The sequence below is a fragment of the Vibrio sp. 10N.261.54.A5 genome (genome assembly GCF_041471145.1).
GTDB classification, from domain to species: domain Bacteria; phylum Pseudomonadota; class Gammaproteobacteria; order Enterobacterales; family Vibrionaceae; genus Vibrio; species Vibrio crassostreae_C.
Genome location: NZ_JBFRNU010000045.1, coordinates 57,672 through 115,342, shown reverse-complemented (window position 1 = coordinate 115,342; position 57,671 = coordinate 57,672). Strand labels below are relative to the sequence as shown.

Annotated in this window: 50 protein-coding genes and 2 pseudogenes (2 of these 52 cut by a window edge); 32 read left to right on the top strand and 20 right to left on the bottom strand. The window is 44.8% G+C overall.

All coding sequences use genetic code 11. The annotated features are described in order from the left end of the window. From ccoN to AB4329_RS14285, 5 genes are all read left to right on the top strand, one after another. A protein-coding gene (gene ccoN / locus AB4329_RS14305; RefSeq protein WP_017066459.1) for a cytochrome-c oxidase, cbb3-type subunit I crosses the window boundary here: on the top strand, positions 1-866 show its 3' portion. 559 nt of this gene lie to the left of the window's left edge; 866 of the gene's 1,425 nt are visible here — the last part of the coding sequence; the start codon falls outside the window, past its left edge; the stop codon is at positions 864-866. Next, positions 867-1,481: a cbb3-type cytochrome c oxidase subunit II gene (locus tag AB4329_RS14300; RefSeq protein ID WP_372138596.1), complete on the top strand. Its 615-nt coding sequence runs from the start codon at positions 867-869 to the stop codon at positions 1,479-1,481. Continuing rightward, the gene (locus AB4329_RS14295; RefSeq protein ID WP_102393760.1) at positions 1,478-3,634 is read left to right on the top strand and encodes a cytochrome c; all 2,157 of its coding nucleotides are present in this window, start codon (positions 1,478-1,480) and stop codon (positions 3,632-3,634) included. The genes AB4329_RS14300 and AB4329_RS14295 overlap by 4 nt, the downstream gene beginning before the upstream one ends. A gap of 265 nt (positions 3,635-3,899) precedes the next feature. Continuing rightward, positions 3,900-4,127: a PAS factor family protein gene (locus tag AB4329_RS14290; protein ID WP_004730426.1), complete on the top strand. Its 228-nt coding sequence runs from the start codon at positions 3,900-3,902 to the stop codon at positions 4,125-4,127. A 282-nt stretch (positions 4,128-4,409) separates the two neighbouring features. After that, positions 4,410-4,592, top strand: coding sequence for a hypothetical protein (locus AB4329_RS14285; RefSeq protein ID WP_004730424.1), 183 nt, complete (start codon positions 4,410-4,412; stop codon positions 4,590-4,592). A 171-nt stretch (positions 4,593-4,763) separates the two neighbouring features. Here AB4329_RS14285 and AB4329_RS14280 read toward each other — a convergent pair whose 3' ends face one another. From AB4329_RS14280 to AB4329_RS14250, 7 genes are all read right to left on the bottom strand, one after another. Next, a complete protein-coding gene (locus AB4329_RS14280; protein WP_017069844.1) occupies positions 4,764-6,056 on the bottom strand; it encodes an alpha/beta fold hydrolase in 1,293 nt (430 codons plus the stop codon). 396 nt (positions 6,057-6,452) lie between these two features. Beyond that, positions 6,453-7,190 carry a DUF3726 domain-containing protein gene (locus tag AB4329_RS14275; RefSeq protein ID WP_017064722.1) on the bottom strand — a complete coding sequence of 246 codons (738 nt, stop codon included), beginning with the start codon at positions 7,188-7,190 and terminating at the stop codon, positions 6,453-6,455. Beyond that, a complete protein-coding gene (locus tag AB4329_RS14270; RefSeq protein WP_372138595.1) occupies positions 7,187-8,989 on the bottom strand; it encodes a hypothetical protein in 1,803 nt (600 codons plus the stop codon). Before AB4329_RS14270 ends, AB4329_RS14275 begins: the two co-directional genes overlap by 4 nt. Before the next feature lie 254 nt (positions 8,990-9,243). Continuing rightward, on the bottom strand, positions 9,244-10,851 hold the full coding sequence (locus AB4329_RS14265) for a BCCT family transporter (RefSeq protein WP_017066850.1): 1,608 nt from the start codon (positions 10,849-10,851) through the stop codon (positions 9,244-9,246). Between the two features lie 230 nt (positions 10,852-11,081). After that, positions 11,082-12,077, bottom strand: coding sequence for a membrane dipeptidase (locus tag AB4329_RS14260; RefSeq protein WP_372138593.1), 996 nt, complete (start codon positions 12,075-12,077; stop codon positions 11,082-11,084). A gap of 206 nt (positions 12,078-12,283) precedes the next feature. Beyond that, positions 12,284-13,744 carry an aldehyde dehydrogenase family protein gene (locus AB4329_RS14255; protein WP_017060834.1) on the bottom strand — a complete coding sequence of 487 codons (1,461 nt, stop codon included), beginning with the start codon at positions 13,742-13,744 and terminating at the stop codon, positions 12,284-12,286. 187 nt (positions 13,745-13,931) lie between these two features. Then, positions 13,932-14,330 carry a RidA family protein gene (locus tag AB4329_RS14250; RefSeq protein WP_017060835.1) on the bottom strand — a complete coding sequence of 133 codons (399 nt, stop codon included), beginning with the start codon at positions 14,328-14,330 and terminating at the stop codon, positions 13,932-13,934. Between the two features lie 157 nt (positions 14,331-14,487). Between AB4329_RS14250 and AB4329_RS14245 the strand changes: the two genes are divergently transcribed. The 10 genes from AB4329_RS14245 to AB4329_RS14200 all read left to right on the top strand — a co-directional run bounded on the left by AB4329_RS14245 (position 14,488) and on the right by AB4329_RS14200 (position 22,989). Then, on the top strand, positions 14,488-15,372 hold the full coding sequence (locus tag AB4329_RS14245; RefSeq protein WP_017060836.1) for a LysR family transcriptional regulator: 885 nt from the start codon (positions 14,488-14,490) through the stop codon (positions 15,370-15,372). Between the two features lie 716 nt (positions 15,373-16,088). Next, on the top strand, positions 16,089-16,490 hold the full coding sequence (locus tag AB4329_RS14240; RefSeq protein WP_017060837.1) for a hypothetical protein: 402 nt from the start codon (positions 16,089-16,091) through the stop codon (positions 16,488-16,490). Between the two features lies 1 nt (position 16,491). After that, positions 16,492-17,262 (top strand): F0F1 ATP synthase subunit A, encoded by a 771-nt coding sequence (atpB, locus tag AB4329_RS14235; RefSeq protein ID WP_017060838.1) that lies wholly within the window; start codon positions 16,492-16,494, stop codon positions 17,260-17,262. Positions 17,263-17,309: 47 nt separating this feature from the next. After that, positions 17,310-17,546, top strand: coding sequence for a F0F1 ATP synthase subunit C (gene atpE / locus AB4329_RS14230; RefSeq protein ID WP_004730405.1), 237 nt, complete (start codon positions 17,310-17,312; stop codon positions 17,544-17,546). A 54-nt stretch (positions 17,547-17,600) separates the two neighbouring features. Continuing rightward, positions 17,601-18,071 carry a F0F1 ATP synthase subunit B gene (locus AB4329_RS14225; RefSeq protein ID WP_017060839.1) on the top strand — a complete coding sequence of 157 codons (471 nt, stop codon included), beginning with the start codon at positions 17,601-17,603 and terminating at the stop codon, positions 18,069-18,071. A gap of 11 nt (positions 18,072-18,082) precedes the next feature. Beyond that, complete coding sequence (locus tag AB4329_RS14220) at positions 18,083-18,634, top strand: F0F1 ATP synthase subunit delta (protein ID WP_017060840.1); 552 nt, start codon at positions 18,083-18,085, stop codon at positions 18,632-18,634. A 9-nt stretch (positions 18,635-18,643) separates the two neighbouring features. After that, positions 18,644-20,185: a F0F1 ATP synthase subunit alpha gene (gene atpA / locus AB4329_RS14215; protein WP_017060841.1), complete on the top strand. Its 1,542-nt coding sequence runs from the start codon at positions 18,644-18,646 to the stop codon at positions 20,183-20,185. A 46-nt stretch (positions 20,186-20,231) separates the two neighbouring features. Then, positions 20,232-21,101, top strand: coding sequence for a F0F1 ATP synthase subunit gamma (atpG, locus tag AB4329_RS14210; protein ID WP_017064727.1), 870 nt, complete (start codon positions 20,232-20,234; stop codon positions 21,099-21,101). Between the two features lie 44 nt (positions 21,102-21,145). Continuing rightward, on the top strand, positions 21,146-22,531 hold the full coding sequence (atpD, locus tag AB4329_RS14205; protein WP_017060843.1) for a F0F1 ATP synthase subunit beta: 1,386 nt from the start codon (positions 21,146-21,148) through the stop codon (positions 22,529-22,531). A 14-nt stretch (positions 22,532-22,545) separates the two neighbouring features. Further along, on the top strand, positions 22,546-22,989 hold the full coding sequence (locus AB4329_RS14200; RefSeq protein WP_017060844.1) for a F0F1 ATP synthase subunit epsilon: 444 nt from the start codon (positions 22,546-22,548) through the stop codon (positions 22,987-22,989). Positions 22,990-23,173: 184 nt separating this feature from the next. Here the strand turns inward: AB4329_RS14200 and AB4329_RS14195 are convergent, their stop codons facing one another. The 5 genes from AB4329_RS14195 to AB4329_RS14175 form a co-directional block, all read right to left on the bottom strand. After that, entirely contained in the window at positions 23,174-23,710 is a 537-nt protein-coding gene (locus AB4329_RS14195; RefSeq protein WP_372138591.1) for an RNA-binding S4 domain-containing protein, read from the bottom strand. 117 nt (positions 23,711-23,827) lie between these two features. Beyond that, entirely contained in the window at positions 23,828-25,450 is a 1,623-nt protein-coding gene (gene yejF / locus AB4329_RS14190; protein ID WP_102320979.1) for a microcin C ABC transporter ATP-binding protein YejF, read from the bottom strand. 9 nt (positions 25,451-25,459) lie between these two features. Continuing rightward, the gene (locus tag AB4329_RS14185; protein ID WP_017060847.1) at positions 25,460-26,482 is read right to left on the bottom strand and encodes an ABC transporter permease; all 1,023 of its coding nucleotides are present in this window, start codon (positions 26,480-26,482) and stop codon (positions 25,460-25,462) included. Positions 26,483-26,513: 31 nt separating this feature from the next. After that, complete coding sequence (locus tag AB4329_RS14180; RefSeq protein ID WP_004730359.1) at positions 26,514-27,602, bottom strand: microcin C ABC transporter permease YejB; 1,089 nt, start codon at positions 27,600-27,602, stop codon at positions 26,514-26,516. A 12-nt stretch (positions 27,603-27,614) separates the two neighbouring features. Continuing rightward, positions 27,615-29,510, bottom strand: a complete 1,896-nt coding sequence (locus AB4329_RS14175; RefSeq protein ID WP_372138589.1) for an extracellular solute-binding protein — start codon at positions 29,508-29,510, stop codon at positions 27,615-27,617. Positions 29,511-29,922: 412 nt separating this feature from the next. Here AB4329_RS14175 and AB4329_RS14170 point away from each other — a divergent pair, with 412 nt between their 5' ends. Continuing rightward, complete coding sequence (locus AB4329_RS14170) at positions 29,923-30,966, top strand: endonuclease/exonuclease/phosphatase family protein (RefSeq protein WP_372051107.1); 1,044 nt, start codon at positions 29,923-29,925, stop codon at positions 30,964-30,966. A gap of 115 nt (positions 30,967-31,081) precedes the next feature. Here the strand turns inward: AB4329_RS14170 and AB4329_RS14165 are convergent. Next, positions 31,082-31,516: pseudogene (locus AB4329_RS14165) on the bottom strand (outer membrane protein); the annotation flags it as partial. On the opposite strand from AB4329_RS14165, the pseudogene AB4329_RS14160 reads away from it, so the two are divergent. The 8 genes and pseudogenes from AB4329_RS14160 to AB4329_RS14125 all read left to right on the top strand — a co-directional run bounded on the left by AB4329_RS14160 (position 31,501) and on the right by AB4329_RS14125 (position 40,974). Continuing rightward, a pseudogene (locus AB4329_RS14160) lies at positions 31,501-31,766 on the top strand (transcriptional regulator). The pseudogenes AB4329_RS14165 and AB4329_RS14160 sit on opposite strands and share 16 nt — an antisense overlap. 200 nt (positions 31,767-31,966) lie before the next feature. Next, on the top strand, positions 31,967-32,386 hold the full coding sequence (gene rbsD / locus AB4329_RS14155) for a D-ribose pyranase (RefSeq protein ID WP_017060853.1): 420 nt from the start codon (positions 31,967-31,969) through the stop codon (positions 32,384-32,386). A gap of 99 nt (positions 32,387-32,485) precedes the next feature. Beyond that, on the top strand, positions 32,486-33,991 hold the full coding sequence (rbsA, locus tag AB4329_RS14150; protein WP_012600804.1) for a ribose ABC transporter ATP-binding protein RbsA: 1,506 nt from the start codon (positions 32,486-32,488) through the stop codon (positions 33,989-33,991). Next, positions 33,988-34,974 carry a ribose ABC transporter permease gene (gene rbsC / locus AB4329_RS14145; protein WP_017060855.1) on the top strand — a complete coding sequence of 329 codons (987 nt, stop codon included), beginning with the start codon at positions 33,988-33,990 and terminating at the stop codon, positions 34,972-34,974. Before rbsA ends, rbsC begins: the two co-directional genes overlap by 4 nt. A gap of 149 nt (positions 34,975-35,123) precedes the next feature. Next, on the top strand, positions 35,124-36,002 hold the full coding sequence (gene rbsB / locus AB4329_RS14140) for a ribose ABC transporter substrate-binding protein RbsB (protein WP_017060856.1): 879 nt from the start codon (positions 35,124-35,126) through the stop codon (positions 36,000-36,002). A 191-nt stretch (positions 36,003-36,193) separates the two neighbouring features. Next, positions 36,194-37,138, top strand: a complete 945-nt coding sequence (rbsK, locus tag AB4329_RS14135; protein WP_372138588.1) for a ribokinase — start codon at positions 36,194-36,196, stop codon at positions 37,136-37,138. 152 nt (positions 37,139-37,290) lie between these two features. Next, the gene (locus AB4329_RS14130) at positions 37,291-38,292 is read left to right on the top strand and encodes a substrate-binding domain-containing protein (protein WP_372138586.1); all 1,002 of its coding nucleotides are present in this window, start codon (positions 37,291-37,293) and stop codon (positions 38,290-38,292) included. A 222-nt stretch (positions 38,293-38,514) separates the two neighbouring features. Then, entirely contained in the window at positions 38,515-40,974 is a 2,460-nt protein-coding gene (locus tag AB4329_RS14125) for a CHASE3 domain-containing protein (protein WP_372138585.1), read from the top strand. Positions 40,975-41,076: 102 nt separating this feature from the next. On the opposite strand, the gene AB4329_RS14120 is transcribed toward AB4329_RS14125, so the two are convergent. From AB4329_RS14120 to AB4329_RS14105, 4 genes are all read right to left on the bottom strand, one after another. Then, complete coding sequence (locus AB4329_RS14120) at positions 41,077-41,868, bottom strand: carbon-nitrogen hydrolase family protein (protein WP_372110686.1); 792 nt, start codon at positions 41,866-41,868, stop codon at positions 41,077-41,079. Positions 41,869-42,035: 167 nt separating this feature from the next. Beyond that, a complete protein-coding gene (locus AB4329_RS14115; protein WP_017067713.1) occupies positions 42,036-42,446 on the bottom strand; it encodes a lysozyme inhibitor LprI family protein in 411 nt (136 codons plus the stop codon). Between the two features lie 58 nt (positions 42,447-42,504). Continuing rightward, positions 42,505-43,014, bottom strand: coding sequence for an NUDIX hydrolase (locus tag AB4329_RS14110; RefSeq protein WP_372110681.1), 510 nt, complete (start codon positions 43,012-43,014; stop codon positions 42,505-42,507). Beyond that, positions 43,011-43,886 carry a hypothetical protein gene (locus AB4329_RS14105; protein ID WP_372110678.1) on the bottom strand — a complete coding sequence of 292 codons (876 nt, stop codon included), beginning with the start codon at positions 43,884-43,886 and terminating at the stop codon, positions 43,011-43,013. Before AB4329_RS14105 ends, AB4329_RS14110 begins: the two co-directional genes overlap by 4 nt. Positions 43,887-44,227: 341 nt before the next feature. On the opposite strand from AB4329_RS14105, the gene AB4329_RS14100 reads away from it, so the two are divergent. The 4 genes from AB4329_RS14100 (at position 44,228) to AB4329_RS14085 (ending at position 47,611) form a co-directional block, all read left to right on the top strand. Beyond that, on the top strand, positions 44,228-45,799 hold the full coding sequence (locus AB4329_RS14100; RefSeq protein ID WP_372138584.1) for an EAL domain-containing protein: 1,572 nt from the start codon (positions 44,228-44,230) through the stop codon (positions 45,797-45,799). Positions 45,800-45,895: 96 nt separating this feature from the next. Further along, positions 45,896-46,294 carry a hypothetical protein gene (locus AB4329_RS14095; RefSeq protein WP_017064752.1) on the top strand — a complete coding sequence of 133 codons (399 nt, stop codon included), beginning with the start codon at positions 45,896-45,898 and terminating at the stop codon, positions 46,292-46,294. Positions 46,295-47,082: 788 nt separating this feature from the next. After that, positions 47,083-47,331: a type II toxin-antitoxin system Phd/YefM family antitoxin gene (locus AB4329_RS14090; RefSeq protein ID WP_371725051.1), complete on the top strand. Its 249-nt coding sequence runs from the start codon at positions 47,083-47,085 to the stop codon at positions 47,329-47,331. Next, positions 47,321-47,611, top strand: coding sequence for a type II toxin-antitoxin system RelE/ParE family toxin (locus AB4329_RS14085; RefSeq protein ID WP_005377002.1), 291 nt, complete (start codon positions 47,321-47,323; stop codon positions 47,609-47,611). Before AB4329_RS14090 ends, AB4329_RS14085 begins: the two co-directional genes overlap by 11 nt. Positions 47,612-47,726: 115 nt before the next feature. Here the strand turns inward: AB4329_RS14085 and AB4329_RS14080 are convergent, their stop codons facing one another. From AB4329_RS14080 to AB4329_RS14070, 3 genes are all read right to left on the bottom strand, one after another. After that, entirely contained in the window at positions 47,727-48,470 is a 744-nt protein-coding gene (locus tag AB4329_RS14080; protein ID WP_372138582.1) for a hypothetical protein, read from the bottom strand. Positions 48,471-48,619: 149 nt separating this feature from the next. Beyond that, positions 48,620-49,219, bottom strand: a complete 600-nt coding sequence (locus tag AB4329_RS14075) for a hypothetical protein (RefSeq protein ID WP_139151624.1) — start codon at positions 49,217-49,219, stop codon at positions 48,620-48,622. 339 nt (positions 49,220-49,558) lie between these two features. Further along, positions 49,559-52,156, bottom strand: coding sequence for a molybdopterin oxidoreductase family protein (locus AB4329_RS14070; RefSeq protein ID WP_372138581.1), 2,598 nt, complete (start codon positions 52,154-52,156; stop codon positions 49,559-49,561). A gap of 473 nt (positions 52,157-52,629) precedes the next feature. Between AB4329_RS14070 and nirB the strand changes: the two genes are divergently transcribed. The 4 genes from nirB to AB4329_RS14050 all read left to right on the top strand — a co-directional run. Next, the gene (gene nirB / locus AB4329_RS14065; RefSeq protein WP_372138580.1) at positions 52,630-55,212 is read left to right on the top strand and encodes a nitrite reductase large subunit NirB; all 2,583 of its coding nucleotides are present in this window, start codon (positions 52,630-52,632) and stop codon (positions 55,210-55,212) included. A 76-nt stretch (positions 55,213-55,288) separates the two neighbouring features. Continuing rightward, complete coding sequence (gene nirD, locus AB4329_RS14060; RefSeq protein ID WP_136977923.1) at positions 55,289-55,633, top strand: nitrite reductase small subunit NirD; 345 nt, start codon at positions 55,289-55,291, stop codon at positions 55,631-55,633. Positions 55,634-55,776: 143 nt separating this feature from the next. Further along, the gene (locus AB4329_RS14055; protein WP_017060867.1) at positions 55,777-57,246 is read left to right on the top strand and encodes a NarK family nitrate/nitrite MFS transporter; all 1,470 of its coding nucleotides are present in this window, start codon (positions 55,777-55,779) and stop codon (positions 57,244-57,246) included. Between the two features lie 167 nt (positions 57,247-57,413). Continuing rightward, positions 57,414-57,671, top strand: partial view of a protein kinase domain-containing protein gene (locus tag AB4329_RS14050; protein WP_372138579.1) — the 5' end (the start) only. It continues 1,533 nt past the right edge of the window; only the first 258 of its 1,791 coding nucleotides appear in the window; it begins with the start codon at positions 57,414-57,416; its stop codon lies off the right edge, out of view.

The following is a 57,671-nucleotide window of genomic DNA, read 5'->3' as shown; positions in this document are numbered from 1 at the left end:
AGTCCTACTCTGTGTTTGCAGGCGCTCAAGATGCGATTGTTCAATGGTGGTGGGGACATAATGCCGTCGGTTTCTTGCTGACCGCTGGTGTGATTGGTATGAACTACTATTTCATACCCAAAGCGGCGGATCGACCTATCTACTCGTACCGTTTGTCTGTGATCCATTTCTGGGGCTTGGTCGGCTTTTACACGTGGGCCGGAACGCACCATTTGGTTTATTCTTCTGTTCCCATCTGGATTCAGAACATCGGCATCGTTATGTCTTTGATCCTGTGGCTCCCTTCTTGGGCAGGCGCGTTCAATAGCGCAATGACCCTCCTACAAAATAAAGAAAAGCTGAAGTCCGACTACGTTCTTTTATTCTTTTTCTCAGCGATTCTTTACTACTGCTTGGCAACATTCGAAGGTCCGCTACTCGCTATTCGCTGGTTCAACATGGTGGCACACAACACCGAATGGATCATCGGGCACGTACATTCCGCGGCTCTCGGATGGGTTGGGATGTCAGGGATAGCGGTTTTTTACTACTTCATTCCACGCTTATGGGGCCAAACCGATCTATGGTCACGACGACTGATTAAATGGCACTTTTGGCTTGCTCATGCTGGCGTCGCCATCTATGCAATAGCACTTTGGATCGCAGGCATCGGCGAGGGATATATGTGGCTCGCTCAAAATGAAAATGGCGAACTGATTTACAGTTTTGTAGAAGCTATGGACTTTAAAGCACCTTGGCTATTCATGCGTTTCTTTGGTGGCGCGCTGTTTGTACTTGGATTGTTCTTAATGGCTTTCAACTTGTACAAAACGGTTCGTATGCCCGTAACAAATGATGCTAAACACACTGTTAATGAAGGAGCTTAAATGATGAGTAAAGACTTTACACATTCAATCGTCATTTTAATTTTGACCACTGTTGTCGTGGCCTCCTTCTCTTTATTGGTCTGGGTAGTGCCAAGCATTGTCCGTGGCGATGATATTGCCAAAGGCAGCTTAGCGATGCCTCTCACACCGATTGAGTTAGCAGGCCGAGACATATACATCAGTGAAGGCTGCCATGTTTGTCACACACAAATGGTTCGCCCTCTAGAGCCAGAAGTGAAGCGTAATGGTCGCCCGAACCAAGAAGCAGACGATATCTATGAGTTTCCTAACTTGTGGGGCTCTAAACGTACTGGTCCTGACCTCACTAACTTAGGTAGAAAGTATTCTGACCAATGGCATGCTATTCACTTAATTGACCCTCGAAAAGTCGTACCGACCTCGATCATGCCCTCTTACCCGTGGCTATTTGAGCAGACTCTGACTGGCGATGATATTAGCGCCAAAATGGAAGTGTTACGTACCTTAGGTGTGCCTTATACCGATCAAGAAATTGGTGATGCCCGTTTGCAAGTAAGAGGCAAAACCAGAGGTGAAGCTCTGATTCGCTATTTACAAAGCCTGGGTAAAGATACGTCACAGGAGGTATCACAATGAGCACATTCTGGAATCTATGGGCGGTACTCTTAACCTTAATATTCTTTGTTCTGATGGTGTCTGTTGTCGTTAAATACTGGCGTAGCAATCACAAGGCCGATCACGACCACACCATTGGCACCTTTGATGGTATTGAAGAGAAAGATGCGCCTCCACCTAAGCTGTTATTTATCAGTTATGCAGTGGCATTTCTTTTGTCTGCGGGTTATTTGGTGCTCTACCCCGGGCTTGGAGAATGGGAAGGCTTAGTCGATTGGGAACAAAGCGACGATAAGCTCAGTTCACCATCCACCACTCTCAATGAGCAATTTGCACAAACCAGCGAAACCACGTTAGAGGGATTAGCTGCTGTCCCAGAGATCGTGAACAGCGGTAGGATTCTATTCCAAACTCACTGTGCCGCTTGTCACCGAGATAATGCACAAGGTCAGAAACACTTCCCTAATCTTATCGACCAAGAATGGTTATACGGCGGCAGTGATGAAGCTGTGATCCATTCGATTGCCAAAGGACGAAATGGAGCGATGCCGGGTTGGAGTGAAATCATGCGCCCAGACGAGGTGGCAAAAGTCTCCTACTATCTAGCCTCCCTCAACCAACGTCATACCGATGTGCCGGAGATTAAAGTCGAGCTTGGTAAAACCTTGTTCGTCCAATACTGTTCGTCTTGTCATGCCGATGGTGCTGTCGCTAACCCAGCGATTGGCGTACCTGATCTTTCCGATGATATCTGGCTTCACGGAGGGAGTATTGAAGAGATTCAGCACACCATCAATTACGGTTTGAACAACCTAATGCCTGCGTTTGATGAGCAGCTCAGTGAGAACGAGATACTCGCGCTTGGGGCTTATATCCGACACGCTGGTGACGTAGAGCAACAACGGCTCGCGAGCTTGAAAGCATCATCTGTTGAGCGCGGAGAATATCTCGCTTATGCCGGTGACTGTGTGGCTTGTCATAGTGCAGAAGGTGGCGAACCCTTTGCTGGCGGCCTACCCTTTGTCACCCCCTTCGGCACCGTGTATTCAACCAACATAACGCCACACACTACCGAAGGTATTGGGACTTATGACTTCGATGATTTCCGAGCGGCGTTAGTCGCAGGTAAAGGCAAGAATGGTTACCTGTACCCTGCAATGCCTTACACCTCCTATCAATACCTCACCGACCAAGACATGGTGGATTTATGGGAATACATGCAGTCAATCACCGCCGTGCCGCGACGCAATGATGACAACAGCATGATGTTTCCATCCAATATTCGCTTAGGTTTGCTTGGCTGGAACATCGTATTCATGGATACCGACCCTATTGATTATGAAGTGCCAGAGGAACTCAAAGGAGAAATTGAGAATGTCGATAAGTGGCAACAAGGCAAATATTGGGTCGCAGGACTTGGTCACTGTTCGGAGTGCCATACACCTCGAAATATTGCCCAAGCACTGATACCAGAACGTATTTTCCAAGGTAACTTGATCGACGGTTGGAACGCGCCTGATATTACAGCCAATGAGCTCTATATCGATGGTTGGGATGAAGCAACACTCACAGACTTTTTACACACAGGACATTCAGACAAAGGCACCGCTTTTGCGGGTATGGCTGATGTAGTGAAAAACAGCCTAAGCTTGATGACGCGTGAAGATATTGAGTCGATGTCCTATTACCTACTCAGTGGGGACATCAACAACACCATTGCCAGTGATGCCGTTCAGTTACAGCCTAAAGGGTTTGATGAAGCTGCGTATGCCAGTGAAATCTACACCACGTATCGTCAAACCTGTGGGGCCTGTCATGGTGACGATGGTAAAGGTCGCGATCCAATCGCCCCTACTCTGTTGAACAACGGTATTATCATGCACAGCGACCCATTCAATACCATTGCGGTAACGGTGCGCGGCTTGCAACCCACCTATCTCGACAAAGACAGAAATTTCATGCCAATGGCAAGTTTTGAGGATGTACTGTCGGATCAACGCTTAGCTGAGTTAATCACGTTTGTGCGTTTAAACCTTGGCGACAGAAATGAACCGGTCACGGCTGAGCATGTTCGAGAGGTAAGAGAAACACTTGAAGCAGCAGGCTATGCAGGTGGATTACACACCACACCTGAAATGTACGAAAATCGAGATAAGAACATTAACATACGATAGGCGCTGTAGCTGTGCGTAGCCGATTGGCTCAATAAACAGCGAACAGCACGTAACTTTTATCTTTGCTAACAAGCCAAAAGGAGACCACTGTGTCTCCTTTTCTTTTGCCCAAACCCGAGTTCCGACACTTTGCCGTACAACACAATTGTAACTAACTGATTACACAATTAAGCAGAGCTGCACATAATGCGATCAATCTCGCAGAACAAAGATGATACCAAGTGCATAATATGCAAAATTTTCTAAAGATGTACTAAGGACAGTTATGGATACAACTACACTCATCTACGATACGTTGGAAGGCCTGTCGAGCGCAAAGCCTCAGCAACACGCTCAAATCCGCCAAAATCTATATAACCAATTAGATTTATCATTTGAGAAGCAGTTGGCTTTGTATTCATCAGTTCTTGGTCCAGCAAGTGCTGGTAGATTGACCGATTTGGATAGTGCAGTGATGTCTGCACGCAAGATTGTTGGCTTAGAAAACAGCTAAGCAATCTTCAACCTATCTCAACTTTAACGCTGCCATTGTGCAGCGTTTTTTTATGGACGCTATTTACGATAAGTAAGGTTGGTTACGATAAATGCTGTTAGTTGCGATAAATACGGTTAGTTGCGATAAACGCGGTTAAGAAGATAAGTGCAGTTGGGTCTGTTTTTCAAGTTACACGCATTCTCATTTGGTTAATCTTATGTTCCATTTTTAACAGGTGTGTAACCACAATAATGGCGCTAATGTTAGTAGCACGTTAACCACACATCGGATGGAAGAATCATGAGAGTACTTATTGAATATACACAAACAGGCAAATACCGTGATCATGCGTGGGAAGCATTAACGATTCGTTCAAAAGGCGAAATTCAAGCTGTGACTCCCTCTTATGCGGCTCAGCTTATCGAACAAAACCGCGCCAGCTTATCGACCACTGAAAATCAAGATATCGTCATCCAACCTTAATGGCTTCAAGGGCTACCCCTCCTAGTTCCTTAAATCGAATAGTTCGATGACATAAAAAAACGCTGCATGGGTGCAGCGTTTTCTTGTTTCTGGCGTATCGTATTTCTAACGTAGATAGTTTCTAAAGTAGAAAGCTTCTAACGCATCTTGTTTCTAGTGCAAATAGCTTGATTACTTTGGCAGATTTTCTAACGCTTCAACCATCGTCATCAATTTATCGACAATCCTTTCGCCGTCTACTCGCAAGCCATTGTGTTCATATTCATTGGTGATCCACGCTTTCGAGTTAGGAATGTTCGCCAATGTTTCACGGCTGTAATCCAACTCAACGTACATGTCATCGGCGTAAACGGCACACGCCATTGGCACTGTATTCTTGCTCAACTGCTCTGCGTTGTACAAAGTGCCCCAGTCCGACTTTTCAGCCAACATGTTCGCGGCTTCACGCAGTGGCTTCAGCGTTTCAAGTTGGTCGAACATCCATGGGTACACCATTTCACCAGTAAACCAGAACTCACTGCCCGATTGGTAGTTGAAGTGTGGGTACTGCTCACGAACACGATGTGCAGACCAGTTAGACGCTGTACCTTGACAGTAAATCGATTCATGCAAGATTGCGTAAATTGGGTTAGTTAAGTAACCCTGCTCTTGCTGCATTTGATTTAGGAAGCTGTAGCTCAGCTGTCTGTTACCGTTCACTTCAACAAACGCACTCTCCAGTGTGAAATACATTGGAAGGTTTGCTTCGCCGCCACCAAGATTAATACCTATTAGCTGGAACTGTTCAACTGTGAACACCTGACCGTTTGGCAGTCTCACATCGTTGTTGAGCAGGTAATCAGAGATCTCGCGACACATAGCTTGTGCTTGTGGGAACTGAGCAAAGAAAGCTCTGTTTTTGTCTTCTACACGCTTGTAAGTCGCACGATAAACATCGTCAGCTTCTCGTTCAATAGAAGGAATGCCGCCCGTCACATAACAACGCTGCAAGCTCTGTGGGAACAGTGACAAATAGCTCAGTGTACAGAAGCCACCAAAGCTTTGACCAATCGTCGACCATTGCTTAATACCAAACTGTTCACGAATCGCTTCAGCGTCACGAACGATGTTATCCGCTCTGAAATGCGTTAAGTATTCGACTTGTTGTTCTGGAGACAAATGCGCCAAAGTTTCATGGCTGATAACCGTGCTGTTGCCAGTACCACGTTGGTCTAGAAGCAGAACACGGTAGTTTTGTAATGCACGCTTTAGCCAACCCGATTGACCACTCACCCGTGGAGAAGGAAAACCTGGGCCGCCTTGAAAGTAGATCAACCACGGCAGCTCTTGCTCATCTTTAGCGAGATCAACCAGCTCACGTGCGAAGACTTGGATCTGTTGTCCATCTTTGGCTTGATAATCAAGTGGCAACTCGAAAGAGTGCTGACGGTACAGGGTGGCTCCATCAATAAAGTTAGCTTGCACGCTTCATTCCTTTTTATCTGATTCTAAAGTCATTGGTACGAATAAAAATGGCACCCTTTGGCACCGTAGTTAGCAAGATACGCATACTAGCTTGTAAATGAAACCGTTTGTTGAACCTGAATGTGAAGGTACTTCATTAAATCGCCAAATTAGCTTTATACGCGTAACAACTTGTTTCAAAACAGAAGGTTTAAGGGGTGCTCTATTGAGAGGAAGAATGAAAACGGGAGACAAATAAAAAGAGCTTAACGAGGTGAGGATACGTTAAGCTCTTTGGCTTTATCTGTTGTAAATGAGGTTTTTAGGTTGAACAAGCTCAGGCTTTATAGGTTTAGTTTCTATAAGCCAAAGATCTATAAACTGAGCTTCTGTAACTTATAGCTCTATAAAATAAAGCTAAGAAGCCTCGAGCTCACCTGCACCTTGAATTGAACGTTGGCTGTTTTCAACAAGGATAGCCGTCGCCGTTTCTTTCAACGCGCCCCACTCTCCATCGTCAACTTCAATGCCCTCGTTCCACGCCTTCTCTTGAGTTTTAAAAAGCGCTTCCGATTCAATGTGTGTTTGGTAGCCATCTGACAAACGTTCGATATCGAAATCCTGGACGGAAAGCTCGATGGTCATATTGTGGATATGATCGTCCGATGCCAGAGGCAAATCTGATAAAAACAGTTCTGGTGCAACGCAACCACGGTTAAGCACATACAAGGTGCTCTTAGGATTTGAGCCATTATCCCAACGTGCGGTACATGCGATGCCTTTCGCTGCCAGTTTTACAAGCTCACTGTACGCTAACCAACGGTTATGGCAGTTGTTTAGCTCGATTTTCAGCGTCTTTTTACCGACCATTTTTTCAATGGCGTAATCCATCACCACAGGAAGATGACACGCTAAGCTCGCCTTGTGCAGGTCCACTTCAACTGTGTTGTCGCTTGTCACTTGGATGTCTACAGGGCAATCGTCTTCTAGCCCCATAAAGTTGCTCGCATTGTTAAAATGACGAACACCATCCAAGCCAACCATTTGTAAATCTGCCACCATGTTCGCTATCACATCGGCTTCACCACATGTACGACGCATACCCAGAAAGGCTTTATTAACGGCCGCTACCAGTTCATTGTGAGAAACGATCATAACGATTTACCTCCATGTTGAGCGTTGATATGTGTAGGAACTTTATTTGAGTCAGCGATCTCCGCTTCACTTGGTAAGATTGGGAACACCCATTCGTCCTGATGAATTTCATCAAGCAACGGTGCACCTTGGAAAAACGTCACTCGTACCCAACGGTCTGAGCGAGGATCAAACTTAGTCGCTCCAAACATCGCTAGCTTACAACGCAGCAAATGCATTGGTGGCGAGTCTTGGTGCAGCACGTTCATTTGAATGTCGCCCATCGCCTTGTTACCTAACGTCCACACACGGCGCGCAATGGCACGATGCTGCGGTTGTTTAACAAGGAATTCAGCCAATGAAAGCTCTGGCGCGAATTGCAATAAAGCATGGTACAGACGGTAAGCTTGACGGCCGATATCCAACGGCAGTTCGCGCTCTTCGCCGAGTTCCTCGCCTCGAACACCGAGCCTTGGCTCTTCTTTGTCCTGAGAGCGATACCAGAACCAGTAGTTATTTTCTGCTTTCGTAAAGTCAGTCGTGATCGCCCAACGGTACTTTTCTTCTAACACAACCAATAGGTCTTGGATCTTCTTGCCACTAGGAAGCGAGAGTGTTTCGCTACAATTCATATGCTCTTGATGGGCGTCCACTAATTCTGGGTACAATTCCATCAAGCATGAGATAAGGATTTCTTGGGCTTCCATACTCATGTGCTTAGATTGTTCAACTAACTGCGCCCATGTATCGCAATGGTTTACAGAAGCTTCTAGTGACTGTTCTGCGTGTTTCAACTCATCAACAGCGGTTTTGTTCAACTCTTGCTGATTTTCATTGATGGTAACAACTTGTTCTAAATGACAAATCGCTTTTTTAACTAATGTACGTAGGGGCTCAATCAATGCCGTATCCGTGTGATTAGCTAACACGTCAGCTAATGCATGCTCACGGGTTGTCATCCATTGATCGACAATACTTGGGTGGTTAATCAGATATGGCGCCATACCTAAACCTGTGGCATTACCCACACCTAGGTAGCGTTGTAAGCCTCTGTGCAAGGTAATCGCTTGTTCACCGCCTTGTTGCTCCGCTAGGTAATGAACCCAATCTAGGCTGAACTCACGCAGCATATAAACAGCACACATTTGAGCACTGAACGATTGATTAAAATCTGGATTCTTTTCCAAGATTTTAAAGTCAGCAATACCAAATTTTCCATTACCGTATACCGCTGTCGTTCGCAGGATGTAACCCACTTCAGCCAGCTCTTTTGGCGTTGGTTGAACACCTTTAGCCAAGTGACTCACGATGTGTTCAAACACACGTACACTTTTGTTTGCACGCGCCAACACAAGCACATTATTTGGATTACGGCCTGCTTCTTGAAGCGGTACATTCGCACGAAGTCTTTCAAGTAGGGCGACATCAACATCACCAAGAACAAGCGCAAACGTTACGTCCCACTTTTCAGCAATTACACGGTCATTTCGTTCGTCATCTGCAATCTCATCGCAGAAAACAACCAAATGATAAACATGGTTTGGCGTCGCAAGCTTATAGATAACATGACCAAAGCCCTGAGCGTCTAATTGCCATTCATGTTTGGTCACTTTCCATTCTTGCTGCGCCATTTTACGAATCAGAGTTCTAACGAAGCTGATACGTGTTTGGTGCATTGCACCTAGCCTTTCCGGAGCCATGACGACAGTCGCGTCACGTAGTGCTGATTCAGTGTAGGTAGAACGATGTGCATCCATTTTGCTCACCACCTTATAGTTATAGGATTTTGCTAGCCATTCCGAACCGAACGTTGCCATCATTTGAAGCATTCGTTGTTACAGTGTGTTGGGTAGCTTTCACGTTATTTGGGGTAAGCGAGCTCACCCCTTATTATTTGTCCTGACTAGATCGATTGACCTAAATACGTGCCGCCCGGTGTATCTTCACCAGTACGGTTTTTATCTTCCTTCCGGAATCTTGTATCAGCCTTCTTTCAAAGGCTCACACCTTGTTTATCTTCAGTTTTTAGAGAGCTTTATCTCTACATTTTCTTCTTTATACCGGCATTGATGTTTTATAAGCCTTGATCTTTCGCCATCTTGATTGCGATTTGAGGCGCATTCCAAAGTGATGGCAGCAAGATTAAGGACACCGGTACCGCTGTGATAACTATGAATGATTGCAGCGCTGAAATACCGCCGGAACCTAGGGAAATCAGAATCAATGCTGTTACCCCCATCATCACACCCCAGAAAGTACGAATAATTGCGTTAGGCTCTGTCTCACCGCTGACTACCACACTGATGGTGTAAGTCATTGAGTCACCTGTCGTTACGATGAAGATCGTCGTCAAGATCAAGAACAGAATAGAGATAAGCATTGGCATTGGTAGTTGCTGAGTTACTGCCAGTAGCGCGCCAGGTAAATTAAAGCCTTCGAACGCTTTACTTACGCTGCCTGGGTCTGCAATTTCAAACGCAAGGCCAGAACCGCCAACAATGGTGAACCAGAAACATGTTACGAACGGTGCAATAAGACTGATGGTTGATACCAATTGGCGAATACTACGACCGCGTGAAATACGTGCGATGAAGATTGCCATCATTGGGCCGTAACCTAAGAACCAACCCCAGAAGAATACTGTCCACCAGCTCAACCAACCTTCGTCACCACGGTATGTTGCCATTGGGATGAAGTTGTCTATCATGCTGCCTACACCTTGGATGTAGCCATTGAAAATGAAGTTTGTTGGGCCGAAGATCAGAATGTAGACCATCAATGACATTGCTAAAATTACGTTGTAACGGCTTAGCATTTGCATTCCGCGGTTAAGACCACTTAATGCCGACAATGTGTATAGAACGATAGCGAACAGGATGATGATAAGCTGCGTCGTGAAGCCATCAGGAATATCAAACAGTGCGTTCAGTGCGTAGCTCACTTGCAAGCCTAAAAAGCCGATAGGACCAATGGTGCCCGCCGCTACTGCGACAATACAACATGCATCAATCAATGCGCCGGTGTGACCTTTCAATGCTCGCTCGCCTAAAACTGGGTAAAGCAAAATACGAGGTTTAAGCGGTAAGCCTTTGTCGTAGTGAAGGTGCATCACCACAATAGACGTTAAGCTACCGACAATGGCCCATGCTAGAAAACCCCAGTGCATGAAGGATTGCGATAAAGCATTCACCGCGCCTTGCTGTGCGTTTTCTTGTGCGCCGTACAATGGTGGTGGGCTAACGTAGTGAGCGATAGGCTCTGCTGCTGCCCAAAATACACCGCCACCTGCCAGTAGCGTACAGAAGATGATCGCCATCCAACGGAAGCCGTCCATTTCAGGTTTAGCGATGCCGCCTAGGATAACCTTGCCTGTTCGCCCTGCCGCCAGGCCAAGACCAATAAGAAAAGTCAGAAGAAGAAGCATTTGCCAGTAAGGACCGAATACTTTTACAGACCATGCAAAGCCCGTATTTACTAGGCTTGATAACAGCTCGCCATCAAATAGAGCAAGTGCCACGAACAGAGCGATAAAACCGCCGCTGTACCAAAGTGCTGGGTTGGATAGGCCTAATTTGTCTGACGTAGACTCAGACTCGTTTGTGTTGCTTTTTGCATTAATTGTTGTGTGTGCTTGACCCGCATTTAAGCTTGAAGATTTCACGCTATTGGTTAAATCAGACATACTCTGACTCCAGAGGTTTCTTTGCAGCTGTCATTTGAATGATGACTACAAGGGTGTATTTAACACCTGCCCTATTGTTTTTTGTGTTGGGCAGGCTAATCCATGTTTGGGTTACCGCGTTGCGAAATAGACCGTTGTTCCTTTTGAATAGTGAAATTGGTTTAAGCAGCACTTGCTTATTGAACGTTTGTTAGAAGGCTGCTAATTCGATGATGGCTCGCGAGAAACCGTTAACCCTTGGTTTGAGGCTCTAGGCCATCTTTCAAGAAGTTAAACCAGTTTTCTCCCAAGACTTGCCCAGCTTCAGACTCACTGAAACCATGACGCATCAATCCGTTATATATGTTTTCCATACCCGCACTACCACAGAACCAAGGCAACGCATCTGGCCAACCTGAGTTGTTCGCAGAGCCTTCGCCGTAGTCCATTGCTTTAGACCAACGACCATTTCTCATCCATTCAAGAACGGCTTGAGGTTGGTTTAAGCATAGGTCACTGCCAATACCGAGGTGCTCTACGCCAACCATGTCAGCCGTAGTCGCAACCATCTGGCAGAAATCTTCCAACGTACATTGACTGCCATTTGGTAAGTGGAATGGGTACAAGCTGAATCCGATTAAGCCGCCGCGTGCGGTTAGAGCTTTAATCACATCGTTTGATTTATTTCGTAGTGCATCATGAGCAAACGTTGGGTTCGCATGGCTGATACAAATAGGACGAGAAGACAAGTCGATTGCTTCAAGTGTTGAGCGCTCGGCACTGTGAGACATATCTATGATCATGCCCACTCGGTTCATCTCTTCGATGGCTTGTTTACCAAAGCGAGTAATACCTGTGTCGTTCTTCTCGTAGCAACCCGTCGCCAATAAGCTCTGGTTGTTGTACGTCAGTTGCATGATCAAAAGGCCTTGCTTACGCATCACTTCGATAAGACCGATCTCATCGTCGATTGGAGAACAGTTTTGAGCACCAAGGAAAATGCCGACTTTGCCAGTCGCTTTTGCAGTCTCGAGATCAGCCATTGAGTGAATCGGCATGATAAGGTCTGCGTTCTGCTCGAATCTTAAATTCCATTCTGCAAAGCGAGATAAGGTTTCACGAGCCGTCTCGTGGTAAACCGCGGTAGCGTGAACTGCTGTAATGCCGCTCGCCTTTAGTGTTTGGAAATATTCTCTGTTCCAATTGCAGTATTGCAATCCATCTATAACAATCCGTTGCTGGTACATAACCACTCCTATTGAAAGCTCAGTGTTCTAGCTCGGTTTTGAAAACACGCTCAAATAACATGTTTTCAAAAATGGGTTAAATCACTTGTCTAAGTTCGTTTGCTGCTTTGGTTTGAATGTTGGCCTGACTCTGTGAATCAGGCCAATTCGATAGCTGGATAGCTAGGAAGTTAATTCAGCTATCCAATTCTTATTTAGAAAGTGGATTAGTAAGGACGTTGGTAAGCCGTCTTAACCACTGTGTAGAACTCTTTCGCGTATTGACCTTGCTCACGAGGACCGAAGCTAGACTCTTTACGACCACCAAACGGTACGTGGTAATCCGTGCCTGCTGTTGGTAGGTTGACCATCACACAACCGGTCTGCGCTTGTTGCTTGAACATTGCGCTAGTACGTAGGCTCTGAGTAATGATGCCGCCTGTTAGACCGAAGCGAGTGTCGTTGGTTGTCGCAATCGCTTCTTCTAGGTCAGCGACACGAATCACACTTGCCATTGGTGCGAACACTTCTTCTTGGTTCACTTCCCAATCGTTCTTAGTGTTCAAGAACAGCGTTGGAGACATGTAGAAACCTTCGTGCTTCATACTCAAGCGTTCGCCACCAAATGCCAGCTCACCGCCGCTTTGACGTGCTTTCTCAACCCAACCTAGGTTTGCTTCAAGTTGGTTGCCATCAACGACAGGGCCCATGAACACCCCCTCTTCCAGTGCGTGACCCACTTTCAGCTCGCTCATACGTTTAATCAGTGCTTCAACGTATTGGTCGTGAATGCTATCCATAACCACAAGGCGAGAAGACGCGGTACATTTTTGGCCTGCGCCAGAGAAAGAACCTGCAATCGTTGCATCAACCGCAGTTTGGATATCAGCATCGTCAGCAATAACAAGTGCGTTCTTACTGCCCATTTCTAGTTGGCATCGAACGAAGTTTGGCGCTGTAGCCGCTGCCACTTTACGACCCGTATCAACAGAACCGGTAAAGCTCACACCGTTCACTTCTTTAGAGTTGATCAGTGCATCACCTACTGTTGAACCGCTACCCAGTACAAGGTTAAACGTACCTGCAGGGATACCTTGGCGGTGGATGATCTCTGTAAGCGCGACCGCACTTGCTGGTGTTAGGTTTGCTGGTTTCCAAATAACGCTGTTACCGAAAGCCAATGCTGGAGCAATTTTCCAAGCTGCTGTTGCTGTCGGGAAGTTCCAAGGAGAGATAATGCCGATAACGCCCACCGCTTCGCGAGTCACTTCAACAGAAACACCCGGGCGTACAGAATCTGCGTTGTCACCAATTTGGCGAAGCACTTCAGCCGCAAAGTATTGGAAGAACTGACCTGCACGGTAAATCTCACCGCGACCTTCAGCAAAAGGCTTACCTTCTTCACGAGATAGCAAAGTGCCCAGCTCATCACAACGGGCAATCAGCTCATCACCAATCGCTTGAAGCACCGCTTGCTTGCGTTCAATCGGCGTTTTTTCCCACTCTGGTTGAGCGTGTTTCGCCGCTGAAATCGCTTGTTGAACTTGTTCAGCACTTGCTTGTGCAAAGTTGCCAATATTTTCAGAAATATCTGATGGGTTAATGTTCGCTACGGTGCTTACACCCGCTTGCCATTCGCCGCCAATGTAAAGTGCGTTTTCTGCTTGAACATTCTGTAAGTGAGTCATCATTCTGTCCTTGTAACGTTAGGTTGCGGTTGAGTCTGGCAACCATCGGATTAATTAATAAATTGTTAATTTATATAGAGAATAAGTATTAATTTTGTATCTAAACGTAAAACTATTCGCTTGTATCAGTAAAGATCTGCGTAGACAAACAGCTTTGATTGGCAAATTGCCTCAGTTCACAGTCCATTTATTCAGGTTGAGACGCCGATGCATAAACCACGAACTCAACCAACATCTCTTCTCTAGCTAGCCCTGCAACAACGACTGCTGCACGATTTGGATAAGGTGCGTTGAAGTATTCTCCGTATACGCTGTTTACCGTTTTCAGGTATTCACGGTCAGTCACGTAAATCAGAACCTGCAGCACAGAATCCATCGATTCGCCTGCACACTCCAAGGTATGAACAAGGTTGTTAAAAGTCTGACGCGTTTGCGCTTCAATACCGCCTTCTACTACTGCGCCCGTTTCATCGATTGGAATCTGCGCAGTGTATAGAGTGCCGTTATTAACGATTGCCCACTCTAGTGGTGCTTTTGAAGCAAAAAGAGAGGTTTTTACTGGGTGTTTTTTAGTTTGTGCGTTCACGATTTCATCCAACTTTGTAACAACTATGTTTCAAGATGGTTAAATACTGCACCTTGACGCCTGATAAATCTAACGGTAAATTTTGTGCATTTGATAAATAAAATCTATCACCTTGCAAAAAGTAAGGTATAGCAAGGGCTAGAGAAGGATCGGAGTCATGAGTATTAAGCTACAACAGTTAAAACATTTCGTTTTGGTGGTCGAAGAAGGTGGATTTAGAGCGGCATCTCACCGTGCAAATCGATCGCAAGCGGCACTTTCGACTTCGATAAAAGAGTTGGAAAAAATACTCGGCCAACCTCTGTTTGAAACAGGCAACAAATCGACACTGACGCCTTTTGGAGAAATATGTTTGCCCAAGATCATTCAATTTCTGAACGTTTACAAAGCATTAGACAATGACTTACGCGCAGCGGCAGCAGGACAACAAGGAAGAGTTCGAATAGCGAGCGTGCCTTCGGTGGCCGCAAAACTCATCCCTAGTGTTTTAGGGGCATTTTGTGAGCAGTACCCGAATGTAGAAGTGAGTTTGATTGATGATAATGCGGCAGGGGTAGAAGCAAGATTACTCTCTGGCGAGGTGGATGTTGCCCTCGGTAATAGCTCCCATTTAGAAGAAGAGAGCATCGACTTCACGCCTTTGCTTTCTGATCCTATCGGTGTGGTGTGCCTCAAAGATAACCCTATCGCCTCTCAACGGGAAGGAATCGAATGGCAAACCTTGTTAAAGCAGCCCTTCATTCGTAACGGGACTTGCACCCTACTGGACCCAACACCTGCGCGCATGCTCAGCGAACAAGCCCTGTACTCTGTCGAGAACATTACCTCGCTTTTTTCGGTGTTAGAGCTCGGGATAGGCGTGACCACGCTACCTAAGCTGGCTTTCCCAACCAATGAAACCCGCTTGGTGTGGATTCCGCTAATTGACCCACCCTTGCAACGACAAATCGGCATTTTCAGACTGTCTGATCGTACGATCTCGCCACAAGCACAGGCTTTCCATGACTTATGTATTCAATACCTCAGTTATGAAGAGTCATAAGAGAGCCTAGATTAAGTAAATTAGGCAGCGCTCTGCTGCCATTTACTTCCTCAAAACTCGGTGTTTCTTCTCCGCACCATGCTTCTCGCACACCCAGTCCCCCATTTCACTCCTATATCATCAACATTTAGGCGCTGAATTTTCACTCTCGCGCACGCAATTAGTGACAAGCTGACGACAATATAAAAAATATTCGCTTATTGATAAGGAGCGACGTACGTTTAATTTACCAGAAAAACCAGATCTTCCATCATTGCCTCAAACAAGCTTAACCCTACCAAAATCACACTTCACAACTCAGCTTGTAAATGAACCTAAGTGTTTGAATAGTCTTAATTGATAAGATCATAAGTTGAAAATTTAGCTCGCTACTCCCTTCTAAAAAGACCCTCTTTTTCACAAGGATAAAGCATCTTAAATATTCATGAATAAAGTGATAGAACTATTACTTTCATAAATGAAAAACATTCATTTCAAAAATGGAATTATTGATATCAATATTTGTCGTTTTGATCACATAATTTTAGGCGTAGTTTATATTTTGTCGAAACGAGAGCGAACTAGTTTATATCGTTCTATTTCGTCAGGAGATATAAAACCAGCAAGATTATCTCTTTGTTAACAAGCAAAGTTTTATTAACAAGTAAATGCGAGTAGCAAGACATATTCAAACTGTGTTTTATATGAGCTTACACTGTTAAATATAAGGTTTTATTATGAGGCTTAATGGGATAAGTGGTGACATTCTTGTTGCTGCTAAAAGAGTTGTTCTCTGCCAAGTAGTATTAGCCGTCGGTGTAGTTTTATATGAAGTGTTTTTTGGTAATAAAGTAGATATGGAATCGTCGGCTTTGGGTATCGGAATTGCGATGCTACCTCCGCTGTTTGGTTTTATATATGCAAGCCTAAAGGTGCGCAAGAATCCTAATTATAGTTTACGTGACTTAATGCAAATGAGTCGTGTCGTGAAAATAACTTATACGTTCTTAATGTTTATCTTGGCGTTCCAGTTTTTCAAATTGGATAACCCAGTAATATTGTACGCATATATTCTCACTATGGTTGGGTACTTCTTAACACCATTTATTACTGCCTCTACAAGATCGGAGTACGTGTAGTATGGATCAAGTAACTACCGCTCACGAATACATAGAGCATCACTTAACCTTCTTAACTACAGGTGATGGTTTCTGGGCGTTCAATATCGACTCGATGTTGGTATCTTGGATTACGGGTTTACTGTTTATTGGAGCTTTTCGATACGTAGTGACTAAGGGCACTAGCGGTGTTCCAGGTCGATTTCAATGTTTTATCGAACTGATATTTGATTTTGTAAACAACCTAGTAAAAGAGATTTTTCAAGCGGAGGATAAATTAATAGGGCCACTGGCATTAACCACTTTTGTTTGGGTGTTGTTAATGAACGCGGTCGATTTATTACCAATAGATTTCATACCAGCATTAAGTCGTGCAATGGGTCTAGAACACTTTAGAGATCTACCAACGGCGGACGTAAATATTCCAATGTCGATGGCACTCGGTGTATTTATCTTACTGTTGACTTATACATTTAAAAATAAAGGATTGAAAGGCTTTATCAAAGAGCTTACTACGCAGCCATTTGATAACCCTCTTTTATACCCTGTTAACTTAGTTCTTGAATTAATAACATTAATTTCAAAACCTATATCACTAGGCTTACGATTATTTGGAAACATGTATGCAGGTGAGATGATATTTATTCTGATCGCATTAATGCCATGGTGGATGCAATGGGCACTGAGTGTTCCTTGGGCACTATTCCACATATTAATCGTATTCTTGCAAGCATTTATATTTATGGTACTGACCGTTGTTTATTTAGGTATGGCAACAGAAGAACACCACTAATTAATAACTAAAAAATTTAACTAACACATTATTTATCGGAGATACAAATGGATATCGTAAGCGCAGTTTTATATGTAGCAGGTGCATTACTGATCGGTTTAGGTGCAGCAGGTGCAGCATCTGGTATTGGTAACTTAGCAGGTAAATACCTTGAAGGTGTTGCGCGTCAACCAGACCTTACTCCAATGCTTCGTACTCAATTCTTCATCATGATGGGTCTTGTGGATGCAGTACCGATGATCGGTGTTGGTATCGGTCTATACATCATCTTCGCCGTGGCTTAATCAAACCGCTTTGAAAGATCGATTTGTAAATAATCAAGATTTAGTGAGGAAGGTATGAACTTAAATGCAAGCATGTTTGGACAAGCAATCTCATTCGTGATTTTTGTTTGGCTCTGCATGAAATATGTATGGCCCCCTCTCACCGCGATGTTAGACGAGCGCCAAAAAGAAATCGCTGATGGTTTACGCCACTCAGAGAACGCTGCGAAAGAGCTAGAACTAGCAAAATCAAATGGCGCGCAACTCATCGAAGATGCAAGAAAAGATGTTACTGAACTGGTTGAACAGGGCCGAAAACGCCGCAATGAAATCATCAGCTTAGCGCAACAAGAAGCCGAGCAAGAAAAGGCACGCATCTTAGAACAAGGTAGAGCTGAGCTAGAAGGCGAACGCCAAAAGATACGCCGTGAACTTCAGGCAGATATGGCAGACGCAGTAATTCAAAGTGCACAGAAACTGATTAGCAAAAACCTAGATTCCGCAACGAACCGAGCGCTAGTTGACCAAATGATTAGCGAACTCTAAGGAGAGGCAATATGTCAGATTACACCAATATTGCTCATCCCTACGCCAAAGCATCGTTTGAATTTGCTTTAGGTGAAAACCAGTTACAAGAGTGGCACTCAATGCTGTCCATTCTTGTGGCTGTCGCGGAAGAAGAAACGATCGCTAGTCAGATTTCTTCAGCAGAAGGTGCTTCTACACACCAAACAGAAGAGCTGGCAAACCTCATCATTCATATTTGCCAAGGACTCGTTGATGACCACGTCATTAATCTTATTCGAGTCTTGGCCGAGAACGGCCGCCTTTCTGTTGTAAGAGACCTGTTTGAATTGTACTGCGAGCTAAAGGACGAACATGAACGTGTAGTGCCTGTCACTGTCACCAGTTCAGAAATGCTGACACAAGATCAAGTTACGTCACTAACAGCTGCACTTGAGAAGAAATTAGAGCGTCAGGTTGAAATGAAGCAGGTTATTGATGACACGTTAGTAGGTGGAATGGTCATCAAGGCGGGTGAAACCGTTATCGATGGTTCTTTAAACACATCAATTGACCGATTGGCTCATCAACTTCACGCGAGATAGGTAACAATTATGCAATTAAATTCAAATGAAATCAGCGATCTAATCAAAGAACGCATCTCGAAATTTAATGTGAGCACCGAGGCTCGCAATGAAGGCACTATCGTATCGGTTCGTGATGGCATCATCACAATCAATGGCCTTGCTGATGTTATGCAAGGCGAGATGATTGAGCTACCAGGTGGCAAATACGCACTCGCACTTAACCTCGATACGCACTCAGTAGGTGCGGTGGTTATGGGCCCCTACACAGACCTATCTGAAGGTATGAAAGTGAAAGGTACAGGTCGTATCTTGGAAGTCCCCGTCGGTAACGGTCTTCTTGGCCGTGTTGTGAACACATTAGGCGAGCCAATCGATGGCAAAGGCCCAGTAAGTTGTGACCGACTCGACCCTGTAGAAGTGATTGCACCCGGTGTAATCGAACGTAAGTCTGTTGATCAGCCAATTCAAACTGGCTATAAAGCGGTTGATACCATGGTGCCAATCGGTCGTGGTCAACGTGAACTTATCATCGGTGACCGTCAGACGGGTAAAACAGCGTTAGCTATCGATGCGATCATCAATCAGAAAGATTCTGGCATCAAATGTGTGTATGTGGCGATTGGCCAAAAAGCCTCCACTATCGCTAACGTGGTTCGTAAACTCGAAGACCACGATGCGCTAAAAAACACCATCGTAGTCGTGGCATCAGCATCAGAGTCTGCAGCGCTTCAATACCTAGCCCCTTATGCGGGTTGCACCATGGGTGAATACTTCCGTGACCGCGGTGAAGATGCATTGATCATCTATGATGACCTATCAAAACAAGCCGTTGCTTACCGTCAAATCTCGTTGCTATTGAAACGCCCACCGGGTCGTGAAGCCTTCCCTGGCGACGTATTTTACCTTCACTCACGCCTTCTAGAACGTGCAGCACGAGTGAATGCAGAGTATGTAGAGAAGTTCACTAACGGTGAAGTGAAAGGTCAAACTGGCTCATTAACGGCGCTTCCGATCATTGAAACTCAAGCGGGTGACGTATCAGCGTTTGTACCAACCAACGTAATCTCAATCACCGATGGTCAGGTTTTCCTTCAAACCCAATTGTTTAACTCAGGCTTACGTCCTGCAGTAGACCCAGGTATCTCGGTATCTCGTGTGGGTGGTGCGGCGCAATGCAAGATCATCAAGAAACTGTCTGGTGGTATCCGTACTTCATTAGCTCAATATCGCGAGCTGGCGGCCTTTGCTCAGTTCTCTTCTGACTTAGATGAGATGACGCGCAAACAGCTAGACCATGGTGAGCGTGTTACCGAATTAATGAAGCAAAAACAATACTCTCCAATGTCAGTCGCTGAGCAAGCAACGGTTATCTACGCAGCAGAGAAAGGCTACTTGGTCGGTGTTGAGCTAAACAACATTGCCCGTTTTGAAGAAGAGCTGATTGCTTATGCCAAAGGTCAGAACCCTGCGTTGTTCGAAAAAATCAACGCGACAGGCGATTACAATGACGAAATCGACGGTGCTCTTAAAGAGATCCTAGAAGGTTTTGTTGGGATGAAAGCTTGGTAAGTGCTCCGGTTTGTTAGCTGGAAATCAAAACAAATAGGAGCAGATTATGGCAAGTACTAAAGAAATTCGCACCAAGATAGCCAGTGTTAGTAACACTCAGAAAATCACTAGCGCAATGGAAATGGTTGCAGCAAGTAAGATGCGCAAGGTTCAAGACAACATGACGCTAACTCGCCCCTACGCCGAGAACATGCGAAAAGTTATCTCTCATGTTGCATCGGGTTCCCTGGAGTACCAGCACCCTTACCTGCAACAGCGTGAACCTAAGCGTGTCGCTTACATCATTATCTCGTCCGATCGCGGCTTGTGTGGTGGCTTGAACTCAAACTTGTTCAAGAAAGTGTTAGAAGAAATGGAGCAATGGCGCACCAAGGGAGTCGAGGTAGAAACAACCTTAGTGGGATCTAAGGCTATCTCGTTCTTCCAACGCGGCGGCAACGTTATTGCACAAACGTCAGGTCTTGGCGATACACCTAAGTTAGAAGACATCTTAGGTACGGTGAATGCGATGCTCGGGCATTACGACGAAGGTAAAATCGATAGCTTGTATCTCGTTTACAACCAGTTCGTCAACACCATGGTTCAAGCGCCAACGACCTTGCAGTTGCTCCCCCACCCTTCGGATTCTGAGGAAGGTGGTGAGCCTAAAAAAGCGCGTCGTTGGGACTACATCTATGAGCAAGCACCCAAAGACATACTCTCAGAACTGTTACATCGATACATCGAATCGCAAGTGTATCAAGGCATTGTTGAGAGCATTGCCTGTGAGCAAGCAGCCCGAATGGTCGCTATGAAAGCGGCGACTGATAACGCAGGCCAACTCATTGATGACTTGCAGTTGGTCTACAACAAGGCGCGTCAGGCTGCCATTACCCAAGAGCTGAGTGAAATAGTCTCAGGTGCCCAAGCTGTCTAGGGCTAGAAAAGACTGGGTCAAGAACAGAATTTGAGGATTTAAGAATGAGTGTTGGAAAAATAGTTAAAGTAATCGGCGCGGTGGTTGACGTCGAGTTCAGCGGCGGCAACAGCCCACGCGTTTATGATGCATTGAAAGTGACTAGCGACGAAGCAAGCTCGTTAGTATTGGAAGTACAACAACAACTGGGTAGCAATATCGTTCGTTGTATTGCAATGGGTACGTCAGATGGCTTACGTCGTGGCCTAACGGTTGAAAACACAGGCTCTCCAATCACGGTTCCTGTCGGCGAAGAAACGCTAGGCCGTATCATGAACGTGCTTGGTCAACCTATCGATGAGTGTGGTGAAATCGGTCAGAAAGAAAACTACGAGATTCACCGTGAAGCCCCTTCTTATGAAGAACAAGCAAACAGCACTGAGCTTCTAGAAACAGGCGTTAAGGTTATCGACCTTATCTGTCCATTCGCTAAGGGTGGTAAAATTGGTCTGTTCGGTGGTGCTGGTGTAGGTAAAACCGTCAACATGATGGAGCTTATCAACAACATCGCCAAAGCCCACTCAGGTCTTTCTGTGTTTACCGGTGTAGGTGAGCGTACTCGTGAAGGTAACGACTTCTACTACGAGATGAAAGAAGCAGGTGTACTAGACAAAGTAGCCATGGTTTACGGTCAAATGAACGAGCCACCGGGAAACCGTCTACGTGTAGCACTTACAGGCCTAACTATGGCTGAGCGCTTCCGTGATGAAGGTCGTGACGTACTGTTGTTCATTGATAACATTTACCGTTACACGCTTGCGGGAACAGAAGTATCAGCTCTGCTAGGTCGTATGCCTTCAGCAGTAGGTTACCAACCAACACTGGCTGAAGAGATGGGCGTACTTCAAGAGCGTATCACGTCAACAAAACAAGGCTCTATCACCTCTATCCAAGCAGTATACGTACCTGCGGATGACTTGACTGACCCATCGCCAGCAACAACCTTTGCTCACTTAGATGCGACCGTTGTACTGTCTCGTAACATCGCGGCACTGGGTCTATACCCTGCGATTGACCCGTTAGATTCAACGTCACGTCAGTTAGATCCGCTGATCGTAGGCCAAGAGCACTACGACATTGCACAAAAAGTACAAACAACGCTGCAACGCTACAAAGAGCTAAAAGACATCATCGCGATTCTTGGTATGGATGAGCTGTCTACTGAAGACAAACAGACCGTATCTCGCGCTCGTAAGATTGAACGTTTCTTAACGCAGCCTTACCACGTAGCCGAAGTGTTTACCGGTCAGAAAGGTGTCTTTGTACCGCTAAGCGAAACACTAAGAGGCTTTAAAGGTCTATTGAGCGGAGAATATGACGATATCCCAGAGCAAGCGTTCTTGTACTGTGGCTCTATCGACGAAGTGCTTAACAAAGCAAAATCACTCTAACAGGCAGGTGCACCATGGCTATCGGAATTACAGATAATACATTTCAACTTAATATTGTAAGTGCGGAAGGTACGCTGTTTTCAGGTCCAGCGTATGCCCTAGCCGTTTCTGGCGCTGACGGTGAACTGGGGATCCGCCCCGGTCACTCCCCGCTTCTCAGTAAGATCAAACCGGGCGTAACCGTGTTTGTTACAGACCCTAAATCAGAAGGCCAAGTGCTGTATGTCTCTGGTGGGATGCTGGAAGTTCAGCCGGATGTGGTTACGTTATTAGCCGACACGGCCTTGCATGGTAAAGACATTGACCGCGCTCGCGCAGAAGAAGCGAAATATGCCGCTCTAGAGAACATCAACAAGGGCAACATAGACATTAACTTTGCACAAGCTCAGCTAGAACTAGCGAAAGCCGTTGCTCAGTTACGTGCATCAGAGCTAACTTCTTCTCACACAAGACACTGAGAATAAGCGTTATTGGCCGTTAACTGTGCTAGCAAACAAATACAAAAAAGGCTCACTAACTAGTGAGCCTTTTGATATCTGCGTAACGTAAAACCTAGGTCTAACGTTGCTTGATGTTCAAACGAATAGTTTTAAAAGATTCGTTTTAGAAAAGCAGTTTAGAGCAGTCGTTTAGAACTGTAGTTTAAAAGAACTCAATCGAATTACGGCCGCTTTTGTCATCACGTGTTGGCTTTGGCGTATCCGCTTTCTTTCTCGGTTTCTTCTCTTTTTTCTCTTTCTTTGGTTCAGCCTTTGCGCTTAGCATTTCTGCTTTGCTTTTCTTAGATTCCTTCTTCTTAGAATCCTTTTTAGACTGACCTTTCTTCGCCTTGTTCTCTTTTTTAGGCGTTTCTTTCTTTTTCGGCTTTTCTGATTCTTCTTGTACTGGCTGATCACACACCACTACATAGTATTCTTGGTTGAATTCAAAGAAGTCGCCATCGTACATTTTACGACGCTTACGGGTTTCTAGCTCACCATTTACCGCTACGTAGCCTTCAGAGATGATGTGCTTAGCTTCACCGCCACCACTCACTAGGTTAGCAATTTTAAACACTTTGTAGAGCTCGATTGGCTGTGACGAAACATCAATACCAATTGCTTCAATTTCAATCTCTTCGCCTTCTTCGCCCAGCTCTTGGCCTTCGTAATCAGCGTCTTCGTAATGTTCTTGGTCCATGGTGACCTCTACCTAAATATGTACTTCTGAAATATTGGGCGCAGTGTAATCTTAAAACAACGAAATGACCATGTTGAATTCAACCAGAGCCCATTTGTTTTAAACAAACCCTCTGCGTTATAAAACACCACCAACATTCGAAAGACTCACCAACTGCTTAGTATATTCATGCTGCGGATTACCAAACAAAGTCTCAGTGTCGCCCTTCTCTATTACCTCGCCAGCTTTCATGACGATGGTGTAATGACACAAGGATTTCACGACATTCAGATCATGACTGATAAACAAATAGGTCAGGCCATACTTTTCTTGAAGTGACTTCAGCAAATCCAATACTTGAGCTTGAACGGTTCTGTCCAATGACGATGTTGGTTCATCGAGCAGGATAAACTCTGGCTTTAAAATCAAAGCACGAGCAATCGCAATACGCTGCCTTTGACCGCCAGAAAACTCATTTGGGTAACGGTGACGCGTTTCAGGATCGAGGTCAACCTCTTTCATTACGTCACAGATGCGTTGGTCGAGTTCGTGCTCATCCAATTGTTGATGCACTAACAAGCCTTCGCCAATCACTTGCGCGACCGACATTCTCGGGTTTAGCGCAGAAAACGGGTCTTGGAAGACCACTTGCATGCGGCTTCTAAACGGAAGCATTTGTTTTCGGTCTAAACCTTGAAGTTGTTCACTCGAGTAGGTAATTGACCCTTCACTATCCACCAGCTTAAGTATCGCCATACCGGTCGTCGATTTACCAGAACCACTTTCGCCAACCAAACCGATTGAGTGCCCTTTCTTCAAAGTGAACTCCATGTCGGTCACAGCTTTAACATGAGAAATGGTGCGCTTGAATAAACCGCCCGTGATCGGGAACCAAACACGAAGTTGATTTACATCGAGTAGCGGTTTGCTTTCGGGTGACACAGGAACGGGCAAACCTTTCGGATCAGAGTTAATAAGTTTTTGAGTGTAAGGGTGAGCAGGCGCGTTAAACAGGGTATGACAGTCGTTACTTTCAACCAAGCGACCATCTTTCATTACTGCTACTCTGTCGGCAATCTTACGAACGATACTCAAGTCATGAGTAATGAAAAGCATTGCCATACCCAGCTCTTGTTGCAGGTCTTTTAGAAGGTCGAGGATCTGCGCTTGCACCGATACATCCAAAGCCGTTGTCGGCTCATCAGCAATAAGCAGCTCTGGTTCATTGATCAGTGCCATCGCGATCATCACGCGCTGGCGTTCTCCACCAGATAGCTCGTGCGGATAGGCTGAAATCTTTTGCTCAGGATAGCGAATGCCAACCTTTGAAAGCCACTCTATCGCCAAGGCTTGTGCTTTGTTGGTTCGCATACCACGATGAATTGCTAAGGTTTCAACAAGCTGTTTTCCAATTCGATGAAGCGGATTTAGGGAAACCATAGGCTCTTGGAAGATCATTCCAATACGACCACCACGAATCCCACGTAGCTGTCTTTCAGAACAACTCAGAATATCGGTGCCAGAGAAATTGATCTTACCGTTTAAGTAATGAGACGAGCCTTTTGGTAACAGCTTTAAAATCGAGTTAGCCGTGACCGATTTTCCGGAACCACTCTCACCCACCAGCGCTAATGTCTCACCTTTGTATATTTCTAAAGAGACATCTTGTGTCACTTGCTCTATCGAGTTTTTTCGCCCGAAACCGACAGACAGTTTATCTATGGTCAAAACCGGAGAAGCAGGCGTTGTATTTGAAGTCATAACCTATCCTTACTTCTGTTGATGCGGGTCGAAAGCATCACGCACCGCTTCACCAACGAAGACCAGTAACGTAAGCATCAGTGAAAGCACGACGAAGGCAGAAATGCCAAGCCAAGGCGCTTGTAAGTTAGCTTTACCTTGCGCCAACAACTCGCCTAACGAAGGCGAACCCGCAGGAAGACCAAAGCCCAAGAAGTCTAACGAAGTCAGTGTGGTCACCGAGCCTGAAAGAATAAACGGCATCATGGTTAACGATGCAACCATCGCGTTAGGTAACATGTGACGAAGCATAATACGTTTGTCATCAACACCCATGGCTTGCGCGGCTCGCACATAATCGAAGTTTCGGCAGCGTAAAAATTCCGCTCGCACGATGCCGACTAAACTCATCCAACTAAACAGCACCATAATCCCGAGCAACCACCAGAAATTCGGCTCAATAAAACTCGACAAAATAATCAGCAAGAACAGGGTCGGCATACCAGACCAGACTTCAATGAAGCGTTGTCCGAATAGATCAACCCAGCCACCGTAGTAGCCTTGTGTTGCGCCAACCACGACACCAATCACGCTCGATACAATGGTCAGAATAAAACCAAATAGAACGGAAATACGGAAGCCATAAATGATACGAGCTAATACATCTCGCCCCTTATCATCAGTCCCTAACCAGTTCACCGAATCGGGCTCCGATGGCACCGCACCTGAAATATCGAAGTTTATTGTGTCGTAGCTAAACGGAATGATTGGCCACACGATGTAACCGTTGTCTTCAATGAGCTCGATAACATACGGGTCTTTGTAGTCGGCCTCGGTTTCAAACTCACCACCAAACTCCGTCTCGGCATATTCATTGATAACAGGCACAAACCATTGATTATCATAAGAAACCAAGAGTGGTTTATCATTGGCAATGATCTCAGCGAACAGGCTCAAGCCAAACAAGATGGTAAATATCCAAAGGGAGATAAAACCACGCTTGTTTGCTTTAAAACGTAACCAACGAGCTTCAGCTAAAGGGTTGTTAAACATTTATTATCAATACCTTGTTATTCGTTCGCCATTAACGCGCTTCAAAATCAATTCGAGGATCAACCCAGGTATACGTCAGGTCGGAGATAATGCTCAGCACCAAGCCAAGCAAGGTCATGATATAGAGAGAGCTGAACACCACGGGATAGTCACGTTGAATGGTTGATTCAAAGCCAAGCAGACCAATTCCTTCGAGTGAAAACATCACTTCAATCAACATAGAACCCGTGAAGAAAATACTAATAAATGCGCTTGGGAAACCCGCAATAATGATCAGCATGGCGTTACGGAAAACGTGCTTATAAAGAATACTGCTCTCGTCCAAGCCTTTCGCTCTCGCAGTCACTACATATTGCTTATTGATTTCATCAAGGAAGGAATTTTTGGTCAGCATGCTGAGCGTGGCGAATCCACCGATAACCATGGCGAAAATGGGCAACGCCAAGTGCCAGAAGTAGTCGCCAATTTGCTGATACCAGTTGAGCTGGTCGAAGTTACTCGACACAAGCCCTCGCAATGGGAACCAACTGAAGTAGTTACCGCTTGCAAACAAGATAATCAGAATAATCGCAAACAAGAAGCCCGGCACCGCGTAGCCGACAATCACCACCGCGCTCGACCAAATATCAAAACGAGAGCCGTGATGTATCGCCTTCATAATGCCTAAGGGTATCGAAATCACATAGATGATTAACGTACTCCACAACCCTAAGGAAATGGAGACAGGTAAACGCTCGATGATTAAATCAATCACGTTACCACCCTTAAACAGGCTTTCACCAAAGTTAAAGGTCGCGTAGTTTTTCAACATATCGAAGTAGCGAACGTGAATCGGTTTATCAAACCCAAACTGCTTTTTGATCTCTTCAACCACTTCAGGATCAAGCCCGCGTGAGCCTTTATAGCCACTGGCAGACGCTTGATCACTTTCACTTAAATCAACTTCTTGTCCACCACCAGAAAAACGCTCCATAATGCCAGAGTTATGCCCTTCTAATTGAGCAACAGCTTGCTCTACCGGGCCTCCAGGCGCTATCTGGATGATGAAAAAGTTGATGGTGATGATCGCCCACAGCGTGGGGATCACCAACAATAAACGTCGAAATATATACGCGGCCATGCTAACTAACTCCTAGCGACGTTTTTCAGGAAGCAAAGCCGACTTCTCTTCTGAAATCCACCATGTATCGATACCTAAATCGTATTTAGGCAATACATCTGGACGCTCAAACTTGTCCCACATTGCTACGCGATACTCGCCAACGTGCCATTGCGGGATGTTGTAGAAATTCCACTGCAATACTCGGTCTAGTGAACGACCTAGTGTAAGAAGCTTTTCAGGGTGCTGTTGGTTACGCGCAATTTCTTCTGTTAACGCGTCAACCACTGGATCGATAACACCTGCAGTATTGTAAGTAGAATCAATGTAGTTAGAGTTCCAAACGATCATTAAGTTCGGGCTAGGATAAGGGTTTGCGGAAAATGACGACGAAACCATGTCGAAATCACGATCACGCAAGCGCTTGATGTATTGAGTGGTATCGATGGTACGGATCTTCATCTCAATACCCATGCGCTTAAGGTTCTTTTGAACCGGCGTTGCGATACGTTCCGTGGTTGGGCTGTAAATCAACAACTCAAATGACATCGGCTTGCCAGTCTTTTCGTTGGTCATGACTTTGTCTTTCAGCACCCAACCCGCTTCTTTCAACAATTTGAAAGCGGTACGCATTTGGCTACGAATACGACCGCTACCATCGGTGACGGGTGGTTGGAATTCTTCGGTGAAAACTCGCGGTGGAATCTGATCTTTGTATTGAGACAACAACTCGACTTCAGCTTCGCTTGGTAAGCCTTTCGCTTCGTAGTCGGTATTTTGGAAGTAGCTACGAGTACGCTTGTACTGACCATAGAACATGTTCTTGTTCATCCACTCAAAGTCCATCGCGTAGGTTAACGCTTCACGCACTTTAGGATCAGAGAACACAGGAGATTGGATATTAAAGACGAAACCTTGAGTCGTTTCAGGCTTCTCGTGGTTAATCTCTTCTTTAATGATGTAGCCTTTATCGAAGTTCGCGCCCGTATAAGAGTTGGCCCAGAACTTAGCCGAGTTCTCGGTTCGAAGATCGAACTCCCCAGCTTTAAAGGCTTCCAACATTACCGTGTCGTCACGGTAGTAATCGTATTGCACTTGCTTGAAGTTATTACGACCAACGTTAACTGGTAGGTCTGCTGCCCAGTAGTTTTCATCTAGACCATAGGTAACACTTTGGCCTGATTTGTAGCTGATGATCTTATAAGGACCACTACCGACTGGTGGCTCACTTAGAGGCTCAGACAGCTTTCTGTCTTTCCAGAAATGTTTCGGCAATACACGAGTGCTTTGCGCGAAGCTAAACAGTTTTTCGCGGTTTGGACTGTTCATTTCAATACGAACAACCAAATCAGAGACCGCTTTTACTGACTTAATCTCTTTGTAATACACACGATACTGAGGCACGCCCTCGGTTGAGAACTTGTCAAAAGTAAAGGCAACATCATGCGCAGTGATAGGCTCGCCATCTTGGAATTTAGCATTTGGGTTGATGTCGATTTCCATCCAAGTGAAATCACTGGAGTAGCGAACCTTTGAAGCGATCAATGGATAGTACGCATCAATCTCGTCACTCGGAGAAAACATCAAGGTATCGTAAATCTCTCCGGTATAACTTGCAGCAACGCCGCGGGAACCGAATCGATTAAAGCTATCGTACGTACCTATGCTGCCATAGGTCACTTTGCCCTGCTTTGGCGCATCAGGATTAACGTAATCGAAGTGAGTGAAATCGGCTGGATATTTTGCTTCACCAAAACCAACCAGTTGTGTGGTTTCAATAACGGTGACAGCAGGAGTTGATTGGGTTTCAGAAGCGTAAGTAACGGAGGGTTGTAAAGCAATAAGCGGCAACATGATTGCACATGACTTCAAATTAAACCTGAAAAACTGAGTGCGTTGCGAGGCTTTGCGTCGAAAAACTGTTCCCATTTGACTCTCCCTTCAAATGTCATGAATTCTATATTCAAGTTGATTTATCGGCTTTGAATGCATGCCGTTAAATCAAGTATAGGTTCAAATCTAACATCATGTAATAACTAATAAAACCATCAGCACTCTATCTCTGACGGTTTATTTACAAATTACTCGTCACCACTCGAAGTTATTGGATGCAGTGAGCTTTGATTGCTTTGGTTCCTTTGATTGAGTTGATTAGCTTGGTGGCGTTGGAAAGCACGGGGGAAGGCAGAAGCACTAAGATTGCTCTAGCCTGAATGACACAAGCCTCAACGGCTAAGATTCCTTTGGTTGGCTTCTAAAGTGAAATTTAGGCTCTAAATAATCAACAAACTATACTTTTACTGGAGTATCCTTGCAGCCTAGGTCTAAATGGAATGACACTTTGAACAAACCAAACCAAATAACATTCGCAACGTTCAACCTTCTGAACTATCTCGAGCCACCGAATGCTTATTATGATTTTGAGAACATCTACAGCTTCGAAGAATGGCAGAAGAAGCAACATTGGATGGCTGAAGCGATTCGCTCATTAGATTGCGATGTGATTGGCTTCCAAGAGATATTTAGCCCGCAATCTTTAGAGCTATTGATGAACGAGCTAGGTTATCCATACTTTGCAGTGGTCGATAGCGCCAACGTTGAAGATGATTACCTATACACCTCACCAGTCGTTGGGATCGCTTCCCGTTACCCGATTGAAAACGTGCAGCCTGTTACGCCAGATTCGAAGTTACTGAAAGCATTCAACCTTGACGACAAATTCTCATTCAACAGAACGCCTGTTCACGCGACGATTACGTTACCCCATTTAGGTTCAACCGACTGTTATGTGGTGCACTTCAAATCACAACGTCCGACAGAGCCAAAAGCAGAATCTGTCGATGCGGACAACACTCAGCAAGGTGCAAAACCACAAAGTGACACGCTCACTCGCTTCCACCAAGAACAACTTGGCTCTTGGCTATCGAGTGTCCAACGTGGTCTAGAAGCTCAGATGCTGCATCAATACATCACCCATCAACGTTACCAGACCGATCAACCTGTTGTGTTGATGGGTGATTTTAATAAGCCTCTATTTAATGATGAGGTTAAAGGGCTGTTGAGTTACTCAATCAACCGAGACGAAAACAGCAAGCATTGGCTATCCCACTTTCGATTAAAAGACAGCTGGGATCTTTACCATCAACTGCATGAAGAAGATTTGCTTGAACAGCGTAAGCCAACCCATTACTACGGCGCATCTGGGTCTGTACTGGACTACATTTTGATGTCGAACGAGTTTGATTGTCAGAACTCGTCTAGTTTGATGGAGATCTCTAGCTACACAGTGTTAGACCATCACCTCACCAATCCAAGCTTTGAACACGACCAATTCAGTACGGACCATGCCATCGTGTCTGTTACCGCTCATATTCGTGAAGCCTAGAGTTAAACATAAAAAAGCTGCAGTCAAAAACTGCGGCCTTCCACTTTAGCTAAACGGGTTGAGCCAACCGACGCCCCATTTAGAAACCGATTTACCGTTTAGCAAAGTATGAAACTTAGAATGTGTACATTGCGCCTAAGTAGAAAGAACCCAGAACAACAGTATCTTCTGTCTTGTGTCCGTTTTCGTAATCTTCGATATCAAAAGCATCGGCTTCGTACGCTAAGCGAAAGCTCAACGAAGACATTGTAGGTGGCGTATATCCAACACCAACACCCATACGGATGCCATCTCCCGAATCATCAAAACCATCTCCTGAAGGGCGAGAGCCATCAGCAAGCTTCATGTCTAGATCAATAGTCGACAGACCGATAGTGCCAAATGGACGAATGCCATTATCAAACGTGTAACCGAGGTTCGCCGTTACCGAAAAGATTTGAGGTGTCCAAGTGAAAACCTTATTACCAGATTTCGTTTTCAGGGCGATATCACCAAAATCTGTGTATTGAGCTTCAACCGAAACAATGCGGTTAAATTTGTAACCAGCAAGGAAACAAAATCACTTTGCGCCCTCGCCTATTAGCAGTGCTCTGCTTGTTATTGGAAAATGTGGGAAGACCGATTTCAAGAGAGCATATTGTTGATGTGTGTTGGGACGGACAACTCTCGTCACCACATGTTCTTGCAAACGTAGTCTATAACCTACGCAATGTGTTCGCGCGATTAGATTAAGAGCATCCAACGTCCAGATCATTACCATTAGTAAGTTCGGATATGCGCTATCGATTGAACCCACGTAAAAGGATTTATGCAATCAATGGCGGTGACTAAGATCACCAAAAAACGCCCCATCGAAACGTTTCGATGATCATTATCACACTCTAAAACAATCAAACGTGCAAATGATAAATCAGACACTATTATCACTATCGAAACGTTTCGATGGCTTTTCTTGAGTTGTTCTCAACCCATCAAGCGTTATTTTTCGATAGGTCGTGATATGAAAAAAAGTACTCTAATAAACTCTGAACTCTCTTACCTAGTGGCGACTCTTGGCCACACAGATGAAATCACGATTTGTGACGCGGGCTTACCAATTCCAGACCACGTAACTCGTATTGATCTTGCTTTAACTCACGGTGTCCCAAGCTTTCAGCAAACGGTAAAAACCATGCTGGATGAATCTCAAATCGAAGGTGTTGTGATTGCAGAAGAGTTTGCGAAAGTAAGCCCAGAGCACCACGCTGCGCTGATTGATTTAATCAAGACAGAAGAAGCGCGTTGTGGCAAATCGCTTTCTATTACTTACATCACTCATGAAGAATTCAAACAGCGTACGCATGAAAGCCGCGCGGTAATTCGCACCGGTGAGTGCACACCATACGCAAATGTTATTTTCCAAGCTGGCGTAACCTTTTAGCTCAAGCAAAACGCAACGACAGCTCAGTGACATCACTGAACCAAAACAATACATAGACAGAACAATCAAATACAACTGGCCCCGAGTAAAGGAACCGACATGACTCAAGCCATTTTAGAACTTAGCTCAATTGAGAAAGCCTTCCCTGGTGTGAAAGCACTGGATAAGGCAAGCCTCAACGTTTATCCAGGACGCGTAATGGCGTTAATGGGTGAAAACGGTGCGGGTAAATCAACGCTTATGAAAGTGCTGACAGGCATCTACCACTTGGACGGCGGTGCTATCGCATACCAAGGTAAACCCGCAGCATTTAAAGGACCACGTGATTCACAACAAGCCGGCATTAGCATCATTCACCAAGAGTTGAACCTAATTCCTGAGCTAACCATCGCCGAGAACATCTTCTTAGGCCGTGAAATCACAGGCACCATGGGACGTATCTTGTGGAACGAAATGTACCAAGAAGCGGACAAGCTACTTAAACGCCTTAACGTAAAACACAGTTCAAAAACTCCTTTAGGTCAGCTAAGCCTTGGTGAGCAGCAAATGGTAGAGATAGCGAAAGCCCTATCGTTTGAATCTAAGGTCATCATCATGGATGAGCCAACGGATGCACTAACCGATACCGAAACTGAGTCTCTATTTAAAGTAATTAACGAACTACGTGATGAAGGCTGTGGCATTGTTTACATCTCTCACCGTTTGAAAGAGATCTTTGAGATTTGTGATGACATCACCGTGCTTCGTGACGGTAAGTTCATTGGACAATGTGAAGTAAAAGACACCGACGAAGATGGCCTAATCGAGATGATGGTTGGCCGTAAACTGGACGAGCAATATCCACGTATCGGACAGAGCCACGGTGAAACCTGCCTTGAAGTGATTGGCCTGACTGGTTCTGGTGTTCATGACGTGAGCTTTACTCTAAAGCGCGGCGAGATCCTTGGTGTATCTGGCCTAATGGGTGCAGGTCGTACCGAACTGATGAAAGTGATTTACGGTGCCCTTCCAAGTGAACGCGGCGTCATCAACCTAGAAAACAAAACCATCAACCCTGTAAGCCCGAAAGATGGCTTGGCGAATGGCATTGCTTACATCTCTGAAGACCGTAAAGGCGATGGCTTAGTTCTAGGGCTTTCTGTTAAAGAAAACATGTCGTTATGTTCACTTGACCTACTAACAAAGAGCGGTCAAATCCAACATAAAGACGAAGTGATTGCAGTAGATGACTTCATCAAGCTATTCAACATCAAAACCCCGACGCGCGAACAGATTATTGGCAACCTTTCTGGTGGTAACCAACAGAAAGTGGCTATCGCTAAGGGCTTGATGACCAAACCAAAAGTACTGATTCTCGACGAGCCAACGCGCGGTGTCGATGTCGGTGCTAAGAAAGAGATTTACCAACTCATTAATAAATTTAAAGCCGACGGCATGAGCATCATTTTAGTCTCATCTGAAATGCCAGAAGTGTTAGGAATGAGTGACCGCATCATGGTGATGCATGAAGGCCGTGTAAGCGGTGAATTTGATGCTAAAGAAGCAAACCAAGAATTATTACTGGCGTGTGCGGTCGGTAAAAAGATCAACGAGGACGCAGCATGAGTACTAAAACCATGAGCAAAACAACTGAAGCTCCAAAGAAAAAACCGTTAATCAGCAAAGAGTGGCTGATTGATCAAAAGTCATTGATTGCTTTGCTCTTCCTGATTGTTGTCGTTTCTTTCTTAAACCCGAACTTCTTTACTGTCGACAACATCCTAAACATTCTGCGCCAAACCTCGGTTAACGCAATTATCGCTGTAGGTATGACGCTGGTTATCTTAACCGCGGGTATCGACTTGAGTGTTGGTTCTGTACTGGCGCTTTGTGGTGCGTTCGCAGCCAGCATGATTGGCATGGAAATCCCTGTGATGATCGCAGTACCAACCGCTCTTGTAGCAGGTGCAGCATTAGGTGCGATTAGTGGTGTGATTATCGCTAAGGGTAAGGTTCAAGCCTTCATCGCAACGCTTGTCACCATGACACTACTTCGCGGCGTAACCATGGTTTACACAGATGGTCGTCCTATTTCAACAGGCTTCACAGACACAGCAGACGCATTCGCTTGGTTCGGTACTGGCTACGCAATGGGAGTACCGGTTCCAGTATGGATCATGGTCGTGGTATTCGCAGCAGTATGGTACCTACTTAACCACACACGCTTTGGTCGCTACGTTTACGCACTGGGTGGCAACGAATCAGCAACTCGCCTATCAGGCATCGACGTAGACAAAGTAAAAATCGGCGTTTACGCAATCTGTGGTCTGCTAGCAGCAGTGGCAGGCATCATCGTGGCATCTCGTTTGTCCTCAGCTCAACCTACCGCAGGTATGGGTTATGAGCTAGACGCTATCGCAGCCGTAGTTCTTGGCGGGACAAGCTTAGCTGGCGGTCGTGGCCGTATCATGGGCACATTGATTGGTGCTCTGATTATCGGCTTCCTAAACAACGCCCTAAACCTACTAGACGTATCTTCTTACTACCAGATGATTGCAAAAGCAGTGGTTATTCTTCTGGCAGTATTGGTCGACAACAAAAACAAATAAAACCTATTCACACTCTAGGTTAATACAAGTAACACTCTAGTTTAATAAAAGTAACAGTTTGTTTTACCTTAAAATATTAAAATCTATAAATAATGTAACTATGAGCTAGGACTCACCTCTTAGCTCCCCCTACACAAAGGACTTACACCATGAAAAAATTAGCGACTCTTATTTCTGCTGCTCTTCTTTCTACAACAGTATCTGTGTCTGCACAGGCGCAAGATACAATGGCAATCGTTCTGTCTACATTGAACAACCCATTCTTTGTAACCATGAAAGATGGCGCAGAAGCGAAAGCTGAAGAGCTAGGCTACAAGCTTATCGTTCTGGATTCTCAAAACGACCCAAGCAAAGAGCTGTCGAACATTGAAGATCTAACCATTCGTGGTGTTAAGGCAATCCTGATCAACCCAACAGATTCAGACGCCGTGTCTAACGCAATTCGCATGGCTAACCGTTCAAACATCCCAGTACTAACACTAGACCGTGGTGCAAGCCGTGGTGACGTAGTAAGCCACATCGCTTCTGATAACGTAATCGGTGGTGAAATGGCAGGTCACTTCATCATGGAAAAAGTAGGCGAAAAAGCGAAAGTAATCCAACTTGAAGGTATTGCTGGTACTTCTGCAGCTCGTGAACGTGGTGAAGGCTTCATGAATGCAGTAAACGGCAGCGACCTTGAGCTTCTTGCAAGCCAACCTGCTGATTTCGACCGTACTAAAGGTCTGAACGTAATGGAAAACTTGCTTGCTGCTAACCCAGATGTACAAGCAGTATTTGCTCAAAACGATGAAATGGCACTAGGTGCACTTCGCGCAGTTCAAGCGTCAGGTAAAGAAGTGATGATCGTTGGCTTTGATGGCACAGACGACGGCATCGCTGCTGTTAACCGCGGCCTACTAGGCGCTACAGTTGCACAACAACCTGACCTAATCGGTTCTCTAGGTATCGAAATGGCAGACAAAGTACTGAAAGGCGAAACAGTAGACGAGTACGTACCAGTACCTCTAAAAATCATCGCTAAGTAATCGTTACTAGGTAACGCGATATAAAGCAGGGAGTTCCCTATCTCCCTGCTTTGATTGGCTCGCTGACTCAAACAAAAGCAAACCCCGACAGTGCATCGCTGTTTCTCATTCCGCTCACAAAAGAGAGCGCACTTAACACCATGAGAAAGACCCATGCATTTTCAAATACGATATATCATAAGGCTCGTATCATGACTCAACTGATTGTTTTAGGTAGCGTTAACGCTGACCACGTACTGCAAGTTCCTTCGTTCCCTCGTCCGGGTGAAACCTTGATTGGCGGTAACTATCAGGTCATCCCTGGCGGTAAAGGCGCAAACCAAGCAGTCGCTGCTGCGCGATTAAACGCAGATATCGGCTTCATCGCCTGTGTCGGTGACGACCCATTCGGCATCAACATTCGTCAAGACTTCGCTAAAGACGGCATCAACATCGACGGTGTTATCGTGGCAGACAACACGCCAACTGGCATCGCGATGATCCAAGTATCCGCAACGGGTGAAAACAGCATCTGTCTTTCTGCAGAAGCTAATGACAAGCTGACTTGCGACCAAATCGAACCACATCTAGAGAAGATTCGCGGAGCCAAATACCTGCTAACTCAACTTGAAACGCCAATTGAAGGTATTGAGTACGCTGCGAAAGTAGCAAAAGAGAGTGGCACGCAAGTCATTCTAAACCCGGCTCCTGCTCGTCCATTATCGGATTCACTGCTTGCTTGTGTTGACGTGATTACACCGAACGAAACTGAAGCAGACGTGCTGACAGGCATTACCGTGACGGACAACGCGTCTGCTCATCAGGCTGCGTTGGCTCTGCATGCTAAAGGCATAGAAACGGTAATGATCACGCTAGGCGCGAAAGGCGTGTGGGTGAGTCATCGCGGTCAAGGCAATGAAGCCAGCGAAGGTGAATTAATCGCAGGTTTCCGTGTTGAAGCAACAGATACAACTGCCGCAGGTGACACCTTTAACGGCGCGTTGGTGACAGGCTTGCTTGAAGATATGCCACTTGAGCGTGCGATTAAATTTGCTCATGCTGCAGCTGCTATCTCTGTGACACGCTTTGGTGCTCAAACGTCGATTCCAAGCCGTGCTGAAACCGATGCGTTTTTGGCAGAGCAACTGTCTGCTTAGTTTGATACCTATTTGAAGGCCTAACTTCTGAGCTAAACCGTGGTTAACGGATGTTAGCCTTCAAATTCGGTAACAACAAATAACAAGAATAAGCCCCTGTTTTCAGGCAGAATATCGCCCAACGTGGAAGGTTATTCCCACAAGGATTTTTTATGGCAACAATGAAAGACATCGCACGGCTCGCAAAGGTTTCGACTTCTACCGTGAGCCACGTGATCAACAAATCACGCTTTGTCAGTGAAGAGATTGCTGAGCGTGTTAACAGTGCGGCTAAAGAACTCAACTATGCGCCTTCTGCATTGGCTCGCAGCTTGAAAATGAAGCAAACCAAAACCTTGGGAATGCTAGTGACCACATCCACCAACCCATTCTTTGGCGAAGTGGTAAAAGGTGTGGAACGTCGTTGCTACGAAAAAGGCTACAACCTTATCTTGTGTAACACCGAAGGCGATAGCGAACGCATGAAATCCTCTATCGATACCTTGCTGCAAAAGCGAGTCGATGGCCTGATGCTAATGTGTTCTACCCTTGAAGGCGAACATATCGATGTATTCGAGCGCTACCCAGAACTGCCTGTTGTAGTCATGGATTGGGGCCCTATGTTGTTTGCGAGCGATAAGATCCAAGACAACTCGCACCAAGGTGGCTACATGGCAACTAAGCACTTGATAGATAACGGTCATTCTCAAATTGGTTGTATCACTGGCCCACTGCACCGCAATCAAGCTTCGTCTCGTTATCAAGGCTTCAAGCAAGCAATGGAAGAAGCCAATTTAGAGATCAACCCTAAGTGGATTGTTGAATCCAACTTTGAATGTGACGGTGGTTTTGACTCTTACCAAACATTAAAAACTCGTGGCGAAATGCCGTCTGCTTTGTTCGTAAGTAACGATATGATGGCGATGGGCGTGATTCATGCGGCAGCTCAAGATGGCACATTGATTCCAAATGACCTGTCTATCATTGGCTACGATGACATCCACTTATCTAAGTACATGACACCCGCTTTAACCACAATCCACCAGCCAAAGCACCGTTTAGGTAAAGCGGCGGTCGATACCCTGTTAAGCCGACTACAAACGCCAGACGCCTACCCGCAAGTCGTTGAACTAGAACCGACTCTTGTAGAGCGAAGCAGCGTAAAAGCGATTTAGGGCTCAACCCGCCCATGATACAGTTGAAAGCTAGCTTATTCGGGCTAGCTTTTTTGTCTTTGAAACATAATAACGCCGCTTAATCGCCCCTAAAATGCCGTTAATATACGAAACTTACACGCTAAAATATGTATTTACGCACTCAGCAACTATTTGCGCACTTAACGACTGATTATCATCTACACTAACAGTGAATAACAACGACATGGAGAGCGCTGTTTTATGATCGCGGGTTGGTTTGACAATATATCCCTACAGAAAAAGCTATTAGTCAGCTTTTTGATTCCTATCGCTTTGATGCTTATCGTGGCTTTTTCTGTCCATGAAAACACCCGAACGGTTGTAAAAGACAATAATTGGGTTGTACACACACATAAAGCCATCGCTCGGGCTCAAGAACTTCTCAGCTTAACGGTCGACATAGAAACGGCTGAACGTGGTTACTTGATCACGGGAGATCCTGTTTTTTTAGAACCCTACCATTTAGCGCTTGATGTATGGCCTCAAAAACTCCAAACCCTTGCGACTCAAGTGAGTGATAACCCACCTCAAGTAGAACGCCTATATAGAATCGAGGATATTCATAAAACATGGCTGAAACAGTCTGGAGAGAAAGAGATCAATCAACGCAGCCTTGTCAATAAAGGCGAAGCTGAAATACAAAGTGTCATCGACCTCACTCAGCAGCAAACCGGAAAAAAATTGATTGATGAGATCCGCCAAGAGATTGCTCAATTCATTGAAATTGAACAACAACTTATTATTCTCAGGGTCGAAAAATCGGAGAGCTCAGCCAATCAAACCAGCTACATATTAATCCTCGGAACACTGTTTTCCGTGTTCATCTCACTCCTTGTTGCTGCGTGGGCGTCAAAGCGTATTAATCGAAGATTACACACCCTACTTGAGGCTACTAACCAAGTTGCCGCTGGCCATTTGGATCAAGGTGCTGCAACTCTGGAGTTGAGTTCGAATATAAACACCCAAGACGAAATCGCTCATCTCAAACAAAGCTTTCAAAAAATGACAGCCAATTTGATCAGTAATGACAGTGAAATGAGAGCGAAAACTCAGGAGCTAATCGCCGAACGAACCAAAGCTGAAGCCGCAGTAAAAGCTAAGGGCGATTTTCTGTCTACCATGAGCCACGAGATCAGAACGCCAATGAACGGCGTTCTTGGAATATCTCAAATCATTGCAAGCCAGACCCAAGAACCCGAAACAAAAGAGAACATCAACATCATTCTCGATTCTGGTCACCACTTGATGACAATACTCAACGACGTTCTCGACTTCTCAAAAGTCGAAGAAAACAAGCTTGAGCTAGATGTGGCACCCTTTAATTTTGTTCAAGTCATGCAGCCTGTATGCAGCGCTCTAAAACCCTTAGCCGATGAAAAAGGCATTCGCCTGTTGATCGAAAATAACATACCGAAAAACATCCAACTCGTCGGAGACTGTGCAAGGCTACGTCAAATCATGTTCAACTTGGGCGGCAATGCGACCAAATTCACCAAAGAAGGTCATGTGTCCATTCAAGCTGACCTCAATCGCCCCAACAATCAACTGATTCTCACGGTAACAGACACCGGAGTTGGTATCCCGAAAGATAAGCACGAGCAGGTATTCAATTCGTTCGAACAAGCCGACACTTCCACAACAAGGAAGTTTGGCGGAACAGGGCTTGGCCTCGCAATCGTCAAGAACCTAGTCAACCTCATGAACGGAGAAATCACATTAACCAGTGCAGTTGGGCTTGGTACAAAATTCCAAGTCTCCCTGCCTATCACATGGCAAGAAAGCAAAGCGAAAGACATCGCTACCCATACAGTCGATGCAGAAACTCTCAGTTATGACTCGTTAAGTATCCTGTTGGTGGAAGATAACCGTATTAATGCCATTGTTGCACAAGGCTTTTGTGAAAAGCTCGGCCATCATGTCGATCATGCAGAGAACGGAAAACTAGCAATTGAACGCCTCAAAACCACTCAATATGACCTTATCTTGATGGACAATCATATGCCTGAAATGAACGGGGTCGAGACAACAAATTACATCCGCGAAAAGCTGAAACTCGATACCTTGATATTCGCTTATACGGCCGATGTATTCCGTGAGGCGCATGACAACTTTATTCAGGCGGGTGTCGACCATATTCTGACCAAGCCTCTGCAGCAAGAGAGTTTCTTCGACGCCCTACAACAGTTCTCAAGTCGATTACCGAAACAAACCGCAGCCGAAGGTTCGAGTGAGAATGAAAATATTGTCGAGCTTCATCGCAAGCCAATTGAAACACTGAGATTAACAGAAGAAGAGATAAGTCAGTCAGAAGTGATACGCATACTTAAAGACGATACGGAAGGGTTCAGTTTACTTATCGACTCAACCATTATTGAGTTCGAACAGTCGGTTGACCGTGTCATCGAATACTATTTAGCGAAGGAGTTGGAGCCACTTTGTCGTACCCTGCACTCCATTAAAGGCATGTCGCTAAACTTAGGTCTTAACATGCTTTCTAAGCAGGCATTGGAACTAGAAGTCGAAGCCAAAAATCAACAATTGCCGGATATTGAACGACTGCAAAAGCTGCTCAATCGCCTTATGGTCAATATCCATCAAGTTCAGCGGATGAAAAACGCCCATTCAGTCGAGCATCTCAATCAAATGAACGATCAAGCTTAAGAGCGCTTCGTTCCCAAGCTAAAACGCAAGGCTTAATCACCTTGCGTTTTTCGATCTTATACCGCGCTAGTCTCTGTTCTAGCGATTTAACGGTCTATCGGTTTAGCGGTTTAACAGATCGGTTATTTGTTGGATCTCATTTTCGACATCAATACCATTGTATTGCGGCGCAATCGAGGGATCTTGAATACTCACGGTTTCTACCGATTGCTTGTCGTTAAGTTTAGTCACTAACTCCCCTTTGGGTGAGTAGGCTCGGCTTCCACCACAATAAGTCGCGGTAAACGCATTAACCACATCTTGCCCGACGCGATTACAAGTAACCATGTGACACCCTTCCTCCAAGGCTCTCGCTTGAGCAATGGCAAAACTATGATGCCCACCGAAGTTGGCAGGGTGAAGAATAACGTCGACCGACTGATACCCTCTCATGATCTCCGGGAACCAAATATCAAAGCAAATCGCGACACCAAACTTTAAGCCTTTGTGCTCAAACGAGAGGCGTTCCTCCCCTCTCGAGAAATACTGCTTATCGAATTTGGTTTGACTGATTTTTCTATATTTGTGTCGTAAACCGGAAGCATCCACAACCACCACACTGTTGTAATATTGGCCACTATCTTTCTCGGCAATACCAGCAACAATCAAGGTGTGATGCTTCGCTGCAAGCTGCGTTAATGAATCAATAGTACTGCTGTCGGCGAAGTCTTCAGCCAATTCATGAATTTCTTCAGCCTCATTAAAAATATACCCAGTAGTGAACAGTTCAGGCAGTAAAGTAATATCACCGACTGACGGCTCCGCTTGCAAAAGATCAGAGACCGAATCTATATTCTTTTGTTTGTTTTTGTATTCAACTTCAAGCTGAATAAGCGTGATACTGACATTATTCAAAATCGAATCCTTGCTAGGTAAAACTTCAAGCTGTAATGCTTCAAGCTGGAGACTAAGAACTAAGAACGAAAGAGTAAGGCAATCCCCTATCGCTTTCTTATTCGCCCGCCAAAGGTTGAAGCAGGTGCACAGTCCTGTACGTATTTTAAACCTGCCTACGGCGCTAATTAAGGCTCTGGTAAAACGGGAGGCGTGCTGTCCATATAGGTTAAGAAATTCACCCACACCTCATGCGTGCGCTGCTTGGTTAACGTCATCTTGCAGGAAAGCGCCATAACCCCTCGAATAGAACCTTCACGCCATTGGGTGTACACAGAATCACAATGTGCTGTCATGTACGCCTGCCAGCTCTCCTGAGCCTTCTTAATTGACGCCACCAGCTCAGCATCATAAGCATTGTGCTCAAAGCTGGCTGCAAGGTATTTATCCAGTTCCGCTTGTGCAGATTCCAACTCAATTGCCGCACAGTGATTGATCTCGATGGTATTCATCGCATTCTCGCAATCAACAACACCTTCGTAGGCCAACGCAGAGAATGAGAAGCACACCGCTATGAGTGCCGATATCAGTTTTGTCATAATGGTTTATACGAGATGTTCATAAGTAATAGGAAAAGATTAAGCCTCAATGACCATTTCAAGATTCAATAGATAGTGGATACTTGCTCCAAAGTAATGCAAAAGCACTCAATGTAAATCCATCCGTAATCTCACCACGAGAAATCAACCTTCGAATATCTGACTTGGCAACGTTCACAATCCCATTTACTTCGCTGTCACATTCTTTAACGCGCTGTTCTTCCCTAACTTGTGCTAAATAAATATCGACTTCAGAAGCTAAAATGGCAGAATTAGGTTTAACAGAGCCAAGTTTTTCTACCTGTGATGGCTCAACTAAATAACCAGCTTCTTCAAACAGCTCCCTCATAGAAGTTTCAAGGCTGGACTGTTGGTCTTTCCCATAACCTCTTGGGGCTTCAATTTGGTTTTCTTTGCCGTGAGCAATCCTAGGTATCAAGACAAAAATATAAGAGTCACTAGTTTCTACTAGCACCACAGCACCATTTTCAGAATCTGGCTCTATGACATAGTGGAATACACCGTCTTTGACTACGCTGAACCAAGGGTTTGAATACTGTTCAATCATTTTATTTCAAGTCCCATATATTTTTGCATTTTTGGATACATGCCAAACCAGTTCTGTCTTGTCATGGTCTTCTCTGCACTGTCTTTGAGCTTGTCTTCTATGTAGCCCATGGCTTCATCAGTTATAAGCTGCATCAACTCTACACTGCCCAATGTGGAAATTATTTCAAAAGCTTTGTAAGGATATTGGATCAACTCAATTTCATTTTTTAATGATTTGTATACAACACCTGCATCAAGTATTTTCTCGGGAACATTATTTAGTATTTTTATGTCGTCTAACAAAAAGCCTTCTCCCTTAGTCGCAAACAGTGAGTTGTATGCAGGGTTAATTACCTCACTCTTAAACCTCAAAGACTCTATTGAACTAATTTTACCGAAGTAAATGTCCGATTGACTGTACCAGTCTGATCTTGAATACACTTTGTCGGTCATGCTCTTAAATAGAATCCTATCACCGTCAGACTCAAAATAATGGTTCAATGCTGAGTCATCGTCGATACGACGAAATACCTCATGTTGTAAAGCATCTTGCTGTAAAGCGACTCTCTCTGAACGATAGATTATGCTGTCGAGTGCAAACTGAGTATCTCGCAAGCGCTTACGTAAAATACCTAACTGATGATTGCTTAAACTCCCTTTAAGAGGATTCCCTTCAAAGCTTGAGAAAATGAAATTGTCAGGTAAATTTTCAAAATATTCCTCCAATTCAAAGTTACTCTCTAAGTTAAACCCTCTAATAACTAGTTTGCCAGCTCCTTCTTCATTTAAGTATTTTACAAGGTTTGCCCGCATCAGGACTTCATCAAAACATGGGTTATCAATCAATGTGTTCGGGGACAGCACTACACCATCTCCAAACGTCATTCCCATTAAAAATCTCTTTCGTAACTCACAACGGTCTAACTGCCTCACTGAATCACAATTTGAGAGCAATAGTTTTTCTTTGAATAACAATTCGAAATCCTTTTCATCGACGCATATTGTAGTAAAGCAACAATAGCTAACCTGCTAAAACTTGCTCAAAATCATATCAACCCCACCAAGAAAAAACGAGATAACATCAAGATTTTGCTGGTAAAACTAGAAAATATATTATTTATATCAATAATTTGTGCCTGCATTCACAATATTAATTATTTATATTGCTACGTAATCGTTAACTTTATAAATTAAATCGAATGCTCACATAAATCGGTAACGCTTCTCCAACTATGGATATCAAGTACCAAAACATTGCCAAGACTTCATTTTACTTTGCCATTTCTTTCTTTTTTTCCATGGCAATGCTCATTCCTTTTACACCGTATCACTACCAAACATTAACCGAAGACACATCAAGGTTAGTCGAAACTAGGTTAGAAAGGATCCAATCAAGGTTCGACCGTTTTTTATCTGAAGTTAGACCTGAACAGTCTTGCGACGCGATCGTTAGACAGCTTCGACAAAACGTTTTTGAAGCCGATTGGGTAAAAGAAGCAGCGGTATTCAATAAACAGAACCGATTTTACTGTTCAACCACCGATGGTGACGTTTCATTTCGCCTATACAGCACCATTAGGCAGCGACTCAACGACGACCCGAATTTAACGACCCTGTCGTATTCCAACTCGGCTATCACGCAAGTTCAGTCCATCATGCTCATTTTCTCGAACAAAGAAGATGCCGGAGTGAGCCTGATGATTCCGCCACACTTCATCTATGACCTTGTTGAAACAAGCCTCAGCAACCATGGAATACAGGCCAAAGTTGAAGTGATCAAAAGAGATATCCACCCTATCGATATTGACTCATCAATCGCCAAGGTGCGGATACAATCGAACACCTACCCATTAACCATCACCTCATACATTGGGTATCAGTTTTATCTTCACTTCATGTTGAGTTATTTATGGTTTGGCTTTTTGATGGCCGGAATCACGACCATTATTCTCCTTTCCATCAAGCATAAAAAGCAGAGCCAACGCAGCTTAGAATATTCGCTTTCAAGTGCGCTAAAAAACCAGCACCTTCATGTTCACATGCAGCCTATCGTTAACCAAAACACCAACGAGATCGTCGGCTGTGAGTCATTATTGCGATGGAACGACCCAATTGAAGGTAACGTCTCCCCGGCTATTTTCATCCCGCTTGCTGAAAGCTTAGGCTTGATTGAGGAACTCACCTACTTCGTGCTGCGCAAAGTATTAATGACGTTGAAAAGCAATCAAGACGTGTTCGACTCGAAGTACATCAGCGTCAACATCAGCCGCAACGTTGTGTCCAACAGTAACTTCTCTAACAAGGTGATCAGCATCTTTAAAAGACACCCTGAGATTCTCAAACAGGTAGTTTTTGAAGTAACCGAAGATGGTGAATGTTCTGATGCCGACATGGTCAAAATTAGAGACAACCTAACCAAACTATCGAACATGGGCGTAAGAGTTGCGATTGATGATTTTGGTACAGGCTACGCAGGGTTAGATTTCGTAAGACAGTTCCCGTTCAGCATTCTCAAAATCGATCGCGTGTTTGTGAAAAACATATCCGACGAATCCAGCTTTGGTCTCCCTTTGCTAGAGTCCATGCTTCAACTATCACGCTCCTTAGGGATGCAAGTGATCGTCGAAGGTGTTGAGTACGAATCCCAAGTGAAAATCTTATCTAAGCTCGGTGTCGACTATATCCAAGGCTTCTATTTTTATAAGCCGATGCCGATAAACCTGACTGTCAGCTTACTCAGGCAGCAGCATTTTGAGTCCGATAACGTTGAGGAACAAACCAACCAGACATTTCCTGTTACATAAGCCACTGAAAAACTGCGAAAGAAAACGCGAAGGCTATGGGTCTCCTTTGATGAACATTTAAATCATCGCATCATTGAATGCATCACAAGGGATATCATGGAAAAGACACTTCAAACCAAACTGGCGACTAGCCTACTACTGCTGAGAATCGGCATTTTTATCGTCTTCTTATTCTGGGGCTTGGATAAGATCCTTGTCCCTGAGCACGCGACAAAAGTACTGTCTGGCTTTTACGGCATCGACATCTCGAACAATGCGATGATGGCTCTGGGTGTCGCGCAGCTCGGATTTTTAGGCGCATTCGTTGTAGGCATGTGGAAAAAGTACACCTACGGAGCCATTTTGGTCTTGCATGCAGGCTCAACCTTTTCCTCTTTTGGAAAATACATGGACCCGTTCAACAACCTACTGTTCTTCGCCTCTTGGCCAATGCTCGCAGCCTGTATCGCAATCTTCTTACTTCGCAATTACGACACTTACAGCGTTTCCAACTAACACAAAGGGCGCCGTTATTGGCGCCCTTTGTGGTTTGCTTGGTTCTTATCAACCTAAGATACTCTGTTAGCTGTATGACCCTATTTTACATTTCTATAAGTTACTAGAAACCCTGTCAAACCTATTGAGAGAGCAGCAATACATACTCCCCTCAGTATTGCATCATTGAGATAAGCTGAGTAGAAAAGCATTGCAATAAATGCACTACATGACACCAAAAAAGGTGCAATTGAACGATGGGTAAAACGTGAAGTATCAACCACACTATAACGATCTAGAACCAAATCCAAGAGCAAGAGCATGTGCATAACAAACAAAAAATTTAGTACTGGAAGTACCCAGTAAAACCAACTATCTACAGGAAAGCTAAATAGTTGAACAAAGGTAAGGTGAGCCAATATAGAAAACAAAATACTTTTCCAACCATTCGAACTACTTTGTACTCTAATGCGGTATGTTCGTCGGGCGACAGAAGCAAGTGGCTTGACTGAAGAAACCCAAATAGCCAACCAAACTATAAGTAATACCATGGTTCAAGAGCCTCTAAATTAAGGTTTACGCAGCTATTCTGAATTAGGTATCTAGAACTATTATCCCAAGATATCGACACTTTACGCCTTGCTAAGGTGTGAGCAAACCAATACCTTAGCCTCCGCATAATACCTTAAACACATAAACCAACGCATAGTAAAAATGCCACGTGTTGCGAATCACTCTTAAGCAACTTGTTATACCTCTTGGTTGAGGCTAAAATGACCAAAACAAAGACCACTTAAGAGACCTATTACATGACCACTAGAATTTTAGCCGATGTTGCTGCAAGCATTACTGAGTTGAAAGCTAACCCTATGAAAGTTGCAACTAGTGCTTACGGTGAACCTGTTGCTATACTGAACCGAAATGAGCCAGCATTTTATTGCGTACCAGCCGAAGCGTACGAAATGATGATGGACAGACTCGAAGATCTTGAACTACTAACTATTGCGAAAGAGCGTGAATCTGAAGAGAGTATTTCGGTAAATATTGATGACCTATAAACTCGACTTTAAAAAGAGTGCACTCAAAGAGTGGAAAAAGCTTGGCTCAACGCTTCAACAACAATTTAAGAAAAAGCTAATCGAGCGTTTAGATAACCCGCATGTTCCGGCTTCAAAACTCTCTGGAGCTGACAACATGTATAAGATTAAGCTGCGCCAATCGGGCTACCGTCTCGTCTACAAAGTTGAAGACGATGTCATCATTGTAACCGTCTTAGCAGTCGGAAAACGCGAACGTAGCGATGTTTACCGTAAAGCTATGAAAAGGTTAGATGATTGATTGCGGTATCAAGCCGCATTAAGTGGTGAACAACGCGACCACCCAAGCCTAAACCTTGCCACTTTTAGCACTAAAGCCGACCTAAGCTGAAATTGCCACGCGTTGCGAATCACTCTTAAACAGTTTGTATGTTTTTTTGTTGCTCAGGCTTTGTTTTAGGCTTTGCTTGATAGAACGCAATAGGATCTTCACTAGAACCACAACAACGAACGAACAAATGTAAAGATAAAGGAGAAGGAGTAAGAATTACGGTTCCATTCTCAGGATGGAAACCACCTCCGCCTAAATCACCAAAAAGACCCAAATTTGTTAAATGGTCTAATTCTCGATCTAGTCGGTGAATATCTTTACAACCAGAAATTTCAAAAATAACATCTTTTTCTAGTATTAGATCATCAGCTTGAATGTAGCCTTGTGAAGATACGTACTTACTCGCAGTTAAACACGAATATTCAATTATTTTTACTTGTATAGCAGTTAGTTGACTAACTAGATTAATAAAAATGTGGTTACTATCATCTGGTTCTTTACCCAATGACGACGAAAGCAAACCAGCCCAAACAGCCTGAAGCTCCGGTGTGTCAGCAAAAGAGCCATTCTCCATAATTTTCCAAGCAAGAAGTGGATGGACTGCCTTACCGTCGAAGCCACCATTCTTAAGAGCTAACTCCTCTGCCTTAGACTCAATTTTAGCGGCATTATTAGCTCTCCAAACTTTCACTTTATCTTGAAAATATAGTCCTAGCTCCTCTGCAACGGGCATGCAAATTTTGCCTAAAAATGCACCAACGCCATCCACGCTTTTTTCTGCCGCTCTAGCTACTGGTTTTATACCTAATAAATCTTTATCTTGTTCCATATTGCCTCTTAAAACTGTAGCCCAATTAAGGGGTGAGCAACGCTACCACCCAACCTAAAGCATTGTGCCATAAACACTAAAATTGAAGTAGAAGCAAAAATGCCAAGCGTTGGGAATCCCTCTTAAATTGTTTGTTAACTGTATTGTTGCTACGTGATGCCCTGTATTTTTGACAAGGTCTCTCGAAACTTATGGCCAAATGAAGAAACAACAGCTTCCACAGTAGACATGTCGTCATCAAGCATCAAACCACCCTCAACACGGACTAAATCGGTACCAATTAGGGACTCTAAAAGAAGGTACTCATGGTCTCCACTAACAAAATCTAAGAGGTCGTCGATGAACTGTTTAGAGATGACATCGCAGCCTCTGCGAAACTCAGACTGAGAAATATGTTCACCGATGTATGCAGCAAACCAATTTGCAAGCAGGTGACATTTTTCTAGGTCGTTCATATTATCAACAGCTAACATTACCGCTTGTCCAACACGCTCCTTTTCTCTGGAGTTATCCAGAAAAAAGTTAGTGAACTCAGCACGCTCTGTAATACCGGTTTGATTGAGAGAATCTAGAAACTTAGTAACTTTTGCGTTAAACATGGAGTTCTTAAGCTCTTCTTTTGCAGCCATAAGTTTAAAAGCTGTCCCTACCACGGGTATATCTTTGACCCATTCACTTTCAACAAATTGATCAGCTATGGATTCTGAGTTTTCCAGCATCACTTCAACCAAGTTTCTATTTTTCTTCACTGTCACCTCAAATTCAATTAATACAGTTCACAGCTATATTAGACAGAATAATTCTTCATTTTGTCCCTGAAACAATTCTGTCTAGTTTCCAAGACTCGCTGCACTTAGTCTAATAACTCATTTAATAACATTATCTTACCTACTTATCTTCGTATCAAACATGACGAAAAGCAGAAATTTTCCATATAGTTTCTGCAAAATGCAGAAAACTCCCTAATGTGTGAGTAAACCGCAATTCAGGCTATGAAGGTTGTATCTTGGAAGTTGTATTCTCAAACAAAAACGCCGACATGATTGTCGGCGTTTACGCTGTAGGTATGGATAAGTAAGAGGAAGTAACTACTTCGCCATAGTACTCAAAAACTCGGCTTCGAACTCTTCATCGGCTTCTCGGGTTAGGCATTCCACCAGCCAATCGATGCTTTGATGGTCGAGCTTACTGTTCACCACGAAGGCTTGCTTTACACCAGAAAGACCCAGCTTGGCAGAGCCGTAGTTCTTGAATGATTTATTGCCGTGGTAATGGAGTGATTTGATCGCTTCTGCGTTAGGTTCTGGCAAGGCATCGAGGGTATTAGCAAGCTGAATAACCAGCTCCATAGGGTTCTTAGATGATGAGATGCGATACAGAAAACCGCCCTCCACTCTTTGGCGAACCCAGTAATCAAAGCCACTGCAGTCCATCACTTTGTCGCTGACCAGTGCGGCTTCACTACGATAACCACACGGCTCTACGACAACAGGTGTGTGTTTGAATTCTGGCTGGCCTGATGCAGCATCGGTATGAGGCAAGATCAAGTCACATGGTTTACTGTCTTTGGCGGTCGGTGCGTTCCAGTGAATCGGCATGAAGACTTGTTCACGGCGCATCTCTTTGGTCACCACTAAGCGGGCTTGGCACTCCCCTTGTGCGCTGCGCACTTTCACCACTGGATTAATAGTGGCGTGGTTGAAAGCATCTAGCCCAAACTCATCCAAGTTCAGTTCTGAAACGGTATCTGGGTGCATCGCAACAAAAGGCTCAGGGGTATGCTCACCTAAACCTACCGCCAAGCCTGTGCGGCTCATGGTGTGCCATTGGTCTCGGATTCGCCCTGTGTTCATGATAAGTGGGAATTCAAGGCTGGTATCGGCAATCGGTTTGTCGTGCTCAACTGCAATAAACTGCGCTTTGCCTGATTCGGTAAAGAACTTACCATTGGTGAACATGCGCTGTTCGATGATCTCAGGTTGATACTCAAGTACTGGCCATTGCTGTGGAGTGAGTTCGCCATAGCCTTTTTCATCCAGTTTGGTTAATCCAATTAAGCACAAATCACGCGCTTTGCCCGTTTCATTGCCGAGCGCTGTCATCTCGCAATACTCTTTGAAGATCTCACCTTCGTGACGGAACTCAAATTGCTCTTTGAATCCCATTTTTTGTGCGACTTCTTTTAGAATCCACCAATCGGGTTTGGCTTCCCCTGGGCTTGGTAACACGCGGCGCTGGCGTGAAATTCGGCGTTCAGAGTTAGTCACGGTGCCCGACTTTTCGCTCCACCCTTGTGCGGGCAGCACCACATCGGCCAAGCGAGTGGTTTCAGTGTCGGCAATACAATCAGACACCACCACAAACGGGCACTTCTCTAATGCGGCTTTGATCTTTTCGCTGTCAGGCAGGCTCACAACTGGGTTAGTTGCCATGATCCACACCGCTTTGATTTTGCCTTCATTCATGGCATCAAACAGGTCAATCGCTTTTAAACCCGCATGTGTGGCTAAGCTGTCGGTTTGCCAAAACTCGCTGACGGTTTGGTGTGATTGCGGATCACCAAATTCAAAATGCGCCGCTAAGGTATTAGCTAAACCGCCCACCTCTCGCCCGCCCATTGCATTCGGCTGACCTGTTACGGAGAATGGCCCCATACCCGGCTTGCCAATTTTCCCGGTGGCTAAATGGCAGTTAATAATCGCATTCACCTTGTCACACCCTTGTGTCGATTGGTTCACGCCTTGGGAGTAAATGGTTAGCACCTTCTCGTTCGATGCAAACAAACTGTAGAACTGTTTCAGCTGCTGCTCTGTTAACCCTGTGAGCTCAGGAACGCTTTTGTCGCCCCAGCCTGATTCGGTATAACCTGACTCTGTATAACGGTAGTGAGTCGCAGATCGAATCGATTCAGTAAAGCCTTGAGTGTGGTTTTCTATATAGTCTGAATCTAGCTTGTCGTTATCGTCGAGATAGCCCAATAAACCATTGAACAATGCGACGTCTGAGCCTGATTCCAATGCCAAGTGAATGTCTGCGATTTCACAGGTATCGGTATAACGCGGGTCGATGACGATAACTTTCAATGCAGGGTTGGCTTGTTTCGCGGCTCTTAATCTTTGGAAAAGTACCGGGTGACACCATGCTAAGTTGGAACCTGTAATCACGACGAGTTCGGCTTGCTCGAGATCTTCGTAGCACACCGGTACTGTGTCTGCGCCAAATGCTCGCTTATGCCCGACCACGGTTGAAGCCATACACAACCTAGAGTTACTGTCGATGTTGCCACTACCAATGAAGCCTTTCATCAGTTTATTGGCAACATAATAGTCTTCGGTAAGCAGCTGACCAGATACATAGAACGCAACCGAATCGGCCCCAAATTCTTCGATGGTTTGATTGAATTTGTCTGCGACCAACTGAGTGGCACTGTTCCAATCTAGCTCTTGTTTTTGCTCATTCTGAATATGAGCAGGCTGTGTAAGACGACCTAAAGGCGTGACGGTGTCGCCGAGCGCAATCCCTTTAGTGCATAGCTTTCCATAGTTTGATGGATGATCTTTATCACCACGCACTTCTAGTTTTCCTAACGATGTCGGTCTCGCTTCTATTCCACACCCTACACCACAATAAGCACAGGTCGATTTTATCCAGCCGCTGTTTGAATCGGTCATCCGTTTCTCACTCAATTATCCATAATTGTAATAACTAAAAATAAGCAAATAACACGCCACTTAATAGCAGCTGATGAATAGCAAATAATTTCATCTAAAAACAACAACTTAATAAAAACATAAATATCAACAACGAACCAAACAGAACTTAACCAAGATAGAAACTTAATTTTTGCACCATCTTGCAGAAAGTTGCACCACAAACGCTCATTTATATAAATATAACAAAAATTTTACATACCACTTTAGGGGTAATTACGTGCCACCTGCAATTTTTAAATCACTGAAATATATATATTAAATTTTATTTAAATGAACAAATCGCAATCTGGCATCCTCCTTGCTCAACTAAAAACCAAGAGTTGGAAAAAACATTTTTTGTTTTTCTTGATGATTATGAATTGAGTGGAATCTCAACCCGGTATTCATCTGCTAACTACTAGAAATTAGATGCTAGTGATGATAATGCCGAGAATAAGGAATGGATTATGAGCAAGAAGAAAATCGTCGTTGTTGGTAACGGCATGGTTGGACACAAATTTATCGACAACATCCTGCAATCAGACAGTGATGAATTTGATGTGATTACTTTTAGTGAAGAGCCAAGGTTAGCGTACGACCGTGTTCAGCTAACGGCTTACTTTAATGGTAAAAGTGCTGATGACCTGTCATTGACCAGTGAAGAGTATTACCAAAGCAACGGCGTGAACTACTTGTTGAACCAGAAGGTTGCCAAGCTAGACACTGCCAATCAACAAGTCATCACTGAAAGTGGTCACGTTGAAAGTTACGACAAGCTAATCTTGGCGACGGGCTCTTTCCCTTTTGTTCCCCCTATTCCCGGTAACGATCAAGAACACTGTCACGTTTATCGGACTATTGAAGACTTAGACGCAATTGAACTATCAAGCAAAGGTAGCAAATCTGGCGTGGTGATTGGTGGTGGTCTGCTTGGCTTAGAGGCCGCAAACGCAGTCAAAAACCTTGGCTTAGAAACCCATGTGGTTGAATTTGCGCCTCGCCTGATGGCGGTTCAATTAGATGACGGTGGCGGTGCCCTATTACGCAGAAAAATTGAAGACCTTGGTGTGCAAGTTCATACCGAGAAAGCGACCTCTGAAATAGTCGACGGAGAAAACGCTCGCTACCGTATGAACTTTGCAGACGGCACCCACCTTGAAACCGATATGATCGTGTTCTCTGCGGGTATTCGCCCTCAAGATGCCTTAGCTCGCAGCTCTGATATCGCCATTGGTGAACGTGGCGGCATTGTGATTAACGATCACTGCCAAACCAACATCGACAACGTGTATGCGATTGGTGAATGTGCCCTTTGGGACAACAAGATCTTCGGCTTAGTCGCCCCTGGCTATTCAATGGCGAAAATCGCGGCTGCGCATATTGTCTCTGACGGTACTGACGACGCTGCATTCACTGGCGCAGACATGAGCACCAAGCTCAAACTGCTTGGCGTCGATGTTGCCAGTATTGGTGAAGTGCACGGCAAGACGGAAGGCGCTCAATCGTATACTTATAACGATGAAATTGAACAAGTTTATAAACGCTTGATCATCTCGGCTGACGGCACGAAAATTGTCGGTGCCGTATTGGTCGGTGATGCAGAAGCCTACGGTTCGCTACTGCAAATCAAGCAAAATGATATGCCCCTTCCTGAAAACCCATCAGTGCTAATTTTACCTAACGTGGCCGATGATTCTGGCTCTGCAATGGGTGTTGAAGCTCTGCCTGATAGCGCTGTGATCTGTTCATGTTTTGATGTGACCAAAGGCGATATTAAAGAGGCCGTTTCAGCTGGCTGCACCACGATGGCTGCATTGAAAGAAACCACGAATGCTTCAACAGGTTGTGGCGGTTGTTCTGCCCTTGCGAAACAGGTTCTCGATAGCGAGCTAAGTAACCTAGGTGTGGAAGTCTCTAACGATATCTGTGAGCACTTTGCTTATTCTCGCCAAGAGCTTACCGACATCATTCGCGTCAACAAAATCAAGACCTTCGACGAGCTGTTAGATTCTCACGGCAACGGATTGGGCTGTACTGTGTGTAAACCGGCTGTCGGTTCGATTCTGGCTTCGTACTGGAACGATTACATCCTTGAAGATCAACATATCGAGCTGCAAGACACCAATGACATCTACCTTGGCAACATGCAAAAAGACGGCACTTACTCGGTAGTTCCGCGTATTGCTGGCGGTGAAATCACTCCAGATAAATTGATTGTTTTAGGCGAAGTCGCTAAAGAGTTCGACCTGTACACCAAAATCACGGGCGGTCAGCGTGTCGACTTGTTTGGCGCACAGCTTAACGAACTGCCTATCATCTGGAAAAAGCTGATTGATGCAGGTTTTGAAACGGGCCACGCCTACGGTAAATCGGTTCGTACCGTGAAATCTTGTGTCGGTAGCACTTGGTGTCGATACGGTGTCGACGACAGTGTTGGCTTAGCGATTCGACTTGAGAACCGCTACAAAGGCCTGCGTTCACCACACAAGATCAAGTTTGCGGTTTCTGGCTGTACTCGTGAATGTGCAGAAGCCCAATCAAAAGATTTTGGCATTATCGCCACCGACAAAGGTTGGAACCTCTACATCTGTGGTAACGGCGGTATGCGCCCTCGCCATGGTGACCTTTTCGCTACCGACCTTGATGAAACCACACTCATTAAATACATCGACCGCGTTTTGATGTTCTACACACGTACCGCAGACCGCTTACAGCGTACATCGGTATGGATGGAGAACCTTGAAGGCGGCATCGAATACCTCAAGCAAGTCGTGATTGAAGACAAGCTCAACGTAGCTGAAGAACTCGAAGCGGACATCGCACTCAACATCGAGAAGTACCAGTGTGAATGGAAAACCACCATTGAAAACCCTGAGAGGATGAAGCGCTTCCAGCACTACATCAACAGTGAAGAAATGGACACTAGCCTCTCTTTCATCAAAGAGCGAGAGCAGCGTTTTCCTAAGCCGAGCTTGAGTGATGCTTCGAATTCAAAACGCGATGAAAAGCTCGCTAAAGCAGACCAAATCGAAGTGACTGAGGTTTCATAAATTTCATCAAGTTCATCAGGTTCATCAGGTTCATCAATAAAAAAATAAAAACTCAATTTTAGACTAGGAGAAAGTCATGGAAAATTGGACAACCGTATGCAGCACTAGCGATCTAACCCCAAACGGGGGAATTTGCGCCAAAGTAGACGATAACCAAGTGGCTATTTTTTACTGCAAGCGCAGCGACACGCTTTATGGGCTCTCTAATTACGACCCTATCGGCAAGGCGAATGTGATGTCACGTGGTATAATTGGTTCATTAAGCGGAGAACCTTACGTGGCCTCACCCTTATACAAGCAGCATTACCACTTAGAAACTGGCGAATGTCTTGAACAGCCTGAGCTCAAGCTCGTGAAATTTGAAGTTCGCAAACAAGGAGAACAAGTTCAAGTTCTCGCACCACTTACTATCGCCAGTTAACTAAACCGCCGACACCATCATGCAAACGCTTATTAGCGTGCGCAATTTCGGCACAGGGTTTATGCACATTAAAAGCGTTCTAAGTGCGGAAGTAACGCAGGTGCACAAACCGGGTAATTTTCCAGATTTAAAGGATTTAAACCATGGATAACACTAAATTTTCGCTGCTTTCATTTACGGGTAAGATGAAGGTCTTACACCTAAGCTGGATGGCCTTTTTCATTACCTTTGTTGTGTGGTTCAACTTTGCCCCACTACTGCAAATGGTAAAAACTACGCTTGGTCTTTCTACTGAAGAGATCAAAACCCTCCTGATCCTCAACGTTGCATTGACCATTCCGGCACGTGTCGCAATAGGCATGCTAACCGATAGATACGGCCCAAGGTTGGTTTACTCTTCGCTACTCGCGGTCTGTTCTATCCCTTGTTTCATGTTTGCTCTGGCAGACTCTTTCATTCAAGCAGCAATCGCTCGTTTTCTACTGGGCTTCATTGGTGCAGGTTTCGTTGTCGGTATTCGTCTTGTGTCTGAATGGTTCCCACACAACGAACTGGGTACTGCAGAAGGTATTTACGGCGGCTGGGGTAACTTCGGTTCAGCAGCAGCGGCGTTCACACTTCCAACTCTCGCTCTAGCGTTTGGTGGTGAAGACGGCTGGCGTTATGCGGTCGGTATTACCGGCGTAATGAGCTTAGCGTTCTCGTTTATCTTCTACAAAAACGTGTCAGATACACCAAAAGGTTCGACTTACTTCAAGCCTGCTCAAGTAACAGCAATGGAAGTGACATCAAAGGGTGACTTTTTCTTCCTACTTATTATGAAGATCCCTATGTATGCCGCTTTAGCGCTACTGACTTGGAAGCTATCACCAAGCAACATCAACATGTTGTCTGACATGGCGGTTTACTCTGTGTATGCAGGTTTAGCTGCACTTTACGTGTACGAAGTGTCGCAAGTTTGGAAAGTAAACAAGAATGTATTTAAAGAAGAAGTGCCTGAGATTCACCAGTACAAGTTCAAGCAAGTAGCGGTACTTAACGTATTGTACTTCGCAACATTTGGTTCTGAACTGGCTGTGGTTTCTATGCTGCCACTGTTCTTCTCTGAAACCTTTGAATTAACACCGGTTCTTGCAGGTATGGTTGCATCGGCTTATGCCTTTATGAACCTAATGTCTCGCCCAGGTGGTGGTTGGATTTCAGATAAATTCGGTCGTAAACCAACACTGCTTATTCTAACGATTGGTCTTGCTGTGGGTTACTTCGCAATGGGTCAAGTCGACAGCACATGGCCTGTATGGCTAGCGGTTGTTGCGGCGATGGCGTGTTCTTTCTTCGTGCAAGCGGGTGAAGGTGCGGTATTCGCAACGGTTCCTCTAATCAAGCGTCGTATGACAGGTCAAATTGCAGGTATGACGGGCGCTTACGGTAACGTGGGTGCAGTAGTTTACCTAACTGTGTTGTCATTCGTGAGCTACCAAACCTTCTTCTTAGTGATTGCTGCAACAGCGGTACTTGGCTTTGTGACTCTACTGTTCATGGAAGAGCCTAACGGTCAAATCGCCGAAGTAAACGACGATGGCAGTGTCACGCTGATTAATGTTTCAAGCTAGGTCTGTACTATGAAGCATTGATATTATTGAATCGGGAGAAGCACCTTAGCGGATACATCAATGCTAGGTGCTTCGTTCAAAGGCTCTAAGTTCACTAGGGCTTTTGTTCTTCCTAGGATGTTCTGTCAAGGAAGCGGGAAGAAGAACAGTTAAGAAGAAGATCAGTTATGACAATTTCATTCAGCCAAGGGCAAGTCGTCACGCCAGAATCCAACAACCAGTTAACGCTTAAGTTTGGTGGTTATTCGAATAAAGGCATACGTGATGAAAATCAAGACGCCATCATTGTAAAGCACCCCAAAACTCGTACTGAGCAAGAGTTTAAAGGCAGTGTTGCCTGTATTGCAGACGGGGCAAGTTGCAGTGAATACGGCCAGAAAGCCAGTCACACCAGCGTGATGCAGTTTATCGACGACTATTACGCA

Coding starts and splice junctions, on each gene's coding strand:
- atpE (WP_004730405.1), top strand. CDS start 17,310: ATGGATATCGTAAGCGCAGTTTTATATGTAGCAGGTGCATTACTGATC.
- AB4329_RS14285 (WP_004730424.1), top strand. CDS start 4,410: ATGAGAGTACTTATTGAATATACACAAACAGGCAAATACCGTGATCAT.
- AB4329_RS14175 (WP_372138589.1), bottom strand. CDS start 29,510: ATGGGAACAGTTTTTCGACGCAAAGCCTCGCAACGCACTCAGTTTTTC.
- AB4329_RS14130 (WP_372138586.1), top strand. CDS start 37,291: ATGGCAACAATGAAAGACATCGCACGGCTCGCAAAGGTTTCGACTTCT.
- AB4329_RS14055 (WP_017060867.1), top strand. CDS start 55,777: ATGGATAACACTAAATTTTCGCTGCTTTCATTTACGGGTAAGATGAAG.
- AB4329_RS14095 (WP_017064752.1), top strand. CDS start 45,896: ATGGAAAAGACACTTCAAACCAAACTGGCGACTAGCCTACTACTGCTG.
- AB4329_RS14090 (WP_371725051.1), top strand. CDS start 47,083: ATGACCACTAGAATTTTAGCCGATGTTGCTGCAAGCATTACTGAGTTG.
- atpB (WP_017060838.1), top strand. CDS start 16,492: ATGGATCAAGTAACTACCGCTCACGAATACATAGAGCATCACTTAACC.
- AB4329_RS14300 (WP_372138596.1), top strand. CDS start 867: ATGATGAGTAAAGACTTTACACATTCAATCGTCATTTTAATTTTGACC.
- AB4329_RS14290 (WP_004730426.1), top strand. CDS start 3,900: ATGGATACAACTACACTCATCTACGATACGTTGGAAGGCCTGTCGAGC.
- AB4329_RS14105 (WP_372110678.1), bottom strand. CDS start 43,886: ATGGGAATGACGTTTGGAGATGGTGTAGTGCTGTCCCCGAACACATTG.
- AB4329_RS14220 (WP_017060840.1), top strand. CDS start 18,083: ATGTCAGATTACACCAATATTGCTCATCCCTACGCCAAAGCATCGTTT.
- nirB (WP_372138580.1), top strand. CDS start 52,630: ATGAGCAAGAAGAAAATCGTCGTTGTTGGTAACGGCATGGTTGGACAC.
- atpD (WP_017060843.1), top strand. CDS start 21,146: ATGAGTGTTGGAAAAATAGTTAAAGTAATCGGCGCGGTGGTTGACGTC.
- AB4329_RS14270 (WP_372138595.1), bottom strand. CDS start 8,989: ATGATGGCAACGTTCGGTTCGGAATGGCTAGCAAAATCCTATAACTAT.
- yejF (WP_102320979.1), bottom strand. CDS start 25,450: ATGACTTCAAATACAACGCCTGCTTCTCCGGTTTTGACCATAGATAAA.
- AB4329_RS14245 (WP_017060836.1), top strand. CDS start 14,488: ATGAGTATTAAGCTACAACAGTTAAAACATTTCGTTTTGGTGGTCGAA.
- AB4329_RS14255 (WP_017060834.1), bottom strand. CDS start 13,744: ATGACTCACTTACAGAATGTTCAAGCAGAAAACGCACTTTACATTGGC.
- rbsB (WP_017060856.1), top strand. CDS start 35,124: ATGAAAAAATTAGCGACTCTTATTTCTGCTGCTCTTCTTTCTACAACA.
- atpA (WP_017060841.1), top strand. CDS start 18,644: ATGCAATTAAATTCAAATGAAATCAGCGATCTAATCAAAGAACGCATC.
- AB4329_RS14265 (WP_017066850.1), bottom strand. CDS start 10,851: ATGTCTGATTTAACCAATAGCGTGAAATCTTCAAGCTTAAATGCGGGT.
- AB4329_RS14195 (WP_372138591.1), bottom strand. CDS start 23,710: ATGGACCAAGAACATTACGAAGACGCTGATTACGAAGGCCAAGAGCTG.
- rbsC (WP_017060855.1), top strand. CDS start 33,988: ATGAGTACTAAAACCATGAGCAAAACAACTGAAGCTCCAAAGAAAAAA.
- rbsA (WP_012600804.1), top strand. CDS start 32,486: ATGACTCAAGCCATTTTAGAACTTAGCTCAATTGAGAAAGCCTTCCCT.
- AB4329_RS14260 (WP_372138593.1), bottom strand. CDS start 12,077: ATGTACCAGCAACGGATTGTTATAGATGGATTGCAATACTGCAATTGG.
- AB4329_RS14125 (WP_372138585.1), top strand. CDS start 38,515: ATGATCGCGGGTTGGTTTGACAATATATCCCTACAGAAAAAGCTATTA.
- rbsK (WP_372138588.1), top strand. CDS start 36,194: ATGACTCAACTGATTGTTTTAGGTAGCGTTAACGCTGACCACGTACTG.
- AB4329_RS14240 (WP_017060837.1), top strand. CDS start 16,089: ATGAGGCTTAATGGGATAAGTGGTGACATTCTTGTTGCTGCTAAAAGA.
- AB4329_RS14100 (WP_372138584.1), top strand. CDS start 44,228: ATGGATATCAAGTACCAAAACATTGCCAAGACTTCATTTTACTTTGCC.
- AB4329_RS14180 (WP_004730359.1), bottom strand. CDS start 27,602: ATGGCCGCGTATATATTTCGACGTTTATTGTTGGTGATCCCCACGCTG.
- AB4329_RS14185 (WP_017060847.1), bottom strand. CDS start 26,482: ATGTTTAACAACCCTTTAGCTGAAGCTCGTTGGTTACGTTTTAAAGCA.
- AB4329_RS14085 (WP_005377002.1), top strand. CDS start 47,321: ATGACCTATAAACTCGACTTTAAAAAGAGTGCACTCAAAGAGTGGAAA.
- AB4329_RS14080 (WP_372138582.1), bottom strand. CDS start 48,470: ATGGAACAAGATAAAGATTTATTAGGTATAAAACCAGTAGCTAGAGCG.
- AB4329_RS14295 (WP_102393760.1), top strand. CDS start 1,478: ATGAGCACATTCTGGAATCTATGGGCGGTACTCTTAACCTTAATATTC.
- AB4329_RS14275 (WP_017064722.1), bottom strand. CDS start 7,190: ATGATCGTTTCTCACAATGAACTGGTAGCGGCCGTTAATAAAGCCTTT.
- AB4329_RS14110 (WP_372110681.1), bottom strand. CDS start 43,014: ATGATTGAACAGTATTCAAACCCTTGGTTCAGCGTAGTCAAAGACGGT.
- rbsD (WP_017060853.1), top strand. CDS start 31,967: ATGAAAAAAAGTACTCTAATAAACTCTGAACTCTCTTACCTAGTGGCG.
- AB4329_RS14225 (WP_017060839.1), top strand. CDS start 17,601: ATGAACTTAAATGCAAGCATGTTTGGACAAGCAATCTCATTCGTGATT.
- AB4329_RS14200 (WP_017060844.1), top strand. CDS start 22,546: ATGGCTATCGGAATTACAGATAATACATTTCAACTTAATATTGTAAGT.
- AB4329_RS14115 (WP_017067713.1), bottom strand. CDS start 42,446: ATGACAAAACTGATATCGGCACTCATAGCGGTGTGCTTCTCATTCTCT.
- nirD (WP_136977923.1), top strand. CDS start 55,289: ATGGAAAATTGGACAACCGTATGCAGCACTAGCGATCTAACCCCAAAC.
- atpG (WP_017064727.1), top strand. CDS start 20,232: ATGGCAAGTACTAAAGAAATTCGCACCAAGATAGCCAGTGTTAGTAAC.